59 protein-coding genes and 2 pseudogenes (2 of these 61 only partly in view) are annotated in these 54,558 nt (G+C 69.8%); 31 read left to right on the top strand and 30 right to left on the bottom strand.

The features are described from left to right. Positions 1-966: the 3' portion of an AraC family transcriptional regulator gene (locus tag AB0J66_RS40895; protein ID WP_364672689.1), read on the top strand. The gene continues 48 nt to the left of window position 1, outside the view; only the last 966 of its 1,014 coding nucleotides appear in the window; its start codon lies beyond the left edge, outside the window; its stop codon occupies positions 964-966. Positions 967-974: 8 nt separating this feature from the next. Here the strand turns inward: AB0J66_RS40895 and glgC are convergent, their stop codons facing one another. After that, the gene (gene glgC, locus AB0J66_RS40900; RefSeq protein WP_364672690.1) at positions 975-2,207 is read right to left on the bottom strand and encodes a glucose-1-phosphate adenylyltransferase; all 1,233 of its coding nucleotides are present in this window, start codon (positions 2,205-2,207) and stop codon (positions 975-977) included. A gap of 130 nt (positions 2,208-2,337) precedes the next feature. On the opposite strand from glgC, the gene glgA reads away from it, so the two are divergent. Continuing rightward, on the top strand, positions 2,338-3,528 hold the full coding sequence (gene glgA, locus AB0J66_RS40905; RefSeq protein WP_364672691.1) for a glycogen synthase: 1,191 nt from the start codon (positions 2,338-2,340) through the stop codon (positions 3,526-3,528). On the opposite strand, the gene AB0J66_RS40910 is transcribed toward glgA, so the two are convergent. After that, a complete protein-coding gene (locus AB0J66_RS40910) occupies positions 3,503-4,384 on the bottom strand; it encodes an FAD-dependent oxidoreductase (protein ID WP_364672693.1) in 882 nt (293 codons plus the stop codon). The genes glgA and AB0J66_RS40910 overlap by 26 nt on opposite strands. A gap of 34 nt (positions 4,385-4,418) precedes the next feature. Between AB0J66_RS40910 and AB0J66_RS40915 the strand changes: the two genes are divergently transcribed. Next, positions 4,419-6,026, top strand: coding sequence for a family 10 glycosylhydrolase (locus tag AB0J66_RS40915; RefSeq protein WP_364672694.1), 1,608 nt, complete (start codon positions 4,419-4,421; stop codon positions 6,024-6,026). Here AB0J66_RS40915 and AB0J66_RS40920 read toward each other — a convergent pair. Beyond that, positions 5,954-6,865 (bottom strand): SDR family NAD(P)-dependent oxidoreductase, encoded by a 912-nt coding sequence (locus AB0J66_RS40920; RefSeq protein WP_364672695.1) that lies wholly within the window; start codon positions 6,863-6,865, stop codon positions 5,954-5,956. The genes AB0J66_RS40915 and AB0J66_RS40920 overlap by 73 nt on opposite strands. A 59-nt stretch (positions 6,866-6,924) precedes the next feature. On the opposite strand from AB0J66_RS40920, the gene AB0J66_RS40925 reads away from it, so the two are divergent. Together AB0J66_RS40925 and AB0J66_RS40930 are read left to right on the top strand one after the other, a co-directional pair. Then, a complete protein-coding gene (locus tag AB0J66_RS40925; RefSeq protein WP_364672697.1) occupies positions 6,925-7,845 on the top strand; it encodes an AraC family transcriptional regulator in 921 nt (306 codons plus the stop codon). 9 nt (positions 7,846-7,854) lie between these two features. Continuing rightward, positions 7,855-8,478, top strand: a complete 624-nt coding sequence (locus tag AB0J66_RS40930) for a hypothetical protein (RefSeq protein WP_364672698.1) — start codon at positions 7,855-7,857, stop codon at positions 8,476-8,478. 70 nt (positions 8,479-8,548) lie between these two features. Here the strand turns inward: AB0J66_RS40930 and AB0J66_RS40935 are convergent, their stop codons facing one another. The 3 genes from AB0J66_RS40935 to AB0J66_RS40945 form a co-directional block, all read right to left on the bottom strand. After that, on the bottom strand, positions 8,549-9,115 hold the full coding sequence (locus AB0J66_RS40935; protein WP_364672700.1) for an SET domain-containing protein-lysine N-methyltransferase: 567 nt from the start codon (positions 9,113-9,115) through the stop codon (positions 8,549-8,551). A gap of 152 nt (positions 9,116-9,267) precedes the next feature. Next, the gene (locus tag AB0J66_RS40940) at positions 9,268-9,900 is read right to left on the bottom strand and encodes a histidine phosphatase family protein (RefSeq protein ID WP_364672702.1); all 633 of its coding nucleotides are present in this window, start codon (positions 9,898-9,900) and stop codon (positions 9,268-9,270) included. 152 nt (positions 9,901-10,052) lie between these two features. Further along, entirely contained in the window at positions 10,053-10,295 is a 243-nt protein-coding gene (locus AB0J66_RS40945; RefSeq protein WP_364672704.1) for a metallophosphoesterase, read from the bottom strand. Positions 10,296-10,397: 102 nt separating this feature from the next. Between AB0J66_RS40945 and AB0J66_RS40950 the strand changes: the two genes are divergently transcribed. Then, positions 10,398-11,366 (top strand): acetylxylan esterase, encoded by a 969-nt coding sequence (locus tag AB0J66_RS40950; RefSeq protein ID WP_364672705.1) that lies wholly within the window; start codon positions 10,398-10,400, stop codon positions 11,364-11,366. Here AB0J66_RS40950 and AB0J66_RS40955 read toward each other — a convergent pair. After that, positions 11,344-12,585, bottom strand: a complete 1,242-nt coding sequence (locus AB0J66_RS40955; protein WP_364672707.1) for a M48 family metalloprotease — start codon at positions 12,583-12,585, stop codon at positions 11,344-11,346. The two genes, AB0J66_RS40950 and AB0J66_RS40955, sit on opposite strands and share 23 nt — an antisense overlap. A 118-nt stretch (positions 12,586-12,703) precedes the next feature. Between AB0J66_RS40955 and AB0J66_RS40960 the strand changes: the two genes are divergently transcribed. Continuing rightward, the gene (locus AB0J66_RS40960) at positions 12,704-13,051 is read left to right on the top strand and encodes a hypothetical protein (RefSeq protein ID WP_364672708.1); all 348 of its coding nucleotides are present in this window, start codon (positions 12,704-12,706) and stop codon (positions 13,049-13,051) included. A gap of 1 nt (position 13,052) precedes the next feature. Further along, positions 13,053-13,691: a DUF402 domain-containing protein gene (locus AB0J66_RS40965; RefSeq protein WP_364672710.1), complete on the top strand. Its 639-nt coding sequence runs from the start codon at positions 13,053-13,055 to the stop codon at positions 13,689-13,691. On the opposite strand, the gene AB0J66_RS40970 is transcribed toward AB0J66_RS40965, so the two are convergent. After that, entirely contained in the window at positions 13,674-14,420 is a 747-nt protein-coding gene (locus AB0J66_RS40970) for an ATP-binding protein (protein ID WP_364672712.1), read from the bottom strand. The genes AB0J66_RS40965 and AB0J66_RS40970 overlap by 18 nt on opposite strands. Positions 14,421-14,545: 125 nt before the next feature. Between AB0J66_RS40970 and AB0J66_RS40975 the strand changes: the two genes are divergently transcribed. Together AB0J66_RS40975 and AB0J66_RS40980 are read left to right on the top strand one after the other, a co-directional pair. Continuing rightward, positions 14,546-15,058, top strand: coding sequence for an O-acetyl-ADP-ribose deacetylase (locus AB0J66_RS40975; RefSeq protein WP_364672713.1), 513 nt, complete (start codon positions 14,546-14,548; stop codon positions 15,056-15,058). Continuing rightward, a complete protein-coding gene (locus AB0J66_RS40980; RefSeq protein WP_364672715.1) occupies positions 15,045-15,752 on the top strand; it encodes a class I SAM-dependent methyltransferase in 708 nt (235 codons plus the stop codon). The genes AB0J66_RS40975 and AB0J66_RS40980 overlap by 14 nt, the downstream gene beginning before the upstream one ends. Here AB0J66_RS40980 and AB0J66_RS40985 read toward each other — a convergent pair. The 5 genes and pseudogenes from AB0J66_RS40985 to AB0J66_RS41005 all read right to left on the bottom strand — a co-directional run bounded on the left by AB0J66_RS40985 (position 15,715) and on the right by AB0J66_RS41005 (position 16,891). After that, positions 15,715-15,867, bottom strand: a complete 153-nt coding sequence (locus tag AB0J66_RS40985; protein WP_364672717.1) for a hypothetical protein — start codon at positions 15,865-15,867, stop codon at positions 15,715-15,717. The two genes, AB0J66_RS40980 and AB0J66_RS40985, sit on opposite strands and share 38 nt — an antisense overlap. Then, positions 15,849-16,007 carry a hypothetical protein gene (locus tag AB0J66_RS40990; protein ID WP_364672718.1) on the bottom strand — a complete coding sequence of 53 codons (159 nt, stop codon included), beginning with the start codon at positions 16,005-16,007 and terminating at the stop codon, positions 15,849-15,851. Before AB0J66_RS40990 ends, AB0J66_RS40985 begins: the two co-directional genes overlap by 19 nt. A gap of 118 nt (positions 16,008-16,125) precedes the next feature. Continuing rightward, positions 16,126-16,407, bottom strand: a pseudogene (locus AB0J66_RS40995) (helix-turn-helix transcriptional regulator); the annotation flags it as partial. Further along, positions 16,349-16,564, bottom strand: a complete 216-nt coding sequence (locus AB0J66_RS41000) for a hypothetical protein (RefSeq protein WP_364672720.1) — start codon at positions 16,562-16,564, stop codon at positions 16,349-16,351. The gene AB0J66_RS41000 and the pseudogene AB0J66_RS40995, both read right to left, overlap by 59 nt. Before the next feature lie 12 nt (positions 16,565-16,576). Beyond that, positions 16,577-16,891, bottom strand: coding sequence for a hypothetical protein (locus AB0J66_RS41005; protein WP_364672721.1), 315 nt, complete (start codon positions 16,889-16,891; stop codon positions 16,577-16,579). A 158-nt stretch (positions 16,892-17,049) separates the two neighbouring features. On the opposite strand from AB0J66_RS41005, the gene AB0J66_RS41010 reads away from it, so the two are divergent. Then, the gene (locus tag AB0J66_RS41010; RefSeq protein WP_364672722.1) at positions 17,050-17,904 is read left to right on the top strand and encodes an aldo/keto reductase; all 855 of its coding nucleotides are present in this window, start codon (positions 17,050-17,052) and stop codon (positions 17,902-17,904) included. Between the two features lie 134 nt (positions 17,905-18,038). Here AB0J66_RS41010 and AB0J66_RS41015 read toward each other — a convergent pair whose 3' ends face one another. The 5 genes from AB0J66_RS41015 to AB0J66_RS41035 form a co-directional block, all read right to left on the bottom strand. Further along, complete coding sequence (locus AB0J66_RS41015) at positions 18,039-18,923, bottom strand: SAM-dependent methyltransferase (protein WP_364672724.1); 885 nt, start codon at positions 18,921-18,923, stop codon at positions 18,039-18,041. 1,359 nt (positions 18,924-20,282) lie between these two features. Beyond that, a complete protein-coding gene (locus tag AB0J66_RS41020) occupies positions 20,283-21,167 on the bottom strand; it encodes a carbohydrate ABC transporter permease (protein ID WP_364672726.1) in 885 nt (294 codons plus the stop codon). Further along, positions 21,164-22,120 (bottom strand): sugar ABC transporter permease, encoded by a 957-nt coding sequence (locus AB0J66_RS41025; protein ID WP_364672728.1) that lies wholly within the window; start codon positions 22,118-22,120, stop codon positions 21,164-21,166. The genes AB0J66_RS41020 and AB0J66_RS41025 overlap by 4 nt, the downstream gene beginning before the upstream one ends. Next, positions 22,120-23,487, bottom strand: coding sequence for a sugar ABC transporter substrate-binding protein (locus AB0J66_RS41030; RefSeq protein WP_364672730.1), 1,368 nt, complete (start codon positions 23,485-23,487; stop codon positions 22,120-22,122). The genes AB0J66_RS41025 and AB0J66_RS41030 overlap by 1 nt, the downstream gene beginning before the upstream one ends. Positions 23,488-23,625: 138 nt before the next feature. Next, the gene (locus AB0J66_RS41035) at positions 23,626-23,838 is read right to left on the bottom strand and encodes an RNA-binding S4 domain-containing protein (RefSeq protein ID WP_364672731.1); all 213 of its coding nucleotides are present in this window, start codon (positions 23,836-23,838) and stop codon (positions 23,626-23,628) included. 81 nt (positions 23,839-23,919) lie between these two features. On the opposite strand from AB0J66_RS41035, the gene AB0J66_RS41040 reads away from it, so the two are divergent. Then, positions 23,920-24,750, top strand: a complete 831-nt coding sequence (locus AB0J66_RS41040; RefSeq protein WP_364672733.1) for a DUF1775 domain-containing protein — start codon at positions 23,920-23,922, stop codon at positions 24,748-24,750. Between the two features lie 149 nt (positions 24,751-24,899). On the opposite strand, the gene AB0J66_RS41045 is transcribed toward AB0J66_RS41040, so the two are convergent. After that, positions 24,900-25,838, bottom strand: coding sequence for an exopolyphosphatase (locus AB0J66_RS41045; RefSeq protein ID WP_364672734.1), 939 nt, complete (start codon positions 25,836-25,838; stop codon positions 24,900-24,902). A 149-nt stretch (positions 25,839-25,987) separates the two neighbouring features. Here AB0J66_RS41045 and zwf point away from each other — a divergent pair, with 149 nt between their 5' ends. Further along, on the top strand, positions 25,988-27,481 hold the full coding sequence (gene zwf / locus AB0J66_RS41050; RefSeq protein ID WP_364672736.1) for a glucose-6-phosphate dehydrogenase: 1,494 nt from the start codon (positions 25,988-25,990) through the stop codon (positions 27,479-27,481). On the opposite strand, the gene AB0J66_RS41055 is transcribed toward zwf, so the two are convergent. Beyond that, entirely contained in the window at positions 27,478-27,948 is a 471-nt protein-coding gene (locus AB0J66_RS41055) for a peroxiredoxin (protein WP_364672738.1), read from the bottom strand. The genes zwf and AB0J66_RS41055 overlap by 4 nt on opposite strands. A 96-nt stretch (positions 27,949-28,044) precedes the next feature. Here AB0J66_RS41055 and AB0J66_RS41060 point away from each other — a divergent pair, with 96 nt between their 5' ends. Continuing rightward, complete coding sequence (locus AB0J66_RS41060) at positions 28,045-28,377, top strand: STAS domain-containing protein (RefSeq protein ID WP_364672740.1); 333 nt, start codon at positions 28,045-28,047, stop codon at positions 28,375-28,377. A 19-nt stretch (positions 28,378-28,396) separates the two neighbouring features. Here AB0J66_RS41060 and AB0J66_RS41065 read toward each other — a convergent pair whose 3' ends face one another. Next, on the bottom strand, positions 28,397-30,355 hold the full coding sequence (locus AB0J66_RS41065) for a PPC domain-containing protein (protein ID WP_364672742.1): 1,959 nt from the start codon (positions 30,353-30,355) through the stop codon (positions 28,397-28,399). A 139-nt stretch (positions 30,356-30,494) separates the two neighbouring features. On the opposite strand from AB0J66_RS41065, the gene AB0J66_RS41070 reads away from it, so the two are divergent. After that, positions 30,495-31,316 (top strand): hypothetical protein, encoded by an 822-nt coding sequence (locus AB0J66_RS41070; protein WP_364672743.1) that lies wholly within the window; start codon positions 30,495-30,497, stop codon positions 31,314-31,316. Between the two features lie 16 nt (positions 31,317-31,332). Here AB0J66_RS41070 and AB0J66_RS41075 read toward each other — a convergent pair whose 3' ends face one another. Continuing rightward, entirely contained in the window at positions 31,333-32,376 is a 1,044-nt protein-coding gene (locus AB0J66_RS41075) for an ROK family protein (protein ID WP_364672745.1), read from the bottom strand. 115 nt (positions 32,377-32,491) lie between these two features. Here AB0J66_RS41075 and AB0J66_RS41080 point away from each other — a divergent pair, with 115 nt between their 5' ends. The 4 genes from AB0J66_RS41080 to AB0J66_RS41095 all read left to right on the top strand — a co-directional run bounded on the left by AB0J66_RS41080 (position 32,492) and on the right by AB0J66_RS41095 (position 37,155). Next, a complete protein-coding gene (locus AB0J66_RS41080) occupies positions 32,492-33,994 on the top strand; it encodes a DUF1800 domain-containing protein (RefSeq protein ID WP_364672747.1) in 1,503 nt (500 codons plus the stop codon). Positions 33,995-33,996: 2 nt separating this feature from the next. Then, a complete protein-coding gene (locus AB0J66_RS41085; RefSeq protein WP_364672748.1) occupies positions 33,997-35,229 on the top strand; it encodes a DUF1501 domain-containing protein in 1,233 nt (410 codons plus the stop codon). 95 nt (positions 35,230-35,324) lie between these two features. After that, complete coding sequence (locus tag AB0J66_RS41090; RefSeq protein ID WP_364672749.1) at positions 35,325-36,737, top strand: DUF2252 domain-containing protein; 1,413 nt, start codon at positions 35,325-35,327, stop codon at positions 36,735-36,737. 13 nt (positions 36,738-36,750) lie between these two features. Continuing rightward, positions 36,751-37,155: a pyridoxamine 5'-phosphate oxidase family protein gene (locus tag AB0J66_RS41095; RefSeq protein ID WP_364672751.1), complete on the top strand. Its 405-nt coding sequence runs from the start codon at positions 36,751-36,753 to the stop codon at positions 37,153-37,155. A gap of 368 nt (positions 37,156-37,523) precedes the next feature. On the opposite strand, the gene AB0J66_RS41100 is transcribed toward AB0J66_RS41095, so the two are convergent. The 3 genes from AB0J66_RS41100 to AB0J66_RS41110 form a co-directional block, all read right to left on the bottom strand. Next, positions 37,524-37,952 carry a pyridoxamine 5'-phosphate oxidase family protein gene (locus AB0J66_RS41100; RefSeq protein WP_364672752.1) on the bottom strand — a complete coding sequence of 143 codons (429 nt, stop codon included), beginning with the start codon at positions 37,950-37,952 and terminating at the stop codon, positions 37,524-37,526. A gap of 143 nt (positions 37,953-38,095) precedes the next feature. Further along, a complete protein-coding gene (locus AB0J66_RS41105; protein ID WP_364672754.1) occupies positions 38,096-38,455 on the bottom strand; it encodes a hypothetical protein in 360 nt (119 codons plus the stop codon). A gap of 94 nt (positions 38,456-38,549) precedes the next feature. Further along, complete coding sequence (locus tag AB0J66_RS41110) at positions 38,550-39,362, bottom strand: AraC family transcriptional regulator (RefSeq protein WP_364672755.1); 813 nt, start codon at positions 39,360-39,362, stop codon at positions 38,550-38,552. Positions 39,363-39,393: 31 nt separating this feature from the next. Between AB0J66_RS41110 and AB0J66_RS41115 the strand changes: the two genes are divergently transcribed. The 3 genes and pseudogenes from AB0J66_RS41115 (at position 39,394) to AB0J66_RS41125 (ending at position 42,263) form a co-directional block, all read left to right on the top strand. Next, the gene (locus tag AB0J66_RS41115; RefSeq protein ID WP_364672756.1) at positions 39,394-40,119 is read left to right on the top strand and encodes a siderophore-interacting protein; all 726 of its coding nucleotides are present in this window, start codon (positions 39,394-39,396) and stop codon (positions 40,117-40,119) included. 65 nt (positions 40,120-40,184) lie between these two features. Further along, a pseudogene (locus AB0J66_RS41120) lies at positions 40,185-40,354 on the top strand (darcynin family protein). A gap of 163 nt (positions 40,355-40,517) precedes the next feature. Next, complete coding sequence (locus AB0J66_RS41125; RefSeq protein ID WP_364672757.1) at positions 40,518-42,263, top strand: alkyl sulfatase dimerization domain-containing protein; 1,746 nt, start codon at positions 40,518-40,520, stop codon at positions 42,261-42,263. 13 nt (positions 42,264-42,276) lie between these two features. Here the strand turns inward: AB0J66_RS41125 and AB0J66_RS41130 are convergent, their stop codons facing one another. After that, complete coding sequence (locus AB0J66_RS41130) at positions 42,277-42,489, bottom strand: DNA-binding protein (protein ID WP_364672758.1); 213 nt, start codon at positions 42,487-42,489, stop codon at positions 42,277-42,279. Positions 42,490-42,571: 82 nt separating this feature from the next. Here AB0J66_RS41130 and AB0J66_RS41135 point away from each other — a divergent pair, with 82 nt between their 5' ends. Continuing rightward, entirely contained in the window at positions 42,572-43,495 is a 924-nt protein-coding gene (locus AB0J66_RS41135) for a hypothetical protein (protein ID WP_364672759.1), read from the top strand. Between the two features lie 12 nt (positions 43,496-43,507). Next, entirely contained in the window at positions 43,508-44,296 is a 789-nt protein-coding gene (locus AB0J66_RS41140; RefSeq protein ID WP_364672761.1) for a hypothetical protein, read from the top strand. A 337-nt stretch (positions 44,297-44,633) separates the two neighbouring features. Here AB0J66_RS41140 and AB0J66_RS41145 read toward each other — a convergent pair whose 3' ends face one another. Further along, positions 44,634-46,031: a PLP-dependent aminotransferase family protein gene (locus AB0J66_RS41145; RefSeq protein ID WP_364672762.1), complete on the bottom strand. Its 1,398-nt coding sequence runs from the start codon at positions 46,029-46,031 to the stop codon at positions 44,634-44,636. Between the two features lie 64 nt (positions 46,032-46,095). Here AB0J66_RS41145 and AB0J66_RS41150 point away from each other — a divergent pair, with 64 nt between their 5' ends. Both AB0J66_RS41150 and AB0J66_RS41155 read left to right on the top strand, forming a co-directional pair. Beyond that, the gene (locus tag AB0J66_RS41150) at positions 46,096-47,148 is read left to right on the top strand and encodes a pyridoxal phosphate-dependent aminotransferase (RefSeq protein ID WP_364672764.1); all 1,053 of its coding nucleotides are present in this window, start codon (positions 46,096-46,098) and stop codon (positions 47,146-47,148) included. A 22-nt stretch (positions 47,149-47,170) separates the two neighbouring features. Next, positions 47,171-47,737 carry a Uma2 family endonuclease gene (locus tag AB0J66_RS41155; protein WP_364672765.1) on the top strand — a complete coding sequence of 189 codons (567 nt, stop codon included), beginning with the start codon at positions 47,171-47,173 and terminating at the stop codon, positions 47,735-47,737. A 6-nt stretch (positions 47,738-47,743) separates the two neighbouring features. On the opposite strand, the gene AB0J66_RS41160 is transcribed toward AB0J66_RS41155, so the two are convergent. Beyond that, the gene (locus tag AB0J66_RS41160) at positions 47,744-48,583 is read right to left on the bottom strand and encodes an NAD(P)H-binding protein (RefSeq protein WP_364672767.1); all 840 of its coding nucleotides are present in this window, start codon (positions 48,581-48,583) and stop codon (positions 47,744-47,746) included. A gap of 106 nt (positions 48,584-48,689) precedes the next feature. On the opposite strand from AB0J66_RS41160, the gene AB0J66_RS41165 reads away from it, so the two are divergent. Next, positions 48,690-49,052, top strand: a complete 363-nt coding sequence (locus AB0J66_RS41165; protein ID WP_364672768.1) for a helix-turn-helix domain-containing protein — start codon at positions 48,690-48,692, stop codon at positions 49,050-49,052. 3 nt (positions 49,053-49,055) lie between these two features. Here AB0J66_RS41165 and AB0J66_RS41170 read toward each other — a convergent pair whose 3' ends face one another. Continuing rightward, positions 49,056-49,334 (bottom strand): hypothetical protein, encoded by a 279-nt coding sequence (locus AB0J66_RS41170; RefSeq protein ID WP_364672770.1) that lies wholly within the window; start codon positions 49,332-49,334, stop codon positions 49,056-49,058. Between the two features lie 596 nt (positions 49,335-49,930). Between AB0J66_RS41170 and AB0J66_RS41175 the strand changes: the two genes are divergently transcribed. Further along, the gene (locus AB0J66_RS41175) at positions 49,931-51,136 is read left to right on the top strand and encodes an IS110 family transposase (protein ID WP_364672785.1); all 1,206 of its coding nucleotides are present in this window, start codon (positions 49,931-49,933) and stop codon (positions 51,134-51,136) included. A 395-nt stretch (positions 51,137-51,531) separates the two neighbouring features. On the opposite strand, the gene AB0J66_RS41180 is transcribed toward AB0J66_RS41175, so the two are convergent. Continuing rightward, positions 51,532-52,641, bottom strand: a complete 1,110-nt coding sequence (locus tag AB0J66_RS41180) for a hypothetical protein (protein ID WP_364672772.1) — start codon at positions 52,639-52,641, stop codon at positions 51,532-51,534. A gap of 344 nt (positions 52,642-52,985) precedes the next feature. On the opposite strand from AB0J66_RS41180, the gene AB0J66_RS41185 reads away from it, so the two are divergent. The 3 genes from AB0J66_RS41185 to AB0J66_RS41195 all read left to right on the top strand — a co-directional run. Then, positions 52,986-53,228, top strand: coding sequence for a hypothetical protein (locus AB0J66_RS41185; protein ID WP_364672774.1), 243 nt, complete (start codon positions 52,986-52,988; stop codon positions 53,226-53,228). Between the two features lie 138 nt (positions 53,229-53,366). Next, positions 53,367-53,909, top strand: coding sequence for an SRPBCC family protein (locus AB0J66_RS41190; RefSeq protein WP_364672776.1), 543 nt, complete (start codon positions 53,367-53,369; stop codon positions 53,907-53,909). Then, a protein-coding gene (locus AB0J66_RS41195) for a zinc-dependent alcohol dehydrogenase (protein ID WP_364672777.1) crosses the window boundary here: on the top strand, positions 53,906-54,558 show its 5' portion. Its footprint extends 523 nt past the window's final position; the window shows 653 of its 1,176 coding nt (coding positions 1-653); its start codon is at positions 53,906-53,908; its stop codon lies off the right edge, out of view. Before AB0J66_RS41190 ends, AB0J66_RS41195 begins: the two co-directional genes overlap by 4 nt.

The raw sequence follows: 54,558 nt of genomic DNA on the forward strand, positions 1-54,558 counted from the left end.
CCCGTTCACGTCTCGCTGACGACCAGCGACATGGATGAGGCGCGCTCGTTCTGCCGCAAGCTGTTCTACGGTCCCCTGCAGGTCAGCCCGATGGGGGACGTGTCGCGGTTCGCGTTCACCGGCGACGTGGTGCTGCTCGGCCCGATCACGCTGGGCGAGATCAGCTACGGCGCCGACATCCACGTCACCATCGCCGACCTGGAGACGGCGTACCACGTGCTGGCCCCGCTGACCGGCACGCTGCGTTCACGCCATCGGGGGACGGTGGTGATGGCCGACCCGACCCGGGCCGCGGTCTACCGGCCGGTGGGCGACATCGACCTGGAGTGGCCGGGCAGCTGCCGGCTGCTCAGCGTCAAGGTGGAGCGGTCGGCGCTCGAGCGCGAGCTGGACGCGGCCCTCGACCAGCGGATCGTCTCGCCGCTGCTGCTGGGCGCGAGCTTCGACCTGATCGACGGCCCCGGGCGTACGTGGGCCTCGCTGGTCCGGCTGCTGCTGGCCGAGCTGCGGCACGACGACGGCCTGGCGGCCCAGCCGCGGATGGCCTCACGCTGGCGCGACCTGCTGGTCAGCGGCCTGGCCATGACGGTCGAGCATCCGTACGGGGACGAACCGGCCGGCCTGCAGGGACCGAACCGTCCCCGCACGGTGAAGCGGACGCTGGACGCGATGCACGCCGAGCCGTGGCGCCCCTACACCGCCAACGACCTGGCCGCGATCGCGGGCGTCGGTGTCCGCGTGCTGCAGGAGGCGTTCCGGCAGCACGTGGGCATGTCGCCGCTGACCTATCTCCGCCGGCTGCGGCTCGACGGGGTGCACGCCGAGCTCTCCCGGTCGGACCCGTGGCAGGTCAGCGTGTCCGAGGTCGCGTACCGCTGGGGTTTCACCCATCTCGGGCGTTTCGCCGGCGCCTACAAGGACCGGTACGGCGTGCCGCCCTCGCAGACCCTGCGAGAGCGGCGCTGAGCCGCGGGCTAGAGCTCGACCTTCTGGCCCTTGCCGATGACCACGATGCCGTTGTCGGAGACCGTGTAGAGCTTGCGGTCGCGATCCAGGTCGACGCCGATCTGCGCGCCCTCCGGGATCATCACGTTCTTGTCGATGATGGCGTTGCGGATGATCGCCCGGCGGCCGACCGAGACGCCCTCCATCAGCACCGACCCCTCGACGTGGGCCCACGAGTTGACCCGTACGTTGGGCGAGATGACCGAACGCTCCACGAGCGAGCCCGAGACGACCACCCCGGGCGAGATCATCGACTCGATGGCGCGGCCCTGCCGGTCGTCGTAGCCGTGCACGAACTTGGCCGGCGGCCAGGAGCCGTAGTTGGTGAAGATCGGCCACTCGTGGTTGTACAGATTGAAGATCGGCAGGGTGGCGATGAGGTCCATGTGGGCCTCGTAGAACGAGTCGAGCGTCCCCACGTCACGCCAGTAGCCGCGGTCGCGGTCGGTGCTGCCCGGCACCTCGTTCTCGCGGAAGTCGTAGACGTTGGCCTCGCCCCGCTCGACCAGCATGGGGATGATGTTGCCGCCCATGTCGTGCTTGCTGTCCGGGTCCTGGGCGTCCTTGGTGACCGCCTCGCACAGCGCCCGGGTGGTGAAGACGTAGTTGCCCATCGACGCGTAGATCTCGTCGGGCGCGTCGGGCAGCCCGTCGACCTCTTTGGGCTTCTCGCGGAAGGCCCGGATCTTCTTGCCGTCGGCGGCCACGTCGATGACCCCGAACTGGTCCGACATCGACTTGGGCTGGCGGATGCCGGCCACCGTGACCGCGGCCCCGGAGTTGATGTGGTCCTGGACCATCTGCTTCGGGTCCATGCGGTAGATGTGGTCGGCGCCGAAGACGATGACGTAGTCGGGCGACTCGTCGTTGATCAGGTTGAGGCTCTGGTAGATCGCGTCGGCCGACCCGGCGAACCAGCGCGGGCCCAGCCGCTGCTGGGCCGGCACCGGGGTGACGTAGTTGCCGAGCAGGGTGGACATCCGCCACGTCTTGGAGATGTGGCGGTCGAGGGAGTGCGACTTGTACTGCGTCAGCACCACGATTTTGAGGTAGCCGCCGTTCGCGAGGTTCGACAGCACGAAGTCGATCATGCGGTAGATCCCGCCGAACGGAACGCCGGGCTTGGCCCGGTCCGCCGTCAGGGGCATCAGGCGCTTGCCCTCACCACCGGCCAGAACGATTGCAAGGACCTTGACAGCCATGGAAGGACGCTAACTTTCCGCCAGCTCAAGCGCCAGCCGAAGAGGGCAACTCGCCGTGACAGTCCCGGCGGAGGTCGCTCAGGATACCTGATCTTGAGCGTTCCCGGGCAGGGAGTACTAGGCTGCGGGGGTGCTGCGAGTCGACCTCATCACCCGTGAATACCCGCCGGAGGTGTACGGCGGCGCCGGCGTGCACCTCGAATACCTGACCCGCGATCTGCGTGCTCTGGCCGATGTCCGGGTGCACTGCTTCGGCGCCCCGCGCACCGAGCCGGGCGTCACCGCGTACCCCGAACCGGCCGAGCTGGCCGGGGCCAACGCGGCGCTGCGGACCATGGGGGTCGACCTCGAGATCGCGGCCGGCACCGAGGGCACGGACATCGTGCACAGCCACACCTGGTATGCGAACTTCGCCGGTCACACGAGCAAGCTGCTGCACGGCGTGCCGCACGTGGTGACCACCCACAGCCTCGAGCCGCTGCGCCCGTGGAAGGCCGAGCAGCTCGGCGGCGGCTACGCGCTGTCCTCGTTCTGCGAGCGGGTCGGCATCGAGAACGCCGACGCGATCATCGCCGTCTCCGGCGGCATGCGCCGCGACGTGCTGGCCGCCTACCCCTCGGTCGACCCGGAGAAGGTGCAGGTCGTCTACAACGGCATCGACACCGAGATCTACAAGCCCAACACGGGCACCGACGTGATCGAGCGGCTCGGCATCGACCTCAACCGGCCCAGCGTGGTCTTCGTCGGCCGCATCACCCGGCAGAAGGGCCTGCCCTACCTGCTGCGGGCCTGCCGCCGCCTGCCCGCCGAGACGCAGATCGTGCTGCTGGCCGGCGCCCCCGACACCAAGGAGATCGCGGCCGAGGTCGAGGGCCTGGCCGACGAGCTGCGCGCGGTCCGCGACGACAAGGGCGTCATCTGGGTGCAGGAGATGCTGCCCAAGCACGAGGTCGTCCAGGTGCTGACCCACGCCACGGTCTTCGTCTGCCCGTCCATCTACGAGCCGATGGGCATCGTCAACCTCGAGGCGATGGCCTGCGAGACGGCGGTCGTGGCCACCGCCACCGGCGGCATCCCCGAGGTGGTCAAGGACGGCGAGACCGGCATCCTGGTGCCGATCGAGCAGGTCGAGGACGGTACGGGGACCCCGATCGACCCCGAGCAGTTCATCGCCGACCTGGCCACGGCCATGACTCAGGTGATCGAGGATCCGGAGCGGGCCCAGCAGATGGGCCTGGCCGGCCGGCGGCGCGCGGTCGAGCACTTCAGCTGGTCCCACATCGCCGAGGAGACCCTCAAGGTCTACCGGTCAGTTCTCTGACGCTGAGCTCGCCCAATATGTCGCGGGCGGCCGCCCGGCCACTGAGCCAGGCGGTCTGCACGCGGGGGCGGCCGAAGGCGTCGCCGCACAGGTAGACGTTGCCCTGCCGGGCGAAACCGTCGCGGCCGGTGCGCGGCTGCGCGTACGGCCAGCGGAACAGCTCGGCCGTGGGCTCGTCGGCGATGTCCAGCAGCTCCCCCACCGCGCGGGCGAGCGCCGCCTCACCCCCGTACTGCTGGTCCTTGAAGTAGCTCGGGGTTGAATGCGCGACGAGGACCGGGGCGCCGTCGCCGCGGCGATCGCCGTCGTCGCAGACCGTGGCCAGCACCGGGTGGTCGTTGACGAAGGCGCCGTGGAAATCCGGCCAGGATCGCTTGGGGTAGGTCAGGACGGCCGTGAGCACCGGCGACCAGCCCTGATCGTCCCAGCCCCCGACGATCGCCTCCGCCTGCGGGCCGGGCATCGCGAGCACCACCGCGTCGGCCTCGGGCAACTCGGTGACCTCGGCCTCCAGGGTGACGTCGAGACCGTCGGCCAGATCCTGGGCCAGGCTGCGCAGACCGCCCGGGGCCGACCAGCGCATCGGCCCGTCGCCGTGCTGGCCGCGGAAGGTGTCGGTCCACGGGTGGGCCAGCCCGGCGATGCGCCACGACTGCAGGCGGCCCAGGAAGGACGGGTCGTCCGCGGTGACATAGGCCGCGCCGATGTCGACCGGGCGGTGGCCGCGGGTCACACTCGCGAGGCGCCCCCCGACCACGTTGGCACGTTCCAGGACACGGGTCGGCACACCCGCTCCGACCAGCTCACGGGCGCACGCCAGCCCGGCGATGCCCGCTCCGACCACCACAACCGTCACACCCGGGAACTCTACGTGCGGCACACTGGTCCCCATGCTCCGCGTCCGCCGCCCACCCGTACGACTGACCTTGACCCTCGTCGCGGTCCTCATCGCGACCGGCGTGCTGGGCCTGGGGTTGCTGCGCGCGGCGACGTATTCCGCGCCCGCCGCCTACTCCGCGCCGGTGCCCTCGGACCCGTTCACCGCCACCGGCTCGTGCGGGACGTTCCCGACCAAGGCCACCCGCGAGCTGCGCGGCATGTGGCTGACCACGGTCACCAACATCGACTTCCCGAGCCGGCGCGGGCTGTCCGAGGCGCAGGTCAAGGCCGAGTACCAGCACTGGCTGGACGTGGCCGTCGGCCAGCGGCACAACGCGATCTTCGTGCATGTGCGCCCCTCGGGCGACGCGTTCTGGCCCTCGGCGTACGCGCCCTGGTCGGAGTGGCTCACCGGCCGGCGGGACGGAAAATCGCCCGGGTGGGACCCGATGGCGTACATGGTGGCCGAGGCCCACAAGCGCAACCTGGAGTTCCACGCCTGGTTCAACCCCTACCGGGGCACCCAGCCCGGCCCGGTCGGGCCCGGCGCCGACTTCCGCAAGCTCGCCCCGAACCACCCGCTGCTGCAGCACAGCGACTGGGCCATCGCCTTCCCCCAGGGCAAGACCGCCCGGCTGTACTTCGACCCGGGCATCCCCGAGGCCCGCAAGTTCGTCGAGGACTCGATGCTCGAGGCGGTCAAGAAGTACGACGTCGACGGCGTCCACTTCGACGACTTCTTCTACCCGTACCCGGTCGCCGGTCAGGACTTCCCGGACAACGCCTCGTACGCCAAGTACGGCGCCGGCAAGTCGAAGGCCGACTGGCGCCGGGAGAACGTCAACACCCTGGTCCGGGAGATGAACACGCGGATCAAGGAACTCAAGCCGTGGGTGAAGTTCGGGATCAGCCCGTTCGGCATCTGGCGCAACAAGACCACCGACGCGTCCGGCTCGGACTCCAAGGGCCTGGAGGCGTACGACGCGATCTACGCCGACACCCGTAAATGGGTGCAGGAGAAGTGGCTCGACTACATCGTGCCCCAGCTCTACTGGACCGTGGGCTTCGACAAGGCCGACTACGCGAAGCTTCTGCCCTGGTGGGCCACGCTCGTGAAGGACACCGGGGTGCAGCTCTACATCGGGCAGGCCGATTACCGCGTAGGCGAGCCCGGCGCGTGGAGCGAGCCGGGCGAGCTCGAACGCCAACTGGCCATGAACGACAAGTACGGCGTGCAGGGGCAGGTGCACTTCAGCGCCAAACAGGTCGAGGCCAACAAGCTGGGGGCCGTGGCCCGGTACCGCGACAAGCACTATGCGGCGCCCGCCCTCGTACCGGTCATGAAGCAGTTGCCGTCGGCGCCCCCGCCGGCGCCGCAGCTCACCGGGGCGAAGCGGGCCGACGACGGGGCAGTGCACTTCCAGGCGGCCAGCTCGGCCACCAGCTGGGCGCTGTACCGGGTGACCGGCCAGACAGCCGATCTCGTGGCGACCGGCCGCGGCGGCACCGAGGTCGTCGACCCGGCGCCGCCCGCGGGGCCGGCCACCTACTGTTTGAGCGGGCTCGACCGGTCGGGCAACGAGGGGGCGGTCAGCGCGCCGATCGCCGTCTCGGCGTAATCCCACAACCGGTCGGCTGCCTCGGGATCGACCGACCATTCGGCGACGCCGAACATCGGCTCGGGGCCGCCCGGGACGACGTCGGCGATCTGGTTGTCCTCGTCGATGTAGACGCCCGAGACGCCCTCGAGCAGCGGGGAGGCGGCCAGCAGGACCTCGGCCGCGGCGCCCTGCTCGGGGGTCTTGTAGCCCTCGGCGTGGATCAGGTTGCCGTCGTCGTCCATCGCGCCCAGGGCCCGCATCGCGGCCGGGTCGATGTGGCGCTGCAGGTTGGTGTGGATCCGGCCCGGGGCCATGGCGTTGGCGGTGATGCCGCGGCGGCTCAGGGCGACGGCGAGCAGGACCTCGGCGGTCTTGGACTGGCTGTAGGCGATCCAGGGGTCGTATTCGCGGCGCTCGAAGTGCGGGTCGTCGAAGTCGACTCCCGCCCTTAGTTGCGCGCCCGAGCTGACTAGGACAATTCTGGCATTTGCCGTTAAATGGCTTTGCAGGCCGGTGATCAAGGCGAAGTGGCCGAGGAAGTTGGTGGCGAGCTGGAGTTCCCAGCCGTTGGGTGCCGTGCGGCGCTCCGGGACGGCCATGATTCCGGCGTTGGCGATGATCGCGTCGAGCTTGCCTGTCCAATTTTGCGCGAAGTTTCGGACTTTTCGGGTGTCCGCCAGATCGAGCTCGGTGCGGGTCGGGGTGATGACCTCCGCGCCCGCGTCGCGCAGCGCTCGGGCCGCGGCCTGACCCAGGCCGGAGCCGCCCCCGGTGATCAGGATGCGCCGGCCGGTGAGATCTACACCGTAGAGGACTTCGGCCGCCGTCGCGGCGGCAGTGAACGGGATCTTTGTCATGGCTCGAGTCTGGCTCGGCCCGGCTGGACGGAGAATGGTTCAGGGTCCAGGATAGTTGTGTGAGCGTCCAGACGGCCGATCCGCTGCAAGATGTCCTCGCCCTCGTGGGCACGACCAGCCGGCTCTCGGTGGGCTTCGCGGCCGGCGGCGAGTGGGCGGTGGCCTTCGAGCCGCCGCCGGCGGTCAAGTTCAATGCCGTACGCCGGGGTGAGTGCCTCCTGCGGGTCGACGACGTGACGTACCCGCTGGCGGCCGGCGACTGCTTCCTGCTGACCCGTCCGCGCCCCTTCGTGCTGGCCAGCTCCCTCGACGTACCGCCCGTGCCCGCCCACCCTCTGTTCGCCGCGGCCACCGACGGTGTGGCCCGGATCGGCCCGGCCGACGAGGTCTTCATCCTGGGCGGCCGCTTCGGCTTCGGCGAGCGGGCCGAGGAACTGCTGCTCGACGCCCTCCCGGCCGTGGTGCACGTGCCCGGCTCCGCCCCCGCCGCGGCCACCGTGCGCTGGGCCCTCGACCAGATCGACGCCGAACTGCGCGACCACCTCCCGGCGGCCGGCCTGGTCACCGACCACCTGGCCCAGGTGATGCTCATCCACCTGCTGCGCCTGCACCTGGCCGCGCACCCGCCGGCGGGCTGGCTCTCCGGCCTGTCCGACCCGGTCGTCGCGCCCGCGCTGCGCGCCCTGCACGCCCGCCCGGCCCACCCGTGGACGGTCGCCGAACTGGCCGCGGTCGCCGCGGTCTCCCGCTCGACGCTGGCCGCCCGCTTCAAGCAGACGGCCGGCCAGGGCCCGCTCGACTATCTGACCCGCTGGCGCATCGAACTCGCCGCGGCCCGCCTGCGCCGCTCCGACGGCACCGTCGCCGCCATCGCCCACCAGGTCGGCTACGGCTCGGAGAGCGCGCTGAGCACCGCCTTCAAGAGGAGCACAGGAATTTCTCCCCGCGACTATCGCAGGCGCCACGCGAAATCCGGGTAATCATTAGTCATGGGCACGGACCCCCCGTTCTTCTCCCCGGACCGAGTGGGCAGACAATTTGAAGAGCTGGCACGCATCGCCGAGGAGATCGCTCGGACGGCCGAGGCCAGCGCGCGCGTCTACGACCAGCTGGCCGAGACCCTGCCGACCGCTGCCGCCCACGCCACCCGCGACCGGCTGCTCGCCGCGGCCGAGCGCCGGGCCGCGCAGGCGTTCCGCGCGCACGAGATGCCACCGGACGACGTGCGCGACGCCATCCGCGCCTGCCGCCCCGGGCGCGAGGACGAACAGCGGGTCGCCGAGCAGCGCCTGGCCGACCTGGAGCGGCGCGACGCCGAGAACCAGTCCCGGCAGAGAAACCTCGCCTCGCGTGAACTCCACCTGCACCAGCGGGAGGAGTTCCTCGACCGTCGCGAGTCCTACCGCACCGACCAGCGCGACCAACGCGACGAACGCGCCGACGCCCGCGACCGCGCCGCCGACGCCCGCGACCGCGCCGCCGACGCCCGCGACCTGCGCGCCGACAGCCGTGAAGCCGCGCAGACCCACCGCGACACCCGGGCCGACGCCCGCGACCGCGCCGCCGACCAACGAGAGATCGACCTCGAGACGCGCTGGCCCCCCTCCCCCTGACACGGTCGTCCCTCGCGCCGATCGGGCCGGCCCGCACGGGCCCGCGTTCGTATCGTCCGCGCGGATCTGCCTAGTTCAACGTGGTCCGGCCACCTTGCTCAGCTGCATGGCGAATCCGGAGCAGAAGGCCCGGCACCCAGTGGTCGCCATATCGTTGCCGCAGTTCCGGCCGGGTCCAGTCATCGCCGGTGACAACCCCACGACACTGTGCGGCGCCGCATCGGCAAGGCATGACGAATTCTTCTTCGCCCGTGCTCGTGGCGTAGTCATTGGTGAGCTCTTCGTCGACTGCGATGTCCCGGCGTGCGACCAGCGTGTACGCGCACGCCCACCACAGGTTCGGGTCGCAGCTGTGGTTCCCCTTGCCGTTCGGCCGCCCGGCGGGAAGTACTAGGTGGGAATTGTCGGCCACCGTGATGGTGTCCACGTAACTCCCGCTCTGACCGCCGGCCCGCAGAAGCCTGCGCAGCTCGCGTCCGGACACGAGCCGGCCGCCGAGCCGGGACACTGCCGTGCCTGCCCGAAACGGCGCCCGCGCGAACAGCCCTTCACCGGCCACGGGGGACGGGCGGACCTCTACAGCGGGATGCAACCAGCAATCCGGCTCGGGGAGGGGCCACATGCGTTCAACAGTCACCCCACCCACCATCTGCCGCAACCCCGGAAGCGCGGCGCGCGCCGGCACCGGCACCGGGATCAGAGCCCGGCGCGACCATCAGCGGCGCGCTCCGGATCCACGGTGGGATCGAGCCGGCCGGCACGTCGGTGCGCGAGATCAACGCGGTGCGATCAATGGCGGGTGAGGTGGCGGGTGTCGCTCAGCGCCACCACCCGCCGGTTGTGCATGCGGTCATCCTCGCGCAGGGTTGTGATGCCGGCCGGGGACGCCGCGAAGTTCACGTATCCCACCGACTCGAGCGGCATCTTGATCCAGGCCGCGACGACGAAGGTCAGCGCGAACCCGTGCGTGACGATCACCTGATGGTCGGCGGGCTCGCGCAGGATGTCGTCCATCGCGGCGTAGACGCGTTCGGCGAGGGACGCTTTGGTCTCCGCTCCCTCGATGCCCTCGTCGTGCTTCAGCCGCTCGCCCACGGCCGGCGGCGGGATGAACCGCTCGTCCAGCCATTTCTGCGGGCGGCCCTCGGCCACCCCGTACGACTTCTCCCGCAGGCGCCGGTCCAGCCGGGCCCCGACCCCGAACACCCGCCCGATCTCGGCGGCCGTCTCGGCGGCCCGCCGCAGATCCGACGAGAACAGCCCCATCTCGCTACCCTCCGGCACAGCCTTCCGAAGCGCCCCGGCCACGGCGACCGCATCTTCCCGCCCGCCCGGCGTCAGCCGCGAGTCGTGCCACCCGCCGACCACCTTCTCCAGGTGATGCGTGGCCTCGGCATGGGTGACGACATAGACGGTCCGCATGGCCCCGAACCTTAGCGGCCACGCCGCTCAGCGCGGCCCAGCTCCGCGATGACGGTGGCCATCGTCGCGGCATCCAGCTCGAAGACGGTCCGGCCGGCCAGCGGATCCCGGGCGTGCAGCGGTCGGATCCACCCGAGCCACCACGCCCGGCGTCACCCCTGGTTGCGCAGCCCGATCGCCTCCCGCACGCGGTCCCGGCCGCCGGCGTCGAAGTGGCCGCGGCCGAGCACCGCCGTGAACGCCTCCCGGTCGTCATGGTTGCCGGTGCTGAACAGGGCCGGAATGCGGCGCGGCCCGGCGAAGGCGGCGACGAGCTCGAGCGCGTCCGCGTAGGCCTCGCGCGAGCCGTCGTCGGCGATGTCGCCCGTGATCACGACCGCGTCCAGCCCGGGCATCTCCTGTGCGACAAATGCAAGATCCGCATCCGGCGCCGCTACCGAGCTGCTCGTACTCTTTCACCTGTCGGACGCCGGAATCATGGACGGAGCACGCCAGGAATGATCACTGACCTCTCGGCCGAGCAGCTGGAGTCGTACCGCAGCACGGTGACGGCCCCCGAGGACTTCGACGACTTCTGGGCTTCGGCCTTGGCCGCGCCGGGTGACGTCGACGTGCGTACGGCCGAGGTCGTGACCGGTCTGCGGACCGTCACCACCTACGATCTGACGTTCAAGGGCTTCAACGGCCAAGACGTACGCGGGTGGCTGCGCGTCCCGGCCGGCGCCGAGGGGCCGCTCCCAGCCGTCGTGCAGTACGTCGGTTATGGCGGCGGGCGTGGGCACCAGCTGGAGAATCTGCTCTGGGCGTCGGCCGGCTTCGCCCACCTGCAGATGGACACCCGCGGGCAGGGCTCGGGCTGGAGCCTCGGCGTCACCCCGGACGAGGCCACCGCCCCGGCGCAGGGTCCGGGGGTTCTGACCCGCGGCATCCTCGACCCCTCGACCTACTACTACCGGCGGTTGTTCACCGATGCGGTCCGGGCGGTCGACGCGGCCCGGGCGCTGCCCGTGATCGACAACGACCGGATCCACGTCGTCGGTGGCAGTCAGGGTGGCGGGATGGCCCTGGCCGTCTCGGGGCTGCGGCGGGACCTGGCCGGGGTGGTGGCGTTCGTGCCGTTCCTCTGCGATTTCCCCCGGGCTGTACGCGTCACCGACGCGTTCCCCTACCGCGAGATCATCAACTACCTGGCCGTGCACCGGGGCGAACAGGAGCAGGTCTTCCGGACGCTGGCCTACTTCGACGGCGTCAACTTCGCGGCCCGGGCCACCGCCCCGGCCCTGTTCTCGGTCGCCCTGCGCGACGCCGTCTGCCCGTCCTCCACTGTGTACGGCGCCTACCACAACTACGCGGGACCCAAGGAGATGAAGATCTGGGAGTACAACGGCCACGAGGGCGGCGGCATCGAGGACGAGGAGGCCGCCCTGCGGTTCCTGACCGGCCTCACTCCGTCAGCGCGACCCTGACCCGCTTGGCCGGGGTGGCCAGCTCGGCGTCGATCCGGGCCGACTCGGCCTCGGTCAAGGTGACCGCGGCCGCCTGCCGGGGCCGGCGCTCCAGCATCTCGGCCCGCAGCGCGGTCGGCGGGTGCGAGGCGAACAACGACACCTCCGTTCGACGGGAGAGCCGGCGCAGCGCGGGCACGTTGGCCGCCTGGTTCGCGCGGGCGATCCGGGCCGCGGCGAGCCAGGCGTCCGGCCCGTTGCCGGCGCGGGCCTCCCGCCGCATCACGGTGTCGATGGGCAGGTGCAGCAACAGGTGATCGAAGAGCCCGATCGCGGCCGCGGACCCGCCGGCCCTGGCCGCGAGCTCGTCGGCGAGGTACTCGGCCCGCTGGGAGTCGCGCTGGCTGATCCAGTAGAGCAGCAGCTGCAGCGCCATCGCGATCCGCGACACCGTCCAGCCGATCAGCGTGGTGGCGATGGCGATCAGGAACTCGACCGGACCTTCGCCCCGCGTGCGCGTGTCGAAAAGATCGGCGACCTTGTCCAGCGTGGTCTTCGACATCTGAGTGAGCAGGCCACGGCGTACGTCACCGTTGACGAAATGCCCCATCTCGTGGCCCAGCAGCGCCACCCGCTCCTGCGGCTCGAGCGTCGCCCACAGCGGCAACCCGATGCGGAGCGCCCGCTCCCGCTTGAGACCCACGGAACGGGTGCTCGCGTTGAGGTCGTACCCCAGGAGCAGAATCGTCGGGGCCGGCGCGCCGACGGCGGAGGCGACCCGCTGCACCAGGCCGTTCAGGGCAGGCGTGCGGGCCGGGTCGAGCACGATGACATCGTCCGGGAGGCGCGGCAGGCGGGGCCGCAGCGCCACCGCGATCGCAATCAGCACCAGGCCGAGCACAGTGGACACGTTGAAGAAGTCGTACAGCACCAGCCACACGCCCAGCCCGAAGATCGCCAGCACCCCGGCCAGCAGCACGACCGCCGCGGCCAGCGTGGCCACCCGGGCCGTGGTCGTCCGGCGCGGCGTCAGCGGGCCCTCGGCCAATGCCTTGAACTGCCCGGTGGTCAGGCGGGTGGCCACCGCGTACAGCCGGCGGTCGAGCCATCCCCAGCCGACACTGGCCGGGATCTCGAGGTTCCATTCGCAGGCCGGGCACCACGGCTCGGCCGTGCCGATGGAGGTGGTCGGCTGGGCACAATTCGGGCAGGCGGGAGGAGCCGGGGAGACAGCGGTCACGGTCGATGATCATGCACCATGACGTTCCAGCGCGCCGTCCCGTTTACGTGCGTGAGGAAGCACTCTCTGTTCACCCGGAATCTTCCGGTACAACGTCATCGGGTCGTAACGTGGCGCGGTGACATCTGTGAAGCAGGAGCGGGTCGACAAGGTCGCCCGACGGGTCAGCGGCGCTGAGCGGACCTTCGCGGCCCGGCATCCCGCGCACGCCGGCCCCATCCGGGCCTCGCTGGGCAAGCTGCGCGAGGGCCTCGAGCGCGCGCACGAGAAGAGCGACCTGGCCTCCGAGCGCGAGTGGTCGTCGTACATGGCCTCCCTCGACCAGGGCCTGGCCGAGCTCGACGTCGAGGTGGGCCGCGCCGCCGAGGGCCGCGACTCCCGCAGTGTCTCCGACGTCCTCGACCACCACACCTCCGCCCTCGAAGAGGCCGGCTGGCGCCTGCAGTTCTCCCTCGACAAGAAGTGAGATGTGGGCCTACGGCCACGAGATCCTCTACCGGTACGGCCGTGACGGCCAGGCCCGCTTCGTCCGCGTCGGCCGGGTGATCGCGGACGACGCCGAGGGCCTCACCCTCTGGATCGGCCCCGGCTCGCCGCAGATCGAGTCGGTGCCGGCCGACGGCCGCGGCTTGCGCGACCGCCCCGTGACCGAACGCTTCGACGTCCCCCGCGTCCGCCGGCCGGCGACCTGGCGCGGGCCGGGCATCGTGCAGTTCGCCCCGCCGGCCGGCGAATGGTCCGTGTCGTGGTTCTTCACCGAGACCGGCGCCTTCGCCGGCTGGTACGTCAATCTCGAGACCGACCGCGTCCGGTGGGCGGGCGGCGTCGACAGCAGCGACCGCGCCCTGGACGTGTGGATCACCCCCGACCGGGTGGCGCGCTGGAAGGACGAGGACGAGTTCGCCGAGCTGACCGGCCGGCCCGGCCGCTGGCCGGCGTCGCAGGCCGCGGCGATCCGCCGGACCGGCGAGGAGCTGATCGCGCTGGCCGCCGCCGGCCGGCCGCCGTTCGACGGCCGGTGGACCGGCTACCGGCCCGACCCGGCCTGGGGTCCGGTCCGGCTACCGGCCGACTGGGACCGGCCCCATCTAGTCCTGTTCCCGTAGGAGGGCCCAGACGACCTTGCCCTCGCGGGTGGGGAGGGCGCCCCAGCCCTGGGTGGCGATGCGGATGATGTGCAGGCCGCGGCCGCCGTTGGGCTCGGGGAGGGTGGGGTTGCGGTCGTAGACGGCCAGGTGCAGGTACGTGGTGCGGCGGGAGATGGGGCGGCGGAGGTGGCCGCGGTGGGAGATGACGACGTCGATCTCGGTGCCGGCGTGGCGGACCGCGTTGGTGACCAGCTCGGTGGCGACCAGGCGGGCGCGGGGCAGCAGCATCGGCATGCCCCACTCCTCGCAGGCGGCGGTCACCAGTTGCCGTGCGCCGGCCGACGCGGACGGTTGGGGTTGCAGCTGCAGGCGTACCTGCGAAGTCATGGTCCTGTGGCTCGTGATCGCCGTACGGGCGGAGCGGATTGACGCGAACCGCGGCATCCGGGCCAGACCGGCCGTCAGGTTGGGCGCCACCAGGCAGGTCACGACCGGCACGGGTGGCTCCATGCGCTCGCCCTGGGCGGCCGCGGTCAGCCACAGCGACGTGCTGCCGGCCCGCGGGTCCTCGAACGCGGACAGGTCGAGCACCAGGCCGGCCGGGTGCCCGGCCAGGCACTTGTTGAGCATCCGGTAGGACTCCAGCCAGATCTGGCGGTTCCAGCGCCCGCGCACGCTGAGCTCGACGATGCCGGTGTCGTGGTCCACGACCGCCGTGACGGCCGAGTCGTCCTCTTGTCGACCCACTGCCCGGGCATATCACGCGGGACAACCACCAGCCAATCCCCTCCGCGACCATTCCGTTACCAGTCGTGACACTGACAGTGCAAATTGCACGGCGCCAGACGCCGTTCTGATCTATAAATTCAGCCATGCGCATCGAACTGGCCACCGGCGACATCACCACGTCCACCACCGACGCGATCGTCAACGCGGCCAACTCGTCACTGCTCGGCGGGGGCGGGGTCGATGGCGCGATCCACCGCAAGGGCGGCCCGGCCATTCTCGAGGAGTGCCGCGCCCTGCGCGCCGGTCACTACGGCCGTGGCCTCGCCGTGGGGCAGGCGGTGGCGACCACCGCCGGGCGCCTGCCGGCCCGCTGGGTCATCCACACCGTCGGGCCGGTCTTCAGCACCGACGAGGACCGCTCGCCGCTGCTGCGCGCCTGCTACACGAACTCACTCGCCGTGGCCGACGCCCTGGGCGCCCGGTCCGTGGCCTTCCCGTTGATCTCGTCCGGCATCTATCGCTGGCCCAGGGAGGACGCCGTGGCCGAAGCTTTGGCCGCCATCGAGTCCGCGCCGACCGCGGTCGAGACCGTCCGCCTGGTCCTGTTCGACGACGCCACCCGCCGCGTCGCGGAGGACGTCCGTGGAGTTCGCTGACGCGTACGACGAGCTGAACGCCGACGATCACGACTACCGGTTCTACGCCGCGCTCGCCGGTGAGCTCGGGGCTGAGCGGGCGCTCGACCTCGGCTGCGGAACGGGCACGCTGGCCCGGTTGCTCGCGGCCGGCGGGCGTACGGTCGTGGGCATCGATCCTGACCCGGAGATGTTGCGCGTCGCGCGGGGCAAACCGGGCGCCGGCCAGGTCGACTGGCGGCTCGGGCACAGCGACCGGGCCGATCCGGAGTCGGCCGACTTCGCGGTGATGTCGGGTCACGTGGCGCAGGTGTTCCTGGACGACGCGGCTTGGGCGCGCACCCTGCGTGATCTGCGGCGTGCCCTCGTACCGCACGGGTCGTTGGCCTTCGAATCCCGCAACCCGGCCGCGCGGGGGTGGGAGCGGTGGACGCGCGAGGCGACGTTGCGCACGGTGAGCACGCCGGACGGACCGGTGGAGTTCTGGCACGAGACCGCGTGGGTGGCGCTTCCGCTCGTCGCTTACGACACCTTCAGCGGTGACGAGCGGACCCGCGACATCCTCGCTTTCCGTGACGAGGCCACGCTGACGCGGTCGCTGGAGGAGGCCGGATTCGAGATCACCCACCGCTTCGGCGGCTGGGACGGGGAGCCGCTCGAGGCGGAGTCGCGGGAGATCATCCTGGTGGCTCGAGCTCGGGACACACGCGCTTGATCACCCAGCTGACGACCTTGCTGCGGCGGATCAGGACGAGCCGGGTGGTGCGGTGCAGGTCGAGGATCTCGCGGATCCCCGGCACGCCGAGGAAGGTCACTCCGGCGAGGTCCAATTCGGTCGTACGGATCTCGGGCGTGACCGCCGCGTGACCTCCGCCCGCAGGCGGGGCGTGGTGAGCGCGTCCAGCTCGCCCAGCACCGTGATCCGGACGGTCGCGTCGCTCACGCGGGCGCTCGACACCAGCACTCCCATGATCACCCCTCGTTTGACGGTCAGGCTTCATCCTCCGAGAGCCGGCCCGGGTGACGAATCGGAGAAAAACCGATGGCGGGATGAAAAGACCCGCGCGCAGGGCCCCGGTCGCCGCGACCGTACGCGACGTGACGCCGAGCTTGGCCATGACGTGCTCGACGTGGGTCACGGCCGTGCGCACGGTGACGTAAAGAGCCTCCGCGAGGCCGGCGTTGGTGAACCCGTCGATCAACAAGCCGAGCACCTGCAGCTCACGCCGGGTCAGATCGGTCGCCGGGCCGGCGAGATCAGCACGACCGCGCCCAGATCCCCCGGCGGCTGCGGCGGGCAGGCCAGCGCCGTCACCCGCACCAGCCCGGCGTCGCCACCACCGGCGTCGCCGCCACCGTGCGCAGCGGATCGACCGCGTGCGCGATCAACGGCACCAGCCGGTGCAGCAGCATCCGGTTGTCGTCCGACAGCCGGGCCGACTCGCTGTTCGCGATCAGCGTGCCCAGGAACCGCCCGTCCGCGGTGAACAGCCCCACCCCGAACCCGTCCCCGTAGCCCGCCGGCAACAGGTAGTCCCGCTACACCGGCACCGTCTCCGGCGGCATCGGCACATCGGCCACCCGCACCGGCAACGCGTTGCGCCGCAACCCCACGGTCTCCACGTCGACCGCGAACTGCACGCTGGTCATGTACTGCTGAACCTTCTCCGGATAGCCCAGCCGCACCAACGGAATCTGCCGCTGCCCGACCGGATCGAACAAGGTCACCGCCGCCGCGTCGTACGGTGTCAGCCGCCGCACCGACTCCAGCAGCGCCCGCGCCCGCTCACCCGGCCCACCCACCAACGCCGCGGCCGCCGAGATCTGAGCAGCCAGCGAGTCCCCGGAAGACATGGTCCCCCCACGCTCGAAGAACCCCGCCGGTCCTGGACCATCATCCGCCCACCCACCCGCGCACCGGAGCCGAAGTCACCCGTACGCGTCCCGGTGAATCGGCCCGCTCAGCGGGTATGGGAGGGCTTCAGCAGCTCCGATCAGCAACGAGGAGAACCATGAGTTCCGCAGTCCCGGCCATCTCGCTCAACGACGGCCGCACCATCCCGCAGCTGGGCTTCGGTGTCTTCCAGGTGCCGCCGGAGGAGACCCGCGCGGCGGTCGAGACGGCCATCGAGATCGGCTACCGGCACATCGACACCGCCCAGATGTACGGCAACGAGGCCGGCGTGGGCGAAGCCGTGAACAACTCCGGCCTGGACCGCAGCGAGTTCTTCATCACCAGCAAGCTCAACAACGGCTTCCACGAGCCCGACGACGCCCGCGCCGCGTTCGACGACACCCTCAAGGCGCTCGGCACCGACTACGTCGACCTGTTCCTGATCCACTGGCCGATGCCGGCCAGCTACGGCGGCGACTTCGTGCAGACCTGGAACACCCTCGAGGAGTTCTACCGCGAGGGCCGGGCCCGCTCGATCGGCGTCTCCAACTTCACCCAGCACCACCTGGGCCGGCTGCGCGCCGAGACGCAGATCCGCCCAGCCGTCAACCAGATCGAGGTACACCCGTACCTGACCAACGACGCCCTGCGCGCCTACAACACCGACAACGAGATCGCCACGGAGGCCTACTCCCCGATTGCCCAGGGCGAAGTCCTCACCGACCCGGTGATCACCTCGATCGCCGGCCAGACAGGCAAGACCCCAGCGCAGATCGTCCTTCGCTGGCACCTCCAGCGCGGCGACATCATCTTCCCGAAGTCCAAGACGGCCGAGCGGGTCCGCGAGAACTTCGAAATCTTCGACTTCGAGCTGGACGGGGCCGCGATGGCCAGCATCACCGCCCTGGACCGCGGCGAGAAGGGCCGCACGGGCGCCAACCCCGACACCATGAATTACGGCGCCAAGCGCTGACTCCGACCGGCCTGGGCCGGCCGACCACGCCGTCGACGGCCCAGGCCGGCCCGAACCGCCAGGCGGACAGACCTGTCCGCACCTCAGCGGGGATCGACAACCGCGCCACCGTCCTGATCGGCGGGCCGGGAAGCCTATTCGCGTACGGAATCAACCAGCCAGACCCATTGGTCGCCCCGATTTTCGTCCATGTAGTCGGGAACCGCCCTGTCCACACGCGCGCCGATCTGACGGACCGTCCGCAGCGTGGGCGTCCAGCCATGTCTGACCAGCCAGAGGTTCGGCTCACGTGGTGGCCCTTCCTCGACCAGTTCCCGGTAAAGCTCGAGCCCCTCATCGGGCTCGTCCTCACCGGTGTCGTCACCCGAGCCGACAACGAACTCGGTGATGAAACGGCTACCAGGCGCGGAGAGCCGGCTCGCCTCGGTGAGCAGTCGTTCGTTGGCGTCCCGGGAGAGATAGACGACCAGACCCTCGGCCAGCCAGGCGCTCGGTAGCGAGGGATCGAACCCGGCCGTGATCAGCGCCTCGCTCCAATCCTCCCGCAGATCGGCGGCTACCGTTCGACGTTCGACTGTGGGCGCGACCTCGGTCGTCAGGTGCTCACGAAAATTCAACAACTGCGGGCTGTCCAACTCGAACGCGACGGTTCCGGGCGACCAATCGAGCCGGAATGAGCGACCGTCCAGCCCCACCCCCGGAAAAACGATCTGCGTGATGCCGTCGGTATTGGCCCGCAGCAGCGCGTCGTCGAAGTACGTCGTTCGGATGGCCACGTAGTCCTTCATCGCCGAGGTGACGTCATTGAGCCGTCCGTCCGGCTCGATCCGCAGACTCGGAAGGTCACCGACCGGCCCTTCGCCGAACCGGCTGACCAGCAGTTCGGCAACCGGGTCACGGAAAAGAGCGTCCGGCCGGCGTGACTCAGCGGCCCGGTGTGCACTGACGACCAGAGCGGTCCACCCGACGCCGGCCGGAATTTCCCCATCGAACACTCGCACACTCCGTTCCGCGGACACTTCCCGCAGGATCTTAATCAGCGATCACCCCCGGCCGAGGTCGCCGACCCCAGGACCGGGCGGCCCCGGCTCGCCCTCGTGACCATACGGCGAATCGCCGACATCACCCCGACCGTCCGCCGCGTCCACGACCTGCCGCAGGCCGGGAGATGGCCGAGGGGCCGCGGCCCGGATACCCGTCGACCGCGCCCACCGCCACCAGCCGGCTTCAACGCGACAGAAAAGAAGAGCGTTGAGGCCCGATGATCTAAGACTGACGTGGCCGGTTCGGGTGCGGGACAATTCTTGAATGCGAGGGCAGATATCGTTGTTCAGCCGGTCCGAAACGGCAGCGATGCGCGATCGCACCAAGGCCAGAAACTATTCTGCCGAGCGCGAGGAATTCCGGCGTGCCCAGAAAAGGCGCCGCGACTGGGAATTGGCGCAGCGGTACGCCGAGAAGCAGCGCCGCATGTATGGATCCGTGGAAGCGGCCCGGGCCGAGTTCGCGCGGTGCGCCCGCGAGCGCCGCCTGCCCCAGCCTCCGGCCGGCTGGACTGTCGCCGCCGAGCCTGCCGCAGCAAACCCCACCACGACGCAAGCACCTCTCACCGCAGAGCCGGGCACACCGCAGCCGGCACTCACATCGACATCCCCTAAGCGGGCGGCGGTCGAACCGGTGGAGCCCGAACAGGTGCCCCACCTAGCAGCGAAGGAACCGGCAGGATCCGTAGCCGCGCCCCACCTGCCGGCGGCGGTGGACCCCGTGCCCACGCCCCGGTTGCCGACGGTGATCGAACCGGCAACGGCCGAGCCCGGACCGCACCCGCAGGCGACCATCGAGCCCGCGACAGCCGTGACCGCGCCCGCGCCCAGCGGGCCCGTCACGCCGACGCTGGTCAGCGGCCCGGGCGCCGCGAAGAGGCGGGACCCGCCGTCACGGACGCACATCCCGCTAACGCCTGTTCAGGTGAGCCAGCCCGGCCCCGCCGACCGTCCCCCCGCAACCCGAAAAAGAATTGACGGCGGCCGGCAAGCTGCGACCAGACGCTTCGCAGTGCCCGCTCCTACCACCAGAAAGACGGGTCACAACCGGATCGGATTTCCTTCACCCAGCCGGCGGGCTCGCATCCTCGAACGGACCGGCACGAACAATTCCGCAAAGGGAAACGTCAGCACGGAGCCAGCGTACTCAATCCGGCAGATCCGCGCACTCGCGAGCATTTGGCGCATGGACTCGCGGATTGAGCCAGGCGCCGTTGATCAATGCCGGGCCTGTCGATGTCGGCGCCCACCGCGCCATGGCGCGGACGCCGGGTGGCCGGTCCGCGGGGCGGGCCGGCCACCTTATTTCCGGGGGCGGAGAGGAACGCTTTCCGGCTACTTCACCGAGCCGAGGGACAAGCCCTGGACCAGTTTGTCCTGGGCGGCGAAGCCGGCCACCAGGACCGGGAGGGAGACGACGAAGGCGGCGGCGCACAGCTGGGCCAGGAAGAGGCCCTGGCTGGTGACGAACGAGGTGAGGAAGACGGGGGCGGTCTCGGCGACCGTGGCGGTCAGGACGCGGGCGAAGAGCAGCTCGTTCCAGCTGAAGATGAAGCAGATCAGGGCGGTGGCGGCGATGCCGGGGGTGACGACGGGGGCGATGACCGAGCGCAAGGTCTTGGTCAGGCCGGCGCCGTCCATCTGGGCTGCCTCGAGCATCTCGACCGGGACTTCGGAGAGGAACGAACGCATCATCCAGACGGCGATGGGCAGGTTCATCGAGGTGTAGAAGAGGATCAGCAGCCAGATGTTGTCGAGCAGGCCGCTGTACTGGGCGAACAGGTAGAGCGGGAGCAGGCCGGCCACGACCGGCAGCATCTTGGTGGAGAGGAAGAAGAACAGGACGTCGGTCCACTTCTTCACCGGCTTGATGCTCAGGGCGTACGCCGCTGGAAGGGCCAGCAGGAGCACGATGGCCGTGCTGACGATGCTGGCGGTCAGCGAGTTCAGCAGCGGCGGCCACGGTGAGGCGCCGCCGGAGAAGAACTCGCGGTAGCCCTCCAGGGTGAGGGGGGCGAAGACGGCGGGCGGGTTCTGCGCGGCGTTGGCCTCGGAGTGGAACGAGGTCAACACCATCCAGACCACGGGCAGTACGAAGAGGATGCCGACCACCCAGGCCAGCAGCGACAGCCAGACGTTGGCGCCTTCCTTGCGCTTCTTGACCGGGCGGCCGCGCTCGTCGCGGGTGGCGGGGACCGGGGCGGTGTCGGTGATGCTCATCGGCCTGCCTCCTGCTTGAACAGCGACGAGACCGTACGCAGGGCGAACGTCGCGATGATGATGGTGCCGATGACCACGACGACCGCCGCGGCGGAGGCGCGGCCGTAATCGTGGGCCTGATAGAAGATCTGGTAGATCGTGTAGGGCAGGTTGGCCGTGCCCAGGCCGCCGGAGGTGATGGTGAAGACGGCGTCGAAGTTCTGGACGATGTAGATCGAGCCGAGCAGCGCGCCCAGTTCGAGGTACTGGCGCAGGTGCGGCAGCGTCATGCTGCGGAAGATCTGCCAGTTGTTGGCCCCGTCGATCCGGGCCGCCTCGATCACGTCGAGCGGTCGTCCCTGGAGGCCGGCCAGCAGGATCAGCATCATGAACGGGGTCCACTGCCAGACCAGCGAGAAGATGACCGCCCACAGGGGCATGTTGCTGATCCAGTCCGGCTGGGGCGGGTTGTCCGAGCCGAACAGGCCCCAGATCCAGGTCAGGGCGCCGTTGAACAGGCCGTACTCGGGGTTGTAGAGCGCGTGCTTCCAGATCAGCGCGGCCGCCACCGGCACGACCAGGAACGGCGCGATCATCATGGTGCGGACGGCGCCGCGGCCCCGGAACTTGCGGTCGAGCAGCAGGGCGATGCCCAGGCCGAGGATCAGGCTGATCAGGACGACGCCGACGGTGAGCAGGATCGTCGTCCAGACCGCGTCCCGCATGTTGACGTCGGTGAAGACCCGGGCGAAGTTGTCGAAGCCGGCGAAGCCACGTTCGTCGGGGTAGTACGCGTTCCAGTCCATGAACGAGATGACCAGGGTGGCCACGAACGGCAGCTGGGTCACGATGATCATGAAGATCAGGGCCGGCATGAGCGGGGCGCGGCGGGCCCAGGCCGAGGTGCGCCGCACCGCGCCCGAGGGAGGCCGCCCGGCCGTCCCGACCTGGGATTTCTCGGCGACGGAAGTCATCACTGTCCCTCCTGCCGTGACTGGTACCGCTCGGACACGTCCTCAGCCAGGCGTTGGCCGCGTTTCAGCGCGTCCTCCACACTCATCTGACCGGCGATGGCCGAGCTGACGTACTGCGAGACCTGGGTGCCGAGGTCGGTGAACTCGGGGATGTCGATGAACTGGATGCCGATCGCGGGCCGCGGCTGCACGCCGGGGTTGCGCGGGTCAGCGCTCTCGATGGCCGCCCTGGTCGGCTCGGCGAACGCGGCGGCCACCTTGAGGTAGTCCTGGTTCTCGTAGGTGGAGGCGCGCTTGCCGGCCGGGACGCTGGACCAGCCGACCTGCTGGCCGACCAGTTCCTCGTACTGCTTGCTGGAGGCCCACGAGATGAACTTCCAGGCGTTGTCCTTCTTCTCGCTGGCCTGCTGAATGCTCCACGACCAGGCGTAGAGCCAGCCGGACGACTTGGTCTTCTCGACCGGCGCCGCCACGTACCCGATCTTGCCCTTGACCGGGGAGTCGTCGGCCTCGAGGGAGCCGGCGGCGCTGGTGGCGTCGTACCACATGGCCACGTTGCCCTGGATCAGGTTGTTGAGGCACTCGGTGAAGCCGGCCTGCGGGGCGCCGTTCTCGCCGTGGGCGCGGACCAGGTCGACGTAGAACTTGGTGGCCGCGGTGAACTCGGGCGAGTCGACCTTGGCCGTCCAGTCCTGCTCGAACCAGGTGCCGCCGAACGTGTTGACGACCGTGGTGAGCGGGGCGAAGATCTGGCCCCAGCCGGGCTGGCCGCGCAGGCAGATGCCGCGCATGCCGGGTTGCTTGTTGTCGACCTGGGCGGCGATCTGCGCGACCTGCTGCCACGTGGGGTTGGCCGGCATCTGGACGCCGTTGGCCTCGAGGACATCCTTGCGGAACATCAGGAACGACGACTCGCCGTAGAAGGGCTCGCCGTAGAGCTTGCCGTCGTCGGCGGTCAGCGAGGTCGTCATCGGCTTGAGGATGTCCGCCTGGTTGAACGCGGTGTCCGCGGCCACGTAGTCGTCGAGCGGGGCGATCCACTTCGACTTCGCGTAGATCGGGATCTCGAAGTTGCTGAGCGAGGCGACGTCGTACTGCCCGGCCTGGCTCGAGAACTCCTGGCTGATCTTGTCGCGGACGTCGTTCTCGGGCAGCACGGTGAAGTTGACCGTGATGCCGGTCTGCTTGGTGAAGTTGTCCGCGGTCAGCCGCTGCAGGTCGATCATCTGCGGGTTGTTGACCATCAGGACGTTGATGCTGTCGGCGCCGCCGCCCCCGGCGCCGCCACCCCAGCCCGCGCACCCGGTCAGGGCGAGCGTGACGACGGCCGACGCGGCGAGCAGGGCACGTGCATTTCTGCCTGACATGGGGCCTCCTCGACGAGGCCCGGCGCCCTGTGACGCCGGTAACACACCGGACCTCAGTAGATGCCTGAGATCGACACCATGTCAACCGTTCGTCACGCTCGGTTGGATAAATGGGCATCGACGGATGGCCCGTTTGTCCTATGTCGACGCCACCCGCGCCTCGGCCCCGAGGACCGCCACCACGTCGCCCGGGTGCAGCTGACGGCCTCTGCGGGTGTCCACCTCGCCGTTCACCGTCACGTCACCCGAGGCGATGAGGACCTTGCCCTCTCCCCCGGTGTCGATGAGGTCGGCCAGCTTGAGGAACTGTCCGAGTCTGATCATGTCGCCGTCGATGGGTACGTCTCGCATCCGACCATCATCCCCAAGGGCGTGCCGAAATCTTTGCCGGACTCGTTGAACCTTTCCGGCGTGTGATCCGAACTACCCCTCGTGAGGCCCTTCAACCTGACCCACCTGGCCCGCCGCGCGGGCGTCCCCACCGCCGCCACGCTGCTCGGCGTGCTGATCGCGTCCCCGGCCCTGGCCGACGTGACGGTCTCGCCCGGCTCCGCGCCCCAGGGCGAGGGCGAGAACCTGACCTTCCACGTCACCAACACCGGCACCCAGCCGGTCCACACGATCACGCTGAAGCTGCCGGACGACGCCCCGGTGGCCGAGGTCTATCCGCTCTCGGTCGACAACTGGGGCCCGAAGATCGAGATGAAGGATCTCTCGACCCCGCTGCCGACCATCCACGGCGACACCAAGGCCACCGAGACCGCGTCGTCGATCACCTGGATCGCCATGCCGGGCAAGGACCTGGCGACGGGCCAGGGCACGGACGTACGCGTCGCGATCGGGCCGCTGCCGGCGCTGTCGACGATGCGGTTCACCGTCGTGACCACGTACGCCGACGGCAAGCCCGGCCCGACGATGCCGCCGGTGGATCTCACGCTGACGCCGGGCACCGGAGGTGCCCCGGCCGGGCACAATGCCCACGGCGGCGGTACGGCGGGCACGGGCGCCCCGAGCGACGCCGAGGCGCAGTACTTCGAGCAGACGATCGCCGACGCCGAGCGCGGCCCGTCGATCTGGTCGATCGGCGGCTGGGTCGTGGCCGGCCTGGTGCTGCTCGGCGGCGCGGTGATGATGTTCCGCAACCGGCACCGCGCGACGGAAGAGGACGACGAGCCCGAGGAGCAGGAGCTCGAGGAGAAAGAGCCGGAGAAGGAGCCCGTGACGGCCGGCTCCGGCTCGAGCAAGTGGGCCTACAAGGGCTGACGCACAGACTCCCGCGATGGTGGGCGCGGGAAACCGTCGTGATGACGCGCGTGGGGCGCGGCGCACGACCGGCGAGTGGGGCCGTTGGGCACGGCTCGCGACTCGCGGACGAGGGGTGGGATCTGGCGATCCCACCCCTCGAGCACACGTCAGACCGACACGGTACGGGGACTCCGCAGCGCCTCGATGATCTCCCGCTCGACCCGCGCCGAGTCCTCGTGCGGGACCTGGCAGGTGCCGGCGGCCACGTGTCCCCCGCCGCCGTAGCGCAGCATCACCTCGCCCACGTCGACCGGCGAGGTGCGGTCGAGGATCGACTTCCCGCAGGCGAAGACGGTGTTGAGCTTCTGCCGGCCCCAGATGATGTGCATCGAGACCCGCGACTCCGGGAACAGCGCGTACACCATGAAGCGGTTCCCGGCGTGGATCACCTCCTCCTCCCGCAGGTCGACCACGACCACGTCGCCCTCGAGGTGGCTGACCCGCTTCAGCTGCTCGACGAACAGGTCGTACTGGGCCTGGAAGAGCTCGGCCCGCTCGGCCACGTCGGGCAGGGCCAGGATCGCGTTGACGTCCTGGTGCTCGATGCAGGCGTCGATCAGCTGCATCATCAGCTGGTAGTTGGAGATCCGGAACTCGCGGAACCGGCCCAGACCCGTACGGCTGTCCATCAGGAAGTTCAGCAGGGTCCAGCCGGACGGGTGCAGGATGTCGTCGAGCGCGTAATCGGCCGAGTCGGCCTGGTCCACCGCGCGCATGAGGTCGTCGGCGACCTGGGGGAAGCGCTCGGCCCCGCCGAAGTGCTCGTAGATCACCCGGGCGGCGGACGGCGCGTCCGCGTCGATCACGTGGTTGGCCAGGTTGCCCTCGTTGCGCAGGGTCTCGGAGTGGTGGTGGTCGAAGACCATGTGCGCGCCCGGGGCGTACGGCAGGTTGGTCAGGATGTCGTTCTCGGTGACCTCGACCTCCCCGTCCTGGACGTCCTTGGGGTGGACGAACTTGATCTCGTCGATCATGTCGAGGTGCCGCAGCAGCACCGCGCAGACCAATCCGTCGAAATCGCTGCGGGTCACGAGCCGGTACTTCACGGGATCCCCCTCGGTGGATGCTTCACCCTATTTTGCCACCTTTGTCGGTGTATCCCGCGTCGCATCGAGGGATGGATCTGAACCGCGACGGGTCAACTCTGCGTAGGGTTCTCCCGGAAGGTCCCGACGGTCGAAGGACTCGCAGAATCATGGACAACGCCCCTCAGCTCATCCAGGAGCGCAGCGCTCCCCCCGCCACGCTGGTGATCTTCGGCGCGTCGGGTGACCTGACCCGGCGCAAGCTGCTCCCGGCCGTGGAGAGCCTGGCCCGCCACAACCGCCTGCCCGGCGAGTTCGCCCTGGTCGGCGTCGCGCGCACGCCGATGTCGGACGAGCAGTTCGCGGAGAGCGCACTCGACGGCCGCACCCTGTCCGACAAGACCCAGCTGGCCGGGGGCATCCGGTACGTGGCGGGCGGCTACGACGACCCGGAGACGTACAAGCGCCTGGCCGAGACCCTCGACGAGCTCGACGCCACCCGCGGCACCGCCGGCAGCCGCCTGTTCTACCTCTCGACGCCGGCCGAGGCGTTCGAGCCCGTGATCAACGGGCTGGCCGGGGCCGGGCTCAACCACGCCCGGGAGGGCTCGTTCTCGCGGCTGGTCATCGAGAAGCCGTACGGCCGGGACCTGCCCTCCGCCCGCGAGCTCGACGCTGTCGTGCACGGCGCGTTCGACGAGCACCAGGTCTTCCGCATCGACCACTACCTGGGCAAGGACACCGTCCAGAACGTCCTGGCCCTGCGCTTCGCCAACTCGATCTTCCAGCCGATCTGGGACCGCTCCTGGGTCGACCACGTGCAGATCACGGTGGCCGAGACGCTCGGCGTCGGCACCCGCGGCGGCTTCTACGAGCACGCCGGCGCCATGCGCGACATCGTGCAGAACCACGTGCTCCAGGTGCTCGCGCTCGCCCTCATGGAGCCGCCGGCGTCGTTCGAGGCCGAGGGCCTGCGCAACGAGAAGGCCAAGCTGCTGCAGGCGATCCGGCTGCCCACCAACCGCGACATCGCCGACCTGGCCGTGCGCGGCCAGTACACCCGGGGCGGCACCCGCGAGGAGCTGATGGCCGGCTACCGCGAGGAGACCGGCGTCGACCCGCTGTCGCGGACCGAGACGTACGCGGCCATGCGGCTCAACGTCGACAACTGGCGCTGGGCGGGGGTGCCGTTCTACGTGCGTACCGGCAAGCGCCTGCCGGCCCGGGTGACCGAGGTCGCCCTGCAGTTCCAGCGGCCGCCGCACCTGCCGATCCCGGCCAACCAGCTGACCGACCTCGAGGCGGACGCGCTCATCCTGCGCATCCAGCCCAACGAGGGCATCTCGCTGCGCTTCGGGGCCAAGGTGCCGGGCCACTCGTTCCGGGTCCGCACGGCGAGCATGGACTTCTCGTACGAGCAGACCTTCGCCGAGGAGTCGCCCGAGGCGTACGAGCGCCTGCTGCTCGACGCCCTGGTCGGCGACCCCACGCTGTTCATCCGGGCCGACGAGGTCGAGCAGTCGTGGCGGGTCGTCGACCCGATCATCGAGCACTGGGCCAACGACCACTCGCCGATCCCGACCTACGAGGCGGCCTCCTGGGGCCCGGCCGACGCCGACCGCCTCATCGGCCGCTCCGGCCGCGCCTGGAAGAACAACATCTAGTCCCTGGCTGTACGCGCCGCGAGAGCTTCCAAGGCTCTCGCGGCGTGGTCGTTCATGTTCGTCTCAGAATGGATCACTTCGAGGATCGTCCGGTCGGTGTCGATCACGAACGTCATCCGCTTCGTGCTGAGCGGGCCCAGGGGCAGTTTGCGCTTCACGCCGAGCTTTGTGGCCACGATGTTGTCGGGGTCGCTGAGCAGCGGGTAGTCGAAGTCGTACTTGTCCGAAAATTCCTTTTGTTTCGCGACTTTATCCCGGCTGATGCCGACCCGTTGCGCGTTTATCGACCGGAATTCCGCGGCAAGATCGCGGAAGTTGCAGGCCTCGGCGGTGCAACCGCTGCTGAGCGCGGCCGGGTAGAAGAACAAAACGACCGGCCCGCCGGCGAGCAGGGCGCTCAGCCGGCGCGGCGTCCCGTCCTGGTCCGGCAGCTCGAAGTCCTCGACGAGATCACCTTTGTTGGCCATGGCAACAAGCTACTGCCCGGTAGCCGATTCGGCCATTGCCGCCCTCTCCCCTAGGCTGGGACTTCCATCGAAGCCCCACCGAAAGCGACACCCCCCATGCAGGTCTCGGTCGCGCACTACCCTCCGAACACGGCTGTGCTCGCCCTCCGCGGTTCCCTTGACATCGACACCGCGCCCGCTCTCAAGGCGAACCTCAACCGGCTCGTCGAACGCCCCTCGCCCCGGGTCGTGGTGGACGTGGCCGGCCTCGACTTCTGCGACTCCATGGGGGTCGGCGTGCTGGTCAGCGCGCACGCCCGGGCCTCCGAGCGCGACGGCTGGGTGAGGCTGGCCGCTCCCTCGGGGTTCCTCCGGCGCCTGTTCGACACCCTGGGCCTGACCGACTACCTGGCGCTGTACCCGGACGTGGAGGCCGCTCTCAAGGAGTGACCTCCACGCCCGGTTCGATCTAGCTGGTCACGCCGAAGACGATGCGGCCGAGGGTGTCCTCGGTGCCCACGAAGCCCTCGGCGGGCGAGAAGGCGTCGTCGCCGAAGTCGACGTCGACGTCGTCGGCGGTGCCGCCGACGTTGTCCGGGCCCACGCCGAACAGCGTGGCGAAGCCGGTGCCGCCCGCGTCCTGCAGGTTGGCGACGGTGTTCTGGTTGTCGGTGTGGAAGTCGCCGAAGAAGTGGCCGGCCTCGTGCGAGATCACGTTGCTCAGCGCCTGGGCGACGAAGCGGATCCGGTCGCTCTGCGGTGTGAGGTACGTGTTCAGCGAGGCCGCCGAGTCACCGGCCGGCGCGCTGAGCACGTCCAGCAGCACGAGCGCGGTCTCCTCGGTCTCGAAGTTGCCCGGGTCGATGCTCTGGGCGATGCCGATCGTGTCGACGCCGGACTCCTCGATGGTGCCGCCGACCACGACCCGGCTGACGTTCGCCTTGCCCCAGACGTCGGCGTTGTCCTTGCTGTCGGCGATCTTGATCTTGAAGCGGCTGTTCAGGCCGCTCTGCTCGAGATCGGTCTTGATGTTCTCGGTCACCCCGGCCACGACGGCGTCGATCACCGCGTCCTCGTCCGCCCGGGTCAGGCCCCAGCTGGTCAGGAACGCCGAGAAGGCCGTCAGGTCGCGGTTGCCCGGCCCGCCGAAGACGCCGGTGTTCACCCGCGCTCCGTCGAAGTCCAGGTAGAGCGTCTGCACCGGCTTGGCCCCCTGCAGGACCGGCCGATAGGCCTCGACCGTGATGTCGTACGCGCCGGAGCCGCTGGCCACGCCGACGTAGTGCCAGCCGGCCTTGGTCGCCACGTAGTCGGTGACCGCGTTGCCACCGGCCGGCAGCGGCGAGTCGACCGGGTAGATGTACGACGCGTCCTGGTCGGAGCCGTGCACCTCGCGCGGCACCGTGTCGTACACGGTCAGGTAGGTCGCCGAGCCCTTGACCGAGGCGCCGACGACGTCGCCCGCCTTGAGCTTGACCGCGAAGAAGTCCTGGTCGACCCCGCCCGAGGTCAAAGTCAGGGTGTACGGGCCCTCGGTGGGCGGCGTCGGGTCGCCGATCCCGCCGCCGCTGCCGGAGTCGAACGGATCGGCCGTCAGACCGCCGTACGCGGCCACCGCCAGGTAGAAGTCGCCGGCGGTGGTCACCCGGTAGCTGATCCGGCTGTCCAGCCCGGTGAAGTCGTCGTTGGTGGCGAGCAGGGTGCCGTCGGCCGCGAACAGCTGGAGCACGGTGTCCAGCGGCCCGGTCGGGGTGGCGGTGGAGAGGGTCAGCACCTTCCCGGCCGTCGCGGTGATCTTGTAGAAGTCGAAGTCGTTGCTGCCGTCACCGGTCTGACGCCCGTGCGGGCCGTCGCCGATCTCCGAGCTGATGGTGGCGCCGCTGCGGCCGGCGCCGATGCCGGTGTCCCCGGCCAGCGGGATCGAGCCGTTGTCCTCGGGCGGCGCGGCCACGGTGGGCGTGGTCACGGCCTCGTTGTCCAGGCTGCCGAGGATGCGGATGTTCGGGTACTGCCCGGAACCCGTACCGTAGCCGTTGATCCGCTGGGCGTTGACCGGGATGTCGTTGGCCCCGGAGGTGCCGTCGATCTCGTCCTCGTCGACCACCACGGCCGGGGTGGCGGCCTTGGCCGAGGAAGCCGCGAGGGACTTCGATCGCTGCTGCTGTTTGGCTTTGGACTGGGTCTTGAGATAGTTGGCCCAGCCCGAGTAGTCGACCGCGGCCGCGTCGGTCACCTCGGCCAGGTACGGGTTCACGCCCTTGGGCTTGGCCCCATAAGGCGCCTTGGGCACGATCCCGACGCCCGCCGCAAGCGAGGCCTTGTCAGCCGCGGACAGGTCGTCGGGCTTCGGTTCGGCTTGGGCCGCCCCCGGCGTGATGAGCGCCAGGCCGAGCGCGGTCGCGGACAGGGCGGCGATGCTTCGTCGCATTCAGTTCCCCCTTCAGCGCCTCCATGACCCCCGTCACGGATGGCCTTCAGGACGTTACTGAAGACGACGATCAATATCTATGCGTGTCGATAACCCTTAACAGACGTGTCGACAGCACGGACCCCCACGGTGTCACCGCATGACTACCGTGAAGAGCATGTGCGTCACCGATTTCTGGGGCGACTGGTGGGACGCTGTGGCCTTGTGGCGCACAGGCGCCGAGATGAATTCCGCAGTGCTTTGCGGCTATAACATCGTATGGTGGGGCAGATTGGGAAAATTGTTCCAATTCGCCGCCGGCATGACCGTCATCCTCGATCTCGCGGGGCCGACGCGTTTGAAGAACGTCGGCGAGCACGCCAAGGAAAGGCTGACGCGCATATCCCTGCGCGCGCTACCTTCCCGAGTGCGCAAGCAGTTCTCCTCAGCGCAAAGGACGGTGGTATGGCTGGCCGCCGCGCCCGCATGGCTTTTCGGATTCGGCCTGCCGTTCTATTGGATGCAGGTCACCGTCCTGAAGTGGGACAGGGAATTCGCATTCTGGGGTGCTTTGATCATTGCGGCGTCCGTAGTCCTGGCCCTGATTCCGCGCGTCGGCTGGCTGCTGAGCGCGGCCGGGCTCCTGACGGTCTACGCCGCAGGCTATGTCAAGTTCGGATTACCTGACTACGAGAGGATGTCATGGTGGGAGAAGGGATTGCTCACCAACGAGGGCAGTGACTATCTGATTTTGATCGGTGCGCTGATAGCAATAGCGGCCGGCGTAGTGACTTTCGTCGCGCTGGCGGCATCCCTCGTCATCGCTCTCAGTCTGATTTCATCGCTATATCTGGCGACAGTCATCGGCGCCAGCAAAGGATTGGAGTGGACTCTCAACAACGCAAATCCGGGCCACGCGCTGCGATATGCGGCGTTCGCCATGTTCGTTGTCGGCTTCCACTTCGACCTTTTGGCGTCCTGACGACGGACTTACAGACCTATGCTCCCCTCACCGACTCCAGCGCCGCGACCGCCGCGCCGCGGGCGCCGGCCATGTCGAGGTCGGCGACCAGGGCGAACTGGGCGGCGGCCTGCTGCTCGGCTCGCAGCTCGGTGCTCTCGCGGACGGCGTTGAGGAACCACTGCCGGAAGCGCGGCGCGGCCTCCACGACGCCACCACCCAGCAGGTACGCGTCGGGGTCGGTGAAGTTGGCGGCGATGGTGAACAGCTTGCCGATCGCCTTGGCCTGCTGACCGAACACCGCCAGGGCCAGCGGGTCGTCCTTCTCGCCGTAGCCGCGCAGCAGCTTGGCCGCCTTGGGGATGGGCTCGGACGCCAGGGGGTGGTCGGGGAACTTGGTCAGCCAGTACGGCAGCAGGTTCTTCTTGATGCCGGTGAGCGAGGCGAGACTCTCCACATCGCCCTCGAAGCCGCAGTTGCATTGAGGCACCGGCTGGTCGTCCTCGAGCACGCCGTGCAGCGGGATCTGCACGTGGCCGAGCTCGCCCGCCATGCCGGCCGCGCCGCTGACCACCTTGCCGTTCTCGACCACGCCGCCGCCCAGCCCGGTGCCGACGATCGCGGCCACCGAGGACTTGGCCATGGCTTCCGCGCCGAACAGGCGATAGTGCGCATACAGGGCGGCCGCATTGGCGTCGTTGGCGTAGAACACCGGCAGGCCGATGCGGGCCTCGAGGGCGCCCCGGATGTCGAAGCCGTGCCACGACTTCTGGTTGAAGTTGGTCGAGCCCTTGGACGAGATCACACCGGTGGCGCTGGCCGGGCCCGGCGTGTCCAGCCCGACCGCGCGGACCAGGGTCAGCGGGGTGCTGGTGAGCTCGAGGATGTTGTGGAAGGCCTCGGCCAGCGCCTCGATGGCCGATTCCGGTCCCTCGGTCACCAGACTGGGGTTCTCCACCAGATGGTCGACGAGATATTGACCTGTCGCATCCAGCACGGTGGCGTTGTTGCAGGTCCCGCCGTTGTCGAGACCGACGACGACCCAGGAGGACGGGGTGCGTACCGATTCAGCCTGATCCACAGGGCTGAGCGTACGTCCGACTCGTGCCGCGCGGTACGGGTGCGGGCGGATTGCGGGTGCGTTAGTCACGGTTGCAGTCGCGACTCGGGGGTCCGTACGGGCCGAAGGGCTTGGCATGACGACCCGACGCACGCTTCTCGCCGCCGGTGCCGCCACCGCAGTTGTCGCTGCCATGCCGGCCTCTGCGTCCGCTGCTCCCTCCGCCTCTCCCCTCCTCGGCGACGACCAGATCGCGCACCTGCTCCGGCGCGCCTCCTTCGGCCCGACCGCGACCTCGCTGGCCGAGGCCCGCAAGCTGGGCGTCGACGGCTGGCTCGACCAGCAGCTCACCCCCGAGAAGATCAGCGACAGCGCCTGCGACGGCCTGATCGCGCGGCTGCCGCTGGCCGGCGCCTCCATCGCCACCGTCCGGGCCAAGCTGGCCAAGCACTCGTACGACGGCTTCAAGCAGCTGGGCCGGGCCGCCGTGGCCCGCGCCGCGTGGAGCAACCGGCAGCTGTTCGAGAGCACGGTCGCCTTCTGGGCCAACCACCTGCACGTCACCGCCCCGTCGAGCGGCGTCTGGGACAGCCGCATGGACTACGACACCCAGGTGCTGCGCAAGCACGCGTTCGGGCGCTTCGCGGACATGCTCAAGGCGTCGATGCGCCACCCGGCCATGCTGACGTTCCTCGACAACCGCAGCTCGACCAAGGCCAACCCGAACGAGAACTACGCCCGCGAGCTGATGGAGCTGCACACCGTCGGCCTGATCTACACCGAGGCCGACGTGGCCGCGGCCGCCCGGCTGTTGACCGGACTGACGGTCAACGCTGGTGGCACTTACGTCTACGACGGCGCCAAGCACGTCACCGGCGCGGTCGAGATCATCGGCTTCAAGCACGCCAACGCGACCGCGGGCGGCGGCGAGGCGGCCGCCCTGGCCTTCGCCGACCACCTGGCCCGGCACCCGGCCACCGCGCAGCGCATCGCGGTCAAGCTGTGCCAGCGCTTCGTGGCCGACGAGGCTCCCGCCTCGCTGGTGACCAAGCTGACCAAGGTCTACCTCGACAACGACACGGCGATCAAGCCGGTGCTGCGGGCCCTGTTCACCTCGCCCGAGTTCGCCGCGTCGATCGGCGCCAAGACCCGCACGCCGTTCGAGGACCTGATCGCCTCGATCCGCGCGCTGGGTCTCGGCCCCGAGGCGTCGGGCGTCAAGGCGCTCGACGCGCTCTACAACGCCACGGTCAACGCCGGGAACGCGCCGTTCCGCTGGGCCCCGCCCAACGGCTATCCCGACGTGGCCGCGGCCTGGTCCTCGCCCTCCGGCTTCCTGCTCAAGTGCAACAACCACCTCAACCTGGCCGCCGGGTGGTACCCCAGCCAGCTCACCCGCCCCGCCGACCTGCTCAAGTCGCTCGTGCCCACCCTGCCCGCGACCTACGGCGCCCTGGTCGACGCCCTGGCCGTACGCCTCGTCGGCGCCAAGCTCCCGGCCGCGCACACGGCCGCCGTGCTCAGCGTCGCGGGCAAGCTGCCGACCAGTCCTCTGACCGCGTCCGACAAGTCGCTCGCGGGCCACGCGCCGTACCTGATCGCGCTGGTCCTCGACTCGCCCTCCTTCCAGCTGAGGTGAAGATGTTCGACTTCGACTGCCGTGAGAAGCAGGTCCGCCGCCGCACCCTGCTCGGGGGCGCCCTCGCGGGCGTCGCCGTGGCCGGCGTGTCCACCACGATGGCCTACGCCGCGCCCGGCTACACCGGGGACACGCTGGTCGTGCTCTCCCTGCGGGGCGGGTTCGACGGGCTGTCGGCCATCGTGCCGATCGGCGACGCCGACTACTACAAGGCCCGGCCCTCCATCGGCGTGCCCAAGAGCCAGGTCATCGCCGGCGACGGCACGTTCGGCCTGCACCCGGCCCTGGCCCCGCTGCTGCCGCTGTGGCAGGGCGGCAAGCTGGCCGCGGTGCACGCGGTCGGGCAGCCCAACCCGACCCGGTCCCACTTCGCCGCCATGGACGCGATGGAGAACGCGGCGCCCGGCACGTCGATCCGTACCGGCTGGCTCGACCGCATGCTCGGCGTGACCGGCGCCTCCGGCCCTCTGGCCGGCGTCTCGATCGGCAATGCCATGCCCCACCGGCTGTACGCGGGCGCGACGCCGGACGTCTCGATGGCCTCGGTCGACGCCTTCACGCTGGCCGGCGAATCGGCCAAGCGGCCCCGGGCGGCGGCGCTGCGGGCCATGTACGCCGACGCGCCGGCCGCGCTGGCCGGACAGGCCCTCGCCGCCGACCGTGCGCTGACCGCGACGACGTCCCTGCGCGCAACCGCGTACACCCCGGCTGCCACCTACCCGGCCACCGAGCTCGGCGCCGCGCTGAAGGACGTGGCCCGGCTCATCAAGGCCAAGGTCGGCCTGGCCACGGCCACGGTCGACTGCGGCGACTGGGACATGCACGAGGGCCTCGGCACCGGGGTCAAGGGCCAGCGGATGTACGACAACCTGACCGACCTCGCGCTGGCCCTGGCCGCCTTCACGGCCGACCTCGGCGACGAGGGCATGAAGTCGGTGACCCTGCTGACGGTCAGCGAGTTCGGTCGCCGGGTGGCCGAGAACGGGTCCCACGGCGTCGACCACGGCCACGGCAACGCGATGCTGGTGCTGGGTGGCGGCGTACGGGGTGGGAAGGTCTTCACGAAGTGGCCCGGCCTGTCCCCCGGCGCCCTGGTCGCGGGCGACCTGGCCGCGACCACCGACTACCGCTCGGTGATCGGCGAGATCCTGCAGAAGCGCTGCGGGGTCGGCTCGCTGGCGCCGGTCTTCCCGGACGTGGCGCCGTCATCCTTCGGGCTGACCCTGGCCCGCTGATTCGACTGACGTTTCCGTGGACGTCACCTTCTGGTCGCCCGGACGGGTTGTGCTGGGTGAGTGTGCGATTCCCGGCCCCTCTAGGCTGGCCAGTGATGCAACAGGGTAACGGGCACGTCGTGGTGGACGTGGCACAAGACGACGGCTTCATGTCGCTGCGGCGGCCGGCCCGGCCGCGCGCCGAGCGCTACGACCTGGGCCGCTCGCTACGCGAACGGGCCCACCGCTCGGAGATGGCCTTCTGGACGCCGCCACCCGGCCGCCCCGACCCGGTCGACCAGATCATCACGGCCAACCAGGGCCGCCAGCCCTGGCTGATCCCGGTCCGGGTGGGCCGGATGATCTCCTCGCCGTACGCCTACCTGCGCGGCTCGGCCAACGTGATGGCCGACGACTTCGCCGCCCTGCCCTCCACCGGTATCACCCCGGTCATCTGCGGCGACGCCCACCTGGGCAACTTCGGCTTCTACGCGTCGCCGGAACGCGAGCTGGTCTTCGACCTCAACGACTTCGACGAGGCCCACCCGGGCGCCTGGGAATGGGATCTCCGGCGGCTCGCAGTCAGCGTGTACGTGGCCGGCCGGCAGAACGGCTTCCGCGAAAGCGCGTGCGCCGCAGCGGTCGAACACTGCGTCGAGGAATATCAACTGCAGATCGCCCACCTGGCCGAGCAGCCGCTGCTGGCCCGCTCCTTCGCCCAGCTCGACGTGGACAAGCTGCGCTCGGCGGCGACCCGGGACAGCTTCCGAGCCGAGATCGAACGGGCGGCCCGCCGAGCCCGGCGCCGCACCAGCGACCGCGCGCTGCCCCGCTTCACCGAGAGGCACGACGGGACGGCCCGGCTCGTCGAGGAACCGCCGCTGATCACCCGGCCCAGCGACCAGGAACGCGAACTGCTCGCAGAGGCGCTGGACGGCTACTTGAACTCGCTGCCGCCGCACTGGGCGCGCATCCTGGCCGGCTACCGCATCGTGGACATCGCGCACAAGGTCGTGGGAGTCGGGTCGGTGGGCTTACGCGCGTACGTCGCCCTGTGTGAAGGTTCGAGCCCCGACGACGTGGTCTTCTTGCAGCTCAAACAGGCCCGAAGGTCGGTCATCGCCCGCCACCAGCACGGCGACGCGGCCTGGCACAGACATCAAGGGCAGCGGGTGGTCGAGTACCAGCAGGCGCTGCAGACGGTGTCTGACCCGCTGTTGGGCTGGACGACGGTCGGGGACACACAGTTCTACGTGCGGCAGTTCCGCGACATGAAAGGCGCGATCGTCGTCGAAGGCATCGACGCGGGGGCGCTCGCGGACTACGCCGGGATCTGCGGCTACCTGCTGGCAAAGTCACACGCCCGCACAAGTGGCGCATCGATGATCGCGGGGTACATCGGCGGCAGCGGAAAACTGGCCGAGGCGATGTGCCGCTTCTCGCGCGCCTACGCCGACCAGGTGGAAAGCGACCACGCGGCGTTGTCCGCGGCGGTCCGGCAAGGCCGGCTTCCGGCCGAGACAGTGTGAGAGAGGGTTCCCGTTGAGCGGGCGCGTGTCCCTGGACAACCAGGAATTGCTGGACTTCTGGACCGAGCGGCACCTGTGCACGCTGACCACGCTGCGAGCGGACGGGTCACCGCACGTGGTGGCGGTGGGGGCGACGCTGGACCCGGCGAACGGGCTGGCCCGGGTGATCTCGTCGTCGATCTCCGCCCACGTGAAGCACGTCCGGGGCGGGCAGCAGCGGGTGGCGATCTGCCAGGTGGAGGGGCCCCGCTGGACGACCGTCGAAGGGTTGGCCGTCGTCCGCGACGAGCCGGATGCGGTGTCGGAGGCGGAGAAGCGCTATGCGGTCCGCTACCGGACGCCGCGGCCCAATCCGCAGCGGGTGGTCATCGAGGTCTCGATCACGAAGATTTTGGGGTCCAGCCGGTTCACCGCTTAGGCCGCTGCCTGTCAGGGTGCTCGGCGGTTCTGTCACGGCCGTAGGTTGGGCTTTCTTACTCGGGGGACGGCTGTGCGGATGGGGTGACCACTCGCGGCTGACTGGGGAGCGTTTTATGCCGCGAGTGGTCACCCCATCCCCACAGCCTTGCCTGGTGTCAGGTGGCGGTCACGAGGTTGGTCACCGGCCTGTGAGTGCGCGGCGCGGGAGGCGCGGTCCCCTCGCGGTGGGGATCGGTCGGTGTTCGCTGCCGCGCTGTGGTCGGGGCCGCAGATTCAGTCACGCAGGCCCCGCTGGGTGGTGGGCTGGTCGGCCATTCCAGGCCGGTCGCGCGGGATCGGTGGTCATGCCGACCACGGGCATGTCATTCACCATTCTGGTCCGAGGTCCGACGACAGCCAGCGTTCGGGACGCATGTGGATGATGACTTGGGCGCCTATGTGCGTCCGTTCGAAGTCCAAGTACTCTTCCACCCTCGCGGCCGGGATGTAGCGCTGTGCCAGTTCCCGCGACCGTTCAGGTGAACCCGGCTCGATGCGCACCACTGGTCCTCGCACCGATACGTACCTGGTCGTCGGAGCACTGCGTTGCACCATCAAGCCGAAGTCGCCCACCCTGCGGATCGCCTGGGTCTTACGCGCCTCCGGCCCCGTGGCAATCCATAACTCGCCACCTGGCTCGTACTGGTACCAGATCGGGACAGTCAGCGGCGCCTGATCAGGCTGCTCGACCACCGACAGGGCGCCGATGTGCGGCTCGGCCAGAAACGTCTCGCGTTCCTCTCTCGACAATGTCATGGCCCGGACGCTACGCCCGGGGTCTGACAGAAACCCCGGTCAGGCGCCGCTTGATGAGCGGCACCAGCACGGGTTGAGTAGCAAGCTGATCGGCTCGGCCAGCCAGGGGACTCCGGGAGGATATTCGGCGCAGCACCGTGCTGTCAGTGGTTCGGGGTGCGCAGCACGGTGTCGAGCTGCCCGTCGCGGTCTGTGTCGAGGTAGGTGAGCTCGGGCACCCCGTCACCGTCGAGGTCGAGCTGCACCACGTCGGCTATGCCGTCACCGTCGAGGTCGGTGACCACCTCAATCGATCCATCCGAGCGGCGGCTGACAATCGAGTTGGCGGTGGTGGCGCCCCGGCCTGCCGATCCGGGGATGGGCGGCGATTCAGGCGCGGAGGAGGGTAGGGGGCCGGGCCGGCTGGCGTACGCCCCGACCGGGCCTTCGGTGCCGGCCGGATCGATCTCCTCCTCAGAGGGGTAGACGTCGCCGTGCCAGGCGGGATCAGGGTATGTACTCATCTCCTCGAGGTTCCCTGACGGAGCCGGCGGTAACCGTCGGCGCAGGATGAAGCACAACGCTGTGGCGAGCACCGCGCCGGCTCCTACGCACCGCTCATGCGGAGAAGGGTTCTGCACCGTCTCGCTTCACCCCGGGCTGGGGCTTGGCGGTGAGGTAGGTACCAGGCGTCTGGCCGGTTGCCCGATGGAAGACCGCGATGAATGCGCTCGTCTTTCGGTAGCCGACCTGCCGGGCCGTGACCCCGACTGGCGTGCCCGTCGAGAGCTTTTGGATCGCGGCGCGGATCCGCACCCGGGTGCGCCACTCGGCGAAGCTCAGGCCCGTCTCGGAACGGAACAGTCGGGTCAGCGTCCGTACGCTGGCGTGGGCGAGGTCGGCCCAGTCTGCCAGTTCCCGCTGGTCGGACGGGTCCGTCAGGAGCCGTTCGGCGATTGTCCGCAGGCGCTGGTCGGTGGGGATCGTGATCGCGATGTCGTGGGCCGGGCACGGGGTGATCAGGCGGAGCATCAGCGACTCGGCCGCCGGCCGGGTTGGATCGGCTGGGTCCGCGTCGAGGACGTAGGCCAGTAGCTCGCGCAGCAGCGGGGTCACCCGTACCCCCGTGACCGAGGTCCAGGTGATGGGGCACCGCCCGGGGTCCATGGCCATGAGACCGCCCTCGCCGGGATGCCGGACGGCGCCCGCGTGCGGGACGTGGGCGGGGATCCAGATCCCGTATCCGGGCGGCAGCAGCCAGTCGCGGGACTCGGTCGTCACCGTTACCGTCGCGGTGGTCGTCCACAGGAACTCGGGTCCGTCGTGGGTGTGGGTCTCGCGGATGTCCGGCTGCTCGTTGTCGTACGACGATCCGCGCTCGATCGTGAGGATCGGCGAGCTGGCCGGTGCGGGGTATTGAATGTCTCCCATGCGCATTCAGGTCACCCTAGCGTCGGGACCCATGATCACTGAGTCCCCGAAGAGGGGGATCGCCGACCGGCTCCTGATGCTGCGTCACGTCACTGCGACCGAGGTCGAGCGGCTTCGGCCGAGGATCCTGCGAGTACGGCTCGGCGGCCCGCGGATCTCGCAGGTCAGGCCGGGTCAGCACATCCGGGTGAAGGTCCGCGAGGACGGCATGGTGCTGCGCACCTACACGGTCGCCGACGTCAACATCCGCGAGCAATGGCTCGACCTGTGGATCTACCAACCGAGCGACGAGAGCACCCCCGGCCTGGACTGGAGCCGTACCGTCGCCGCGGGCGATCCCGTGACGTTCATGGGTCCTTCCGGCCGCTTCGTGGTCCAGCCGGACGCGCCTTACCACCTCGTCGCCGGCGAGGAGACCGCACAGGTCGCTTTCGCCGCGATCCTCGGCGCGGCAAAGCCTGACGCGGGCGTGCACGGAGTTGTCGAGGTGGCCACCCCGGATGAGCGTGTCGACTTTCCCCGGGCCGGCGAGCTCACCTGGACCTACCGCGGTGACGCCCCGGCAGCGGAGTCGGCCGGCCTGCTCGAAGCGGTCCGCGCGCTGCCCCTCCCGTCCGTCCCGGGCGTGGCGTATCTCGCCGGGGAGGCCAAGACCATCGCTGCCATCCGGACCCACTTGGTCGCCGAGCGACGCTGGCCGCGCCGCTCGGTGCTCACGAAACCGTTCTGGACACCCGGCCGCAAGGGCCTCGACTAGAGCCCCGACAGGACGTACGTTGGCGCTACTTTGACACCGAGTTCTACACGGCCTGCGTAACCGACATCTGGGTCTGGAGGCCCGCGACCACGAGGCTTTCCAATTGGTCGTCGAGGCGTTGCGCGAGACGCCGTTCCGGGACCACTACCTCGAGATCGCCGAAATCCTGGTAGGCGTCGAGAACGGCTACGCCAAGCACTACGGCGCCGACATCCCGACAACCGTCAACGCCTGAGCATCGCCGACCCGGCCTGCCGGCCCTCATCCGTTCAGGGTGAGGTGCGTTGCGAGGCTGGTCGTAAGCATCGGGGCTGAGCCGTTTGCCTAGGTTGGGAGACGCGATCGTGCCTGCGGATTTGAACGACCGCGCCGATTTTGACGACGCTGAGCGAGGGCTGGTGGCGCGTCTCGAACCTGGGGTGATCAAGGCGGCGGACGGGCGCGTGGTCTATGACGCCGACATCTACGCCGCGGCTACGGCTGGGGACTGCCCGGGGACGGTTGATCCGAGTCTGTGGCGGCAGAGTCAGCTGACGGCGATCCAGGGTCTGTTCGAGGTGACCGAGGGCATCTACCAGCTGCGCGGTATCGACCTGTCGAACATGACCATCGTCGAGGGCGATGCCGGCGTGATCGTGATCGATCCGGCCGTGTCGGCCGAGGTGTCGGCGGCGGGGCTGGCGCTCTACCGGGAGCATCGCGGCGATCGGCCCGTACGGGCGGTGATCTACACGCACTCGCACATCGATCACTTCGGCGGCGTGCTCGGCGTGGTCGACGCGGACACCGACGTGCCGATCGTTGCGCCGGCCGGGTTCCTTGAGCATGCGGTGTCGGAGAACGTCTACGCCGGAACCGCGATGTTGCGCCGCGGGATGTACCACACCGGGATGGCTCTGCCGGTGAGCGCGACCGGCACGCTCGGTGTCGGGCTCGGCCCGGGGACGTCGATGGGCGCGGTCGGCCTGATCGCCCCCACCCTGGACATCACCCACACCGGGCAGGAGGAGACCCTCGACGGCGTACGGATCGTTTTCCAGATCACGCCCGGGACCGAGGCGCCGGCCGAGATGAACTTCCACTTTCCCCAGCGGCGTGCCCTGTGCCTGGCCGAGAACGTCACCCACAACCTGCACAACGTGCTCACGTTGCGCGGCGCCGAGGTGCGCGACGCGCGTGGCTGGTCCCGCTACATCAGCGAGGCCATCGAGTTGTTCACCGACGAGAGCGACGTGGCGTTCGCCTCGCACCACTGGCCGACCTGGGGCTCGGACAACGTCGTCACCCTGATGCGGCAACAGCGCGATCTGTACGCGTTCCTGCACGACCAGACCCTGCGGCTGATGAACCAGGGCTATGTCGGCAGCGAGATCGCCGAGATGATCGAGATGCCACCTGAGCTGGACGCGGCCTGGCACACCCACGGCTACTACGGCTCGGTCAGCCACAACGTCAAGGCGATCTACCAGCGCTACCTCGGCTGGTACGACGGCAACCCGGCCCACCTCTGGCAGCACCCGCCGGAGGCCGCCGCCGTCCGCTACGTCGAGGTCATCGGCGGCATCGACGTCACCGTGGCCCGGGCCCGGGAGTACGCCGACTCCGGCGACCTCCGCTTCGCCGCCGAGCTCGCCAGCCACGCCGTGTTCGCCGACCCCGCCCACCCGGGTGCCAAGACGCTGCTCGGCGAGGTGCTCACCCGCCTCGGCCACGGAGCGGAATGCGGCACCTGGCGTAACAACTTCCTCACCGGCGCGCAGGAGCTCGATGGACCGGTCACGGCCGCCCAGGTCAGCTCGGCGGGAATGGTCACCGCCCTGACCGTCACCCAGCTCTTCGACAGTCTGGCCATCCGCATCGACGGCAAACGCGCCTGGGACACCAACGCCTCGATCCGGTGGCATTTCACCGACACCGGCGAGACCTACCGGATGGAGCTGTCCAACGGCGTCCTCACCCACCACCCGACCAAACGGAACCGGGACGCCGACCTCACGATCACGCTGACCAAGCCGCAACTGCTGGGCCTGCTCGCCGGCGCGGGCCCCAACGGCGTACAGCTCGAGGGTGACCCGAAGACCTTCAGCATGATCGCCGACCTCACCGACCAGCCCGACCCCAGCTTCACGATCGTCACTCCGTAACGGCGCTGCGACGCTACGAGCGAGGCTTGTCGAGCAGGTCGGGGCGGTAGCGCTTGATCCAGGCTTCGACGTCGTCCCGGTGCCACACCTTGCCGGCTTCCAGGTGGGCGACCGGCTCGGGGAAGTTGCGGTGGCTCGTGATCTGGTACACGCGCTGCCTGCTCAGCTGGGGATCCAGGCGCATCCTGATCTCGTGGGCACCCATGAGGGGCAGTTTCCTCGCCATGTCGCAGACTGTAGACGTACGCCAACTAGACGCAAGCCCGGACCTGAGCCGTCGATGTGGGGTCTGTGGCACAGTCCTGGGTGTGCTGGGCGACGCGCTGCCGGAGTGGTTGCCGGCCTGGTGTCTTGAGCATCTGGGCGGTGAACCCGCCGGCGTGCTGTTCCAGTCGCAGCAGGTGTCGATGGTGGTCGGGCTGCGGTTGGCCGGTGGGCGAGACGTCGTGGTCAAGGCGCGCGCCGATGAAGGACGGGCCTCGTCCTGCGTTGCGGCGCAGGCTCGGCTGGCCGAGCGCGGGTTTCCGTGTGCGCGGCCGCTCACGCCGGTCTTTCGTGTAGGAGCGCTGGCTGTGCACGCCGAGGAGCTCCGGGCCGGGGGCGAGATGCTGCGCGGGAACTCGCCGGAGGTCGCCGTGCGCTGCGCGGAGGCGTACGCCGGGTTGATGAGCCAGCTGGCCGGCGTTCCCGTCGCGCCGCCGCTGCCGAATCCGCCCTGGGTGCGATGGGACCACGCTGATCGCGGGGTGTGGCCGGCGATCGATCCTCTCGACGGGCGGGACCAAAGCCGAGTGTCCGGGCACATTGTCGAGACGGCTGAGCGGGCGCGGGGACGGCTGCTGGCGGCCGACTTGCCCTGCGTGCTCGGTCATGCCGACTTCGAGGCGCAGAATCTCCGGTGGCAGGGATCGCAGCTGTGGGCGGTGCACGACTGGGACAGCCTCGCCTGGCAGCCGGAGGCCGCGCTGGTGGGGGCGGCGAGCGGATCGTTCGCCAGTGACGGGCCGCCCACGCTGGCACCGGTCGAAAGCTCCGAGGCGTTTCTTAGGGCTTATCAAGACCTTCGAGGCCGCTTGTTCACGGTCGAGGAGCTGCAGGTCGCGTGGGCCGCCAGCCTGTGGATGGCGGCATACAACGCTCGGGAGATGGCACTGTGCGGTGGCAGCCCGGCGGGCGGCGACGCGCTGCGGGCGCAGGCCGCCGAACGCCTCCGCCGGGCCGGCGCGCAATGACACACTTCCGGCATGGACGCACCGGAGGCGCACGAGGCACTTCGCTGGCTCGCTGAGCGGGGCGTCAGACCCTTGGCCCCTGGGCGATGGCAGCAAGCCGACGATGAGCAGAGCACCGGCGATCTGGCCCACGAGTATGCGGCCGAGGCGCTGGCTGATGACCGCCTGACCCCGATGCAACGGCTCCGTATCGGCCTGGGACTCCTTGATCTGCTGGACGAGTATTGGGTCACCCGCGAGCTAGGGTGGTTCGTCGCCAACCAGGAGGCGCCTGTCGTGGACGCGTTCTGGGCAGCATGCCGGCAGCGCCTGGAGGCCGTCGAACCGTGCGAGCAGTTGTCGTACTCGCTGTGGGTCGATTGGTTCGAGGACAGGGAGACAGCGGAGTCTTCGTTCTCAGCGGTGTTGGGCGACGACGTCCGTACGCTCAGGGCTCGCTCGGACCTGGGTGTTCTGGCCGCCGGCCCGGTGCACCGCCGGAGCGTCCGGGTCCTGGAGTCCTCAGGCCCGGTTCCCTGGGAGTACAAAACCGACATCTACGAGATCGTCGTGGCTGTGCCCGAGTTGCAGCCGGCCCTGTTCAAAGGTCTGCTGGCCAGTTATCACGACTTCTACGGCGACCTCGAGCCGACGCCAGCCCTTGCGTTGCTGAACCGCCTGCCATTGCCGCCCGAGACCGAGCACCTGGCAACATTGCGCGGAGTCCTGAGAACCGGCGCTCGAAACCACTACCACGACCCCGCCGTGTGGGACAGCTACACCGCCACGGCGGGTGGACAGATGGCTGGTCCGGGATCGTAGGTGGACAAGGTCAGGCCGCCGGGGACCGCTGGTGCGTGCCAAGTGGGCCGGGACCGCGCGAGCCAACGGTGAGGACCTGGTCGTTGTGGCGGCCAAGGTAGCGGTGGTGGAGAGATCAAGGGGAAGCCGGACCGAAGTCGGCGGGCGATCACGGAGCTGCTGGATGAAGGCCCCGATCCCGCTCGCGGAGGCGAGGTACGCGACTTACCCGAAGGAGCAGCACCCATGGCTACGACCGGGACGGATTGTCTGGTGGGTTCTACCCCGATCCCGAGGATCGGGCCGAGGTCGAGGCCGGTGAGTTGAGGACCGGGGATGGCAGCTTCGATGTGCTGGGCTACACCGCCATCGCGGGTGGGTAGGGGCGCGTCGACTTCGGGTCGTAGGTGGACCAGGCGGCGGCCAGGCGGCGTACGGCCTCGGTCAGGTCTTCCGGGGTGGCCAGGAAGTGCAGGCGCAGGTGGTCATCGCTGCCGCCGGAAGGGTCGAGGCTGGGGCCGGGGAGGACGGCGACGCCGTGGCGGAGGGACTGTTGGGCGAAGGAGCGGGCGTCGCCGTGCGGGAGGCGCACCCACAAGGTCTGGCCGCCGGGGACGGCGGGGGCGTGCCAGGAGGGCAGCGCGCGGGCCAGCTCGGCGCGCAGGTGGTCGTGGCGGTCGCGGCGGAGTGAGGCCGACCGGGCGAGCTCGGCTTCCAGCCGGGGCAACAGGTGCGCGGCGGCCAGCTGGGCGGGGATGTTGCCGCCCAGGTCGGCGACCGTGCGCATGCGGGCCAGGCGGGCGATCAGCGGGGCGGGGGCGCGGATCCAGCCGACGCGCAGGCCGCCCCAGATGAGCTTGCTCAGGGAGCCGATGGTGATGACCTGGTCGTTGTGGGCGGCCAGGGGTGGCGGCGGGGAGACGCCGGGGAAGGCCAGGTCGGCCAGGGCCTCGTCGTCGATCAGGGGGAAGCCGGCGTGGGCGGTGCGGTGGCGTTCGGCGGGCGGCAGGACGGCGCCGGTGGGGTTGTGGAAGGTGCTGATCACGTAGGCCAGGGTGGGGTTGACCTTGGCGAAGCCGCGCAGGTCGACCGGGACGGTGCGCAGCGCGGCGCCCTCCTCGCGGAAGGCCTCGAGGGCGCCGAAGTAGGTCGGCGCCTGCACGAGCACGCGGTCGCCGGGGCGGATCAGGGCCTTGGCCAGCAACGTCAGCGCCTGCTGGCCGCCGGTGGTGACCATGATCTGGTCGGGCGTCGTCGGGAGGCCACGGGCGCAGTAGCGGTCAGCCAGCGCGCGGCGCAGCGACGGATGGCCGGTCGGGTGGTAGCCGATGTCGCCGGTGATGGCGGCCAGCTCGGGCAGGGCCGAGGCGTACGCCGACACCAGGGCCGGCGGCGGGGCGGCGGGGGCGGCGCAGGCCATCATGAGCACGCCGTCGCGCGGCTCCAGCAGGTGCAGGAACCCGGGCGCCTCGGTGGTCGGCCGTGACTCCCCCGCCGGCGGGCCGGCCACCCGGGTGCCGCTGCCCTGCCGGCGCACGATGCGGCCCTCGCCGACGAGCAGGTCATAGGCGGCCACGACCGTACTGCGCCCCACCGCCAGGGCCGAGGCCAGCGCCCGGTCCGGTGGCAGCACCGTGCCCGGCGGCAGCTCGCCGTCGTCGATGAGCGTGCGGATGCGGGCGGCGAGCAGCAGGTACAGCGCGCCGCGGCCGGTGGCCCACCGGCCCAGGCGCTCGACGATCCCGATTGGCTCCATCGACAGACCAATCTAGGGGCATTGGCCCTGCCGTGGCGAGACCCCAGGCGCCGACGATGAGGTCATGAGCTCAATGACCGCCCTGATCGACAGCACCGTCCGCTACGACCTGGCCGAGAGCACCTGCCCACCCCTGCGCCTGAGCGATTTGGGCGAGCCGGACGACCTCACCCTCGGTTACGGCACCAGCCGTGGTGACCCGGCGCTGCGCGAGCTGATCGCGGCCGGCGCCGGCGTGAGCCCGGACGACGTGCTGGTCACGGTGGGCGCCATCCACGCGATGTCGCTGGTCCCGGCCACACGCGTACTCCTGGTGGGACCCTGCTTTCCTCCCGCACGCAGCCTCCCCTCCTCGCGCGGCGCGCGGGTCGACACCGTGCCGGCCCGCTTCGACGAGGGGTACCGCCTGCCCCTCGACCGGATCGCCGCTGGGCTCGACTCTTCCACCGACCTGGTTTCCTTGGCGTCACCGCAGAACCCCTCGGGCGTACGCCTGGACGCGCGCGAGCTGGAAGCCCTCGTCGAGCTGGTGGACCGCCGCGCGCCCGGCGCCCTGATCCTGATCGACGAGACCTACCGCGAGTCGGTCTACGGCGATGCCCCCACCCCGCCGTCCGCGGCGAGCCTGTCACCGCGCATCGTCACCTGCTCCTCGCTCTCCAAGGCCCACGGCGCCCCCGGCCTGCGCGCCGGCTGGCTGACAACCACAGACCCCGTGCTGTACGACCGTTTGCGCGCGGCCAAATTCGACACCGCCATCGCCTGCTCGTCGCTGGACGAACACCTGGCCGTACGCGTCCTGCGCCGCGGCCCCACGGCCGGCCCCTTCCTGCGCACAGCGCTCGACACGCTCCTGGCCTGGGCCGAGAGCCAACCGGTCGAGATCGTCACCCCTGACGGCGGCCCGCTGTGCTGCCTTCGCCTGCCCACTCACGTAGATGTCGCGAAATTTCATGCCGCCCTGCTCGAGGCGGACACCCGTGTCGCCCCCGGCGCCTGGTTCGGCGAGGACGACCACATCGTCCGCGTCGGTTTCGGCCACCTAGCCTTGCCCGACCTCACGCGGGCTTTGAACAACGTGGCTACCGCTGTCCGGGCCGGAGTCACGGTATCTTGATCCTGGTGCCGAGGAGGTGTGCATGACTGCCGCAATGATCGCGCCGGCCTGGATGCACGATCAGGTCACGGCCGAGCAGTACGAGACATGGACAGAAGAACAGTGTGCGGGCATCGAGATCGTGGATGGGATGGTTCTCGTGAGTCCGAGCGCCTCCAAGCGACACAACCGCCTCGCTCGGCTCCTCGCGAATGCACTAGACGCCGCCGCCGGCTCGGACTGGAACGCTGACATCGACTTCGATGTCCGGCTGCACGACGTGCCGCTGAACAACCGCCGCCCTGACGTCGTGGTCTACCGGGCCGAAACCATCGACGTCTCTCCAACGCGGCCCGAGGATGTCCTGCTCGTTGTCGAGGTGGTCTCACCCGGGTCGGAGACAACTGACCGGATCGTCAAGCCGGATCAGTACGCCCGGGCCGGCATCCAGTTCTACTGGCGGGTCGAGCAGGCGGCGACCGGTGCGCCTCTGATTTACACCTATGTGCTGGACCCGGCGACGCACCGCTACCGCGACGGCGACGTCTTCACCGGCGTCGTGAAGGTGAACGCGCCCTTCGCCGTAGAGATCGATCTCGGCCGGATCTGAGCCGCGTCAGCGAAACGCGGCGATGTTCCGGGCGGCCCACTCGGCGAAGGGCCGGGCCGGCCGCCTCAGCACACGGGAGACGTCCGGGCTGATCCGCTGCTCGGCCTCGGTTGGCGCGCCGAGGATGGCCAGGGTGCCCTCGACGACCGGCGGCGGCATGAAGGTGAGCATCTGCGCGCGGGCCTGATCAGCCGTCTGGTCGAGGAAGGTCACCGGCTCGCCGAGGGCGGCGGCCAGATCCGCGGCGCGGTCCCGTGGCGTGCTGAGAAGCGGGCCGGTGAGCTCATACGTACGGCCGCCGTGGGTGTTGTCCTGGAGCGCGACAGCGCCCACCGCAGCGATGTCGTCGGGGTCGACCACCGGCAGGCCGACGTCGCCGAACGGAGCGGCGGCCGTGCGGGCGGCCCGGATCGATCCGGCCCAGGCGTACGCGTTGGAGGCGAACCCGCCCGGGCGCAGGATCGTCCAGCCGAGGCCGGAGCCGCGCACCAGTTCCTCGATCGCGTGCAGGGGCGCATGCGAAGGCGACCCGGGCCGCGTGCCGACGGCCTGCGACGACTGCAGCACCACCCGCTTGACCCCGGCCGCCACGGCCACCCGCATAATCTCGGCCACATCCAGGCTCGCCCCGGCGCCCTCCACAAGCAGGTAGAACGCTTCCGCGCCCTCGAGGACCGGGCGCAGGCTCTCCGGCCGTTCGAGATCGGCCGGGTGGTGCGTCACTGCGGCTGGTACGACCACAGGTCGCCGGCCGCGTGACACGGCCCGCACCGCCGCGCCGGCCGCCGCCAGCTCCGAAATCAGGCTGCGGCCGACGTTCCCCGTAGCTCCTGTCACGACGTACATGGCTGTCTCCACTCTGGCCACGGCACTCGCGCAGCCGGAGACGAAGCTAGTAGCGTCGGGATAGTAGGTACCTAGAGGATAGTAACGTCTTTGTGACGGAGGCCACGTGCAACGATCCGCCGATCCCGAGCTGGCCTGCCCGGTCGCCCCGGTCGTCGACATAGTCTTCAGCCGCTGGACCACGCCCATCCTGTGGGCCCTGCACGAGTACGGCCGCCAGCGCTTCGGCGAGCTGGAAGCGCGCATCACCGGCGTCACCCCGAAGGTCCTCACCCAGCGCCTGCGCCAACTCGAACGCGACGGGCTGATCACCCGCGCCTACCACGCCGAGATGCCACCCCGCGTCGAGTACGAGATCACCGCCCTCGGCGCCAGCCTCGGCCCACTCTTCGCCCACCTGGCCACCTGGGCCGACGCCCACCTCGGCGAGGTCGACCAGGCCCGCACGGCGTACGACGCCGGGCGGTGAGAGTCAGTCGCCCAGGCCCGAGCCGATGATGACGAAGGTGGAGGCGGGCCGGCCGTTCGACGCGGGCAGGCGCATCATGGCCAGCTCAACCTCGCGAGGCCACCAGCGGGTCGGCTCCCGCCAGGCGCACTCGACGAGCACAGCCTCGGGCCGGTCCGCGCAGCCACCGACTTGCTCCCAGTGATCGAGCTGCGTGGCGACCACCTGCCGCGACTGCAGCCACGGCGACCCGGCCGGCATCGCGTAGATGCGCACATTCGCCTTCCCCCGATCGTTACGCATGCTTCGCGCAATGATGCTGGCCCGATCAGCAACATCCTTCTCGTACCCCGCCCCACCGAAGTCCGGCGTAACCGCCCCCGCCGGCGGCGAGATCACCCGCGCCACCCCAGCGCCCCGGTACCGGATTACCGCGACCACCCCCAGAACCAGGGCAACGACCAACAAAACCCCCGCACCAGCAGCCCAAAGACGCCGCCCACCACTTAGCACGCCCGGCAGTCTAAGCAGCCGACGCCACCACCCAGCCCTCACACCGACGCGTTCCCAATCCCCCTGACCGCCTCCTCAACGACCCCCACCGACACCCCCATCAGCGCCGGTTGATCTCACGGCCGCCGTCAAGGCAGCCCCCCCCGTTACCTTTTTGATCGTCCCCAGCCGGGGGCTGCTCGGTCGCTCGGTCCGGTATGACTTACCGCCCCTGTCGCACGCATGATCCGGGGGGTGTTGTCGCCGGGCCGGGTGGCGTCGGCAAGACCGCTGATAGGGACCCGGCCACCCGCTCGCGGGTAGGTCTCTTCGTAACGTGGCTGCCGGCAGTCCGACGCGTAGACACAGCGGCCGAGCCCATGATGGACATCGTGGGAGACGAGAACGTGAGCAACGAGTACGGCGTGTTCCTCGGCCTGGACGTCGGCAAGACCGATCATCACGCGGTCGCGCTCGATCCGGCCGGCAAGCGGCTGCATGACGCGGCGCTGCCGAATACCGAGGCCGGGCTGCGCAAACTGTTCGTCAAACTCGCCCGCCACGGGCGGATCCTGGCCGTGGTCGACCAGCCCGCCTCGATCGGCGCCCTGCCCGTCGCGGTCGCCCGGGCTGCTGGGCATCAGATCGCCTACTTGCCTGGCCTGGTCATGCGCCGGCTCGCTGACCTGCATCCGGGCACGGCGAAGACCGACGCCCGCGATGCCTACGTGATCGCCGATGCTGCCCGGACGCTGCCGCACACGCTGCGCCGCGTCGATGCCGGCGACGACACGCTGGCCGAGTTGGAGATGCTGGTCGGATACGACGATGACCTGGCCGGTGAGGTCACTCGCATCAGCAACCGGATCCGGGGCCTGCTCACCCAGATCCACCCACCGCTCGAGCGGGTCCTGGGTCCGAAAGCCCAGCACCCGGCGGTCCTGGAACTGTTGTCGCGGTGTGGTGGCCCGGCCGGGCTGCGCAAGGCCGGCCGGTCGAAGCTGGCCGAGATCGTCAAGCCGCGAGCTCCGCGGATGGGTGCTCGTCTCGTCGAGCAGATCTTCGCCGCGCTCGACGAGCAGACGGTTGTCGTCCCGGGCAGCGCTGCGGCCGAGACGATCCTGCCAAGACTCGCCGACAGCCTGCGTGATCTGCTGAAACAGCGCGATCAGATCGCCGTCGAGGTCGAGGGGATGCTCGATGCGCACCCTCTCTCCTCGGTCCTGATCTCGATGCCCGGCGTCGGGGTCAGGACCGCAGCCCGGATCCTGCTCGAAGTCGGCGACATCGCCGCGTTCCCCACCTCCGGCCATCTGGCCGCCTACGCCGGACTCGCCCCGGTCACCCGCCGCTCGGGCACCAGCATCCGCGGCGAACACCCACCCAAGGGCGGCAACAAACAGCTCAAACGAGCGTTCTTCCTGTCCGCCTTCGCGGCCCTGTCCGACCCTTTGAGCAGGGCCTACTACGACCGCAAACGCGCCGAAGGCAAGAAACACAACGCGGCCCTCATCTGCCTCGCCCGACGACGCGTCGACGTCCTACACGCCATGCTCCGCACCCAAACCCCCTACCAGCACAAACCAGCAGAAAAGCTCGCCCTCGCCGCTTGACAGAACCCATAGGGACACCCCCCCGCCCCACCAAGCCCGCACGAACGGTGTCGGGCGGCTCGGGCGGCGTCCCCCGGTTCGGGCGGTGCCGGGCGGCGTCGGACGTGCGGCGTCGGCTCCGCGTGGCTTCGTTCGCGAGTTCGGGGCGCCAGATGTTCGCGACTTTTGGCCCACTCTGCGGCACCGGGTCGGCGCAATGTCCGTAATAACCGGCACCACTTGCGAATCTTGACCGGCGGGTGGCGTCGAAGGTTCCTCAGGGGCCCACTCACGCTACGTGCAAGCGATCAGGGCCCCACTCGGGGCGCGGGTGCGCGGATCTGCCGATGTTAGTGCGTGCGGCTTTTGCGTCGGCCGTACGGCGGTGATCCGGGCTTCGGTACGTTGCGGCTAAATCAGTGGTCCTTTTCGTTTTGCCAGCCGTCGGGCTCGGGATGGTATCCGTAGGCGGCGGCCCGTACCGTTTCCTCGTCTTCCAGTCCGGAGCCGATGGCGCCGCCGACGGTGGCCAGGGAGCTGATGATCCAGGCGAGGGCCACATAGTCCGTGGCTTGTATCGGCTTTTGCAGGGTTTCTTGCAGCACCGCAGTGTCGATCAGCAGCGCGGCGGCGAGCGCTGTCCCCGCGAAGAGCACGACATAGGACACCAGGGTGGCCAGGGTGAGGGTGAGGGTGGTTCCCCAGTTGAACATCCGGGCCAGCTCGGGCGGCGTGTTCCGGCCCGGCTTTTCCCAGAGGTCGTGCGCGATGATGAGCCAGGCGACCAGCGCGGTCAGCGCGAGCAGCGTGATCACGGTGAGGCGCACAGGGCCGAGGCCGTTGCTGACCTGCCAGACCGTGGAGTTGGTGAGCGCGAACGCGGCCGTGCCGAACGCGCCGACCAGGAGTTTGGACAGGCCGAGCAGGGCTCGCCCGGGGCGATTGGCTCGGACCATGCCGGTCAGCAGCCGCGCCCGACCGGTCCATCGTGAGGCGCTGTAGCGCAGCTCTGCGGGGCCGCGGTCGTCGTGCATGCGGTGGACGGTGGAGACCCGGCCGGCCAGCTCGGCCGGTTGCCAGTCGGCCGGCCGCACTCGCGGGTCCGAGGCGTCGGTGAGCACTCGGCCCACGAGGTCCGGGACGAGGGCGCGGACGGTGCGGAGCTGGCGCAGTCCGAGTGCGGGCAGCGACACCATCGCTGTTTGCCGGTGGGCGCAGGTCTGCGCGACCAGGGGCGCCCGGTCGGCGTGCAGGGGTAGATCGGTCAGGCATACCGCGACGTCCCAGCCTTCGTCGGTGCGCCGCTGGGCGAGGTCGTCGAGCAGCGCTTCCGCGCCGCCGTCGCGGCGCGGTGCTACGTCACCCCATCCTTGCCGGACGGTCCAGTGCACGTCGGCGTCGACGCGCTCGGTGAGCCGTTGCGCCAGCTCGGCGCGCAACCGGTCAGTGACCTCGGCCGGATGGTCCGGCGGGGTGGCCACGAGGCCGACCACGATCTGCGGGCGGTGTGTGCCGTGCGGGTTCATCGGCGCTCCTCACCGGTAGCCGGCCTCCCGGCAACGGCGCTCCCGAGCCGGGCGCACACCCCCGTTCTACTCGGGGCACGAAACACGGTCAACCCGCAAAGGTCAGTTCATTTGCCCTTGGGAGGCGGAAATCCACCTTAGGGCTCATCTCTGGGAGAGACCCGTTTAAGGGGCGAAGCGGTGGGCACGCGTTGTCGGGAGCAGACGCGCCCGGGCCGCGGTGCACCGGGACGCGGGACAAGGTGCGATCGGATTCGGAGGTTGTCATGACGCACCTGGCATCCCGACAGACAGCGCGTACACAGCAGGACGAGGTGCAGCGGCGAGGAAGCGCACTCGGGTGGATGAGCCTCGGTCTGGGCGTGGCCCAGCTGGCCGCGCCGGACACCGTACGCCGGATCAGCGGCGTGGACGACTCCTCGACCTCACGAGCGGTGGTGCCGCTGGTCGGAGTACGGGAACTGGTCCACGCGGCCGGGCTGCTGACCAGCCCGCGTAAAGGTGTCTGGGCGTGGACCCGGGTCGCCGGCGACGCGATGGACCTGACCTCGCTCGGCGTGACCATCGCCCACCGCGGCGGCCACTGACGCCGACGGCTCACCGCGGTCACCGGCGCCGTTGCCGCCATCACCGTCGTCGACCTGCTGACCGCCGTGCAATCAAACCCGGACCAAGAAAACTGCCCCCGGTACCGGCGGTACGGGGAACACGCAAAGGGAGAATCCATGGAACTGACAGCCACGACAACCATCCGCAAACCCGCGGCGGAGGTGTACGCGTTCTGGCGCGACCTGCCGAACCTTCCGACGTTCATGGCGCACCTCGAGCAGGTCCGCGCCACCGGCGACCGGACCAGTCACTGGGTTGCCGCCGCCCCGTTCGGCAGCAAGGTCGAGTGGGACGCGGAGATCACCGACGAGACGCCGGGCGAGAAGCTTGGATGGCGCTCGACCGGCGAAGCGGACGTACCCAACGCCGGCACCGTGCGGTTCGAGCCCGCCCCGGACGGCGTGAGCACCGAGGTCCACGTCGTGCTCGCCTACGAAATCCCGGGCGGAGCGATCGGCAAAGCCGTCGCCAAGTACTTCGGCGAGGAACCCCACCAGCAGCTCGACGACGACCTGCGCCGGCTCAAGCAGGTCCTGGAGACCGGCGAGGTGGTCCGCTCGGACGGCGCTCCGTGGGGCAAACGCGCCCGTAAGGAGTTCCCGCAACGCCCGGCGCAACCGCTGTCGGACGCCGAACTCGAGAAGGGGGCAGACGCATGAGGGCCAACACTTGGGCCGGCCGGAACAAGGTCGAAGTCCGCGACGTGCCGGACCCCAGGATCTTGAACAGCCGCGACGCGATCGTACAAATCACCTCCACTGCGATCTGCGGCTCGGACCTGCACCTGGTCGACGGCTACGTCCCCACCATGCAGGACGGCGACATCCTGGGCCACGAGTTCATGGGCGAGGTGATCGAGGTCGGCTCCGGGGTGCCCGCGGACAAACTCCGCGTCGGCGACCGGGTCGTCGTGCCGTTCCCGATCGCCTGCGGCGCGTGCGCCGCCTGCGCCGCCGAGCTGTACTCCTGTTGCGAGAACACCAACCCCAACGCGGGCATCTCGGAGAAGATGTTCGGCCACCCCACCGCCGGGATCTTCGGGTACTCGCATTTGACCGGCGGGTTCGCCGGGGGGCAGGCGCAGTACGCGCGGGTGCCGTTCGCTGACGTCGGCCCGCTGAAGATCGAATCGGATCTCAGCGACGAGCAGGTGCTGTTCCTGTCCGACATCCTGCCCACCGGCTACATGGGCGCCGAGATGTGCGACATCCAACCCACCGACGTGGTGGCGGTGTGGGGCGCCGGCCCGGTCGGCCAGTTCGCCATGGACAGCGCCCGGGTACTCGGCGCCGCGAAGGTCATCGCCAT

The sequence above is a fragment of the Actinoplanes sp. NPDC049598 genome (assembly GCF_040675435.1).
Taxonomy (GTDB): domain Bacteria; phylum Actinomycetota; class Actinomycetes; order Mycobacteriales; family Micromonosporaceae; genus Actinoplanes.

Coding starts and splice junctions, on each gene's coding strand:
- glgC (WP_364672690.1), bottom strand. CDS start 2,207: ATGGCTGTCAAGGTCCTTGCAATCGTTCTGGCCGGTGGTGAGGGCAAG.
- AB0J66_RS41035 (WP_364672731.1), bottom strand. CDS start 23,838: ATGCGAGACGTACCCATCGACGGCGACATGATCAGACTCGGACAGTTC.
- AB0J66_RS41010 (WP_364672722.1), top strand. CDS start 17,050: ATGAGTTCCGCAGTCCCGGCCATCTCGCTCAACGACGGCCGCACCATC.
- AB0J66_RS40990 (WP_364672718.1), bottom strand. CDS start 16,007: ATGGGAGTGCTGGTGTCGAGCGCCCGCGTGAGCGACGCGACCGTCCGG.
- AB0J66_RS40975 (WP_364672713.1), top strand. CDS start 14,546: ATGCGCATCGAACTGGCCACCGGCGACATCACCACGTCCACCACCGAC.
- AB0J66_RS41180 (WP_364672772.1), bottom strand. CDS start 52,641: ATGAACCCGCACGGCACACACCGCCCGCAGATCGTGGTCGGCCTCGTG.
- AB0J66_RS40945 (WP_364672704.1), bottom strand. CDS start 10,295: ATGCCCGGGCTGGACGCGGTCGTGATCACGGGCGACATCGCCGACGAC.
- AB0J66_RS40930 (WP_364672698.1), top strand. CDS start 7,855: ATGGGCACGGACCCCCCGTTCTTCTCCCCGGACCGAGTGGGCAGACAA.
- zwf (WP_364672736.1), top strand. CDS start 25,988: ATGGACAACGCCCCTCAGCTCATCCAGGAGCGCAGCGCTCCCCCCGCC.
- AB0J66_RS41065 (WP_364672742.1), bottom strand. CDS start 30,355: ATGCGACGAAGCATCGCCGCCCTGTCCGCGACCGCGCTCGGCCTGGCG.
- AB0J66_RS41145 (WP_364672762.1), bottom strand. CDS start 46,031: ATGGAGCCAATCGGGATCGTCGAGCGCCTGGGCCGGTGGGCCACCGGC.
- AB0J66_RS40965 (WP_364672710.1), top strand. CDS start 13,053: ATGTGGGCCTACGGCCACGAGATCCTCTACCGGTACGGCCGTGACGGC.
- AB0J66_RS41100 (WP_364672752.1), bottom strand. CDS start 37,952: ATGACATTGTCGAGAGAGGAACGCGAGACGTTTCTGGCCGAGCCGCAC.
- AB0J66_RS41005 (WP_364672721.1), bottom strand. CDS start 16,891: ATGTCTTCCGGGGACTCGCTGGCTGCTCAGATCTCGGCGGCCGCGGCG.
- AB0J66_RS41160 (WP_364672767.1), bottom strand. CDS start 48,583: ATGTACGTCGTGACAGGAGCTACGGGGAACGTCGGCCGCAGCCTGATT.
- AB0J66_RS41185 (WP_364672774.1), top strand. CDS start 52,986: ATGAGCCTCGGTCTGGGCGTGGCCCAGCTGGCCGCGCCGGACACCGTA.
- AB0J66_RS41070 (WP_364672743.1), top strand. CDS start 30,495: ATGACTACCGTGAAGAGCATGTGCGTCACCGATTTCTGGGGCGACTGG.
- AB0J66_RS41170 (WP_364672770.1), bottom strand. CDS start 49,334: ATGCGTAACGATCGGGGGAAGGCGAATGTGCGCATCTACGCGATGCCG.
- AB0J66_RS41140 (WP_364672761.1), top strand. CDS start 43,508: ATGGACGCACCGGAGGCGCACGAGGCACTTCGCTGGCTCGCTGAGCGG.
- AB0J66_RS40950 (WP_364672705.1), top strand. CDS start 10,398: ATGATCACTGACCTCTCGGCCGAGCAGCTGGAGTCGTACCGCAGCACG.
- AB0J66_RS40920 (WP_364672695.1), bottom strand. CDS start 6,865: ATGACAAAGATCCCGTTCACTGCCGCCGCGACGGCGGCCGAAGTCCTC.
- AB0J66_RS41110 (WP_364672755.1), bottom strand. CDS start 39,362: ATGGGAGACATTCAATACCCCGCACCGGCCAGCTCGCCGATCCTCACG.
- AB0J66_RS41060 (WP_364672740.1), top strand. CDS start 28,045: ATGCAGGTCTCGGTCGCGCACTACCCTCCGAACACGGCTGTGCTCGCC.
- AB0J66_RS41190 (WP_364672776.1), top strand. CDS start 53,367: ATGGAACTGACAGCCACGACAACCATCCGCAAACCCGCGGCGGAGGTG.
- AB0J66_RS41055 (WP_364672738.1), bottom strand. CDS start 27,948: ATGGCCAACAAAGGTGATCTCGTCGAGGACTTCGAGCTGCCGGACCAG.
- AB0J66_RS41090 (WP_364672749.1), top strand. CDS start 35,325: ATGCAACAGGGTAACGGGCACGTCGTGGTGGACGTGGCACAAGACGAC.
- AB0J66_RS41105 (WP_364672754.1), bottom strand. CDS start 38,455: ATGAGTACATACCCTGATCCCGCCTGGCACGGCGACGTCTACCCCTCT.
- AB0J66_RS40915 (WP_364672694.1), top strand. CDS start 4,419: ATGCTCCGCGTCCGCCGCCCACCCGTACGACTGACCTTGACCCTCGTC.
- AB0J66_RS41150 (WP_364672764.1), top strand. CDS start 46,096: ATGAGCTCAATGACCGCCCTGATCGACAGCACCGTCCGCTACGACCTG.
- AB0J66_RS41155 (WP_364672765.1), top strand. CDS start 47,171: ATGACTGCCGCAATGATCGCGCCGGCCTGGATGCACGATCAGGTCACG.
- AB0J66_RS40940 (WP_364672702.1), bottom strand. CDS start 9,900: ATGCGGACCGTCTATGTCGTCACCCATGCCGAGGCCACGCATCACCTG.
- AB0J66_RS41020 (WP_364672726.1), bottom strand. CDS start 21,167: ATGAGCATCACCGACACCGCCCCGGTCCCCGCCACCCGCGACGAGCGC.
- AB0J66_RS41030 (WP_364672730.1), bottom strand. CDS start 23,487: ATGTCAGGCAGAAATGCACGTGCCCTGCTCGCCGCGTCGGCCGTCGTC.
- AB0J66_RS41115 (WP_364672756.1), top strand. CDS start 39,394: ATGATCACTGAGTCCCCGAAGAGGGGGATCGCCGACCGGCTCCTGATG.
- AB0J66_RS41025 (WP_364672728.1), bottom strand. CDS start 22,120: ATGACTTCCGTCGCCGAGAAATCCCAGGTCGGGACGGCCGGGCGGCCT.
- AB0J66_RS41130 (WP_364672758.1), bottom strand. CDS start 42,489: ATGGCGAGGAAACTGCCCCTCATGGGTGCCCACGAGATCAGGATGCGC.
- AB0J66_RS41085 (WP_364672748.1), top strand. CDS start 33,997: ATGTTCGACTTCGACTGCCGTGAGAAGCAGGTCCGCCGCCGCACCCTG.
- AB0J66_RS41080 (WP_364672747.1), top strand. CDS start 32,492: ATGACGACCCGACGCACGCTTCTCGCCGCCGGTGCCGCCACCGCAGTT.